Origin of the sequence: Plantactinospora mayteni (genome assembly GCF_016862935.1) — a bacterium.
In the GTDB taxonomy this organism is placed as follows: Bacteria; Actinomycetota; Actinomycetes; order Mycobacteriales; family Micromonosporaceae; genus Plantactinospora; species Plantactinospora mayteni.
The window spans coordinates 1-56,365 of the sequence record NZ_BONX01000039.1 but is presented as its reverse complement, the minus strand read 5'-3'; the positions used below and the strand labels follow the sequence as shown (position 1 = coordinate 56,365).

The following is a 56,365-nucleotide window of genomic DNA, read 5'->3' as shown; positions in this document are numbered from 1 at the left end:
GATGCCGAGGTCATCGCGCGCTGGCTGGGTCTGGCCGCGAGCGAGCCGGTGCGGCTGCGCCACCTGAGCGGGATGCCTCCGGAGACGCGTGAGGATATCTCCGGGGTTGGACCCGGCCAGTTGCTCCGTGCGGTGCGGCGCCTGTTCGACGTGAGGCTGTCCGCTTCGCTGGTGGCGACTCATGGCCGGATCGCCGACCACTATCTCGCCCTGTGGGGTGGGCTGGAGGACGGATTGCCGTTGCTGGCGGCACGTCCGCGGCTCGGGGACGTCGACGGCGGGTACGGGCTGCGTCATCTGGTCCGGCATCTCCTCGGGGCTGGGCGGAGTGCGGAGGTGCATCGGCTGTTGGCGTGTGAACAGCCGGCCGGGCAGGGGCGGCCGAGGGTGATGAACGTGTGGTTCGACGCCCGGCACCGGGCCGGTCAGGTCGACGGCTACCTTCAGGACCTGGAAGCCGCGAGGCGGTTGGCGCGCGAGGCCACCGACGCTTCCGCCCGGCGATCGGCACCCCAGCAATCGGCACCGTCGCTGGGCCTCGAAATGCGCTACACGCTGATGAGAGTGTGTGCGGGGCAGGCTGACCGATCGCGCGGCTCAATGGCGATCACGTTGCTGGAAGCGGGACTCTGGGACGACGTCCGGGCACTGAACGACGCCCGCCGTCTTCGTGGCGGCCATCGAGCACGCATCCTGCTGGACATGCTGCCGCATCTGCCGACCGAACAACGACCGCAGGCGCTCCACGAGGCAGTGGCCAGTGCCATGATCGCCAACGAGAGAAGCGACCCCAGCGTTGACGATGATCTGCTGACCGAGGCGGCCGCGCTGCTGTCACCCGAGGGACTGCGCCGCGCGGTGGAGTTCGCCGCGGGGTTGGAGGGCGTCAGCAGCCCTATCGTGGCGCTGACCGGGCTCGCCCCGCACCTGCCGGCCGAGGTGATGGGTGCTGCCCTGACCGTTGCCCGACTGCTCCCGGCAGATGTCTACCGCTCCGATGCGCTGGAGGGCCTGGCCCCGTTTCTGAACGCCACGCAGGCGTTGAAGACCCTGCCCACCGCGCTGGCAATGCCCGACCCGTTCTCGCGGGCCTCGCTGTTGATCGCACTGATCCCGCGACTTCCCGAAGACGCCCGAGAGACTGCCGTCGCCGAGTTGGGACCGATCAGTCCCGAGAGCCTGGGGTGGCGCTGGACCAAAGCCGTGCTGCTCCTGCCCGCTCGCGAGCGCCAGGCGGCGATTGCCGGGGCCGCCCGGTCCTCGGCACCGGACCGGCACGTCGAGGCGCTCGCGGAAGTGGCCGAGGTCCTACCGCCGAACGAGCGCCATCAGGTCCTGGCGGACGCGTTGGCCCTGGCACGCACGATCCCGGATCGGGAGGTTCGCGAACCGTTACTGGTCCGGCTCGCTCGGATCTTGCCGGCCGGCGCCCGGCAGAACGTGCTGACCGAGTTGTTGTCGGCCGCGCGGGCACTCCTCGACGAGGACGATCGGGCGAGCCTCCTGATCGAGGTGGTCGAGCTGATGCCGCCGGAGGAGCGGACGGGGCCGCTGGAGGAGGCCGTCGAACTGGCCCGTACGGCGGAGAACGCCTCCCTGATCATCAGGGGGGCCGCGCTGCTGCCCGCCGATCACCCGATCCGCCACGCGGCGCTGGCCGAGGCGCTGAGGATCAGGCTGGAGAACATCTCGTACGAGAACTACTTCGCCTATCAGGTCCTCGACGAGTTGTGCCCGGTCCTCCCCGACGAGTTGATGGCCGTGGTGGTAAACGAGATCCGAGAGCTGGACCGCCCCGGCTACCTCGGCCGTTTCCTGAGCCGAAGGGCCGAGCACCTCTCCGGTGTGGCCCTGGACGCCGGGCTTGCCGCCGCCCGCTCGTTCGTCGATCCCGATAATCGTGCGGGGGCGCTGGCCGCGCTGTCGGGCCAACTGCCTCCGCCGCAGCGGCAGGAGGTGCTGGAGGAGGCGCTCACCGCAGCCCGGGAGGCACGGCGCGGCCTCGACTACCTCGCCCGCCTTCTTCCTTCCGACCGTCGCCGGGCGCTGCTGATGGAGGAAATGGGCTACTGGCGCGATGGTTTCCTCGACTCGGCGGACGAGGCGTTCGCCGGTCTCCCCAATGACTCGACCCGGCCGGTGCCCTTTGAGTTCAGCTCTGTGCCCGTCGGGGAGACCTGGGGGCTGGACAAGGCGGTCCATGCCGTACTCCTCCGCGCCCAGCGCGCGTGGCGGCGAGGCGAGGGGCGGGCGAAGGTGCTGAACCTGATCCGTACGGCGTTGGACCGCTACCGGTTCGTGGAAGCGCCGGGCTCCCCGGCACTCGCCAGCGCGGCCCGAGACCTCGGGGGCCCAGTGGCGGAACACGAGTATCGCGCGGCCGTCCGCGACATCTATCGCTGGTGGAACTGACCGGCACGGAACGACCCGCGCGAGAGCGACGCCCCTCGCCCTATCCCACCAGCGCTCGCCCTATCCCACCAGCGCGACGGGATCACGCGGGTCGAGCGCGTACCCGGCCAATCGGCAACGGCCGGGCGCTGGTCCACTCGTACATGCGCCGGTCCCGGTGGTATTCGAGCAGCTCGATCTGGTCGAGAACGACGCTGACCGGCGCGGTCACCACCGCGTGCGGAACAGCTTGCACCGGCCAGGACGGAGCCAGGTGCCCGTCTTCGACACGAAAGCGCCGCGACCGCCGCCTCACCTCATCGACCGGCTGAGCAGATACGCACGGATCTCGGCGACCAGCGCCGCAGGCATCTTCTCATCGAGAGGGTCTTGGGTGAGAAACTCTTCGACGGTCTGACAACCGATCGTGTACCCGCCACCGAAGGCGACGTCCGAGCACCAGCCGACGTAGCGCACCTGGTCGCCCTCGAAGTCCAGAGAGCTGTCCGGTGCACAGTCGTCATGGCAGCGATGATCGCTATCCCATCGCCATGTCTTCTTCTCCACCGGCAGCGTCTCCTGGTTTCTCGGGTCATCCGCCGACGGACCGCGAACCCCCGAGCGGACGGGCGAGGAGTGCGCGCTAGCCCTGCCGAGCAGCGAGGGTGACGAATGCCCGCCACGCGGCCGGACCGAAGGTCAGCACCGGGCCCGCCGGGTCCTTGCTGTCGCGCACGGCGACCACGCCGGGCAGGTTGTCGGCCACCTCGACACACTCACCACCGTTGGTGCCGCTGCGGGACGACTTCCGCCACTCGGCGCTACTGAGGTCGATGCTGGCTCTCGATTTTCTTCAACAGGACGCGCGACAGGTTCTCCGGCAGGGCTGCGCCGCGCACACCCTCCCACCGCGTGAGGAGCGTAGCAATGCTCTCCTCGTCGTCGACGATGGAATCGACGATCTGGTTTTCCATGCTTCCCACCCAGCAGCCGTCGGCGGACCTCGCCAGGGAGAGGTGCCCGTTGAGGCCGACATGCAGCCCGGCGTCGGCGGGGATCAGGTGCAACTGGACGTAGGGCAGCTCGGCCATCCGCAGCAGGTGCCGGACCTGCTCCGCCATGATGGCGTCCCGGACACGCAGCGCCGACTCTTCGATGACGGCGATCAGCAAGGGCGGCTGGTCGCGGGTCAGGATCTCCTGCCGTTCGAGCCGGGACGCGACCAGCTTCTCCAGCTCCACCTCGGGCCGGGTGAGTTCGAGGCGCAGCACCGCGCGGGCGTAGTTTTCGGTCTGAAAGAGGCCCGGGATCAGGCTGGGGTGGTAATTCCGGAGTTGCTTGGCGGCACGCTCGGCGTCCAGCCAGCGCTCCCACCAGGAGGGCTCGCTGAACCGCTGCGCCTTCTTCAGCAAGCGTACGAACAGGCCACCGGTCTCCAGGATCTCGTCGGCACGCTTGGCATACGGCATGTCGATCGCTCGGGTACCGGTCTCCGCAGCGGACACCGTCGAGGCCGAGTAGTTCGCCCGCTTGCCGAACTCATCCTGCGGCATGCCGCGCAGGGCTCGCTGCCGGCGAAGCTGGTCGCGAATGAAGGCGAAATCGTCCTCGTGTTCCATAGGACCTCCAGGGGCTCTGTATAGATCACCAGATGGTCACCAGGTGCCACTGCCGGCTCGGCAGACCTGCACCGTGACCTGCTCGATCGCCTTCCGAGCCTAGTGGCGTCCACAGCAGAGTGTCACCCAGCAGAACTGCTCGGTGACCGCCAGGCGCCCGGGTGGAACTCGCCCCGGGAGCCGGTCTCGACCCCCCAACGGGACCGGCTCCCCTCCAACTCCCCAAGGAGGTTGTGATGAAGAGGCTGCTCCGGCATCTGGCCGGGCCACTGCCCTACCACCGCCGGGACTGGCGCCGGCTCTGGCGGTACTGCCGCTGCGGTTGGCGCTGGCGCTGCCCGGATGCGGTCGAACTGGTGCCCACGCCCTACCAGCCACCACCCCCCGTCGAGTTGACCGAGGTGGAGCGAGCCGAGATCCGGTGCCTGTCGGCCACGCCGCCACCCGTCACGCCGAAGGCGCAGCCGCCGGCCACCCCGGAAGCGAGCCCGCCGCCGGCCCGAGGTCGGGCGAGTAACCGTCGGCCCGAGTGGGATGCGCCCACCCGTTCACATCTGGCGAACGGCCGCGCGGGTGGGCTGACGCCCGCGCAGGAGTACCGCGCTCGGCGTGGTGCGCGGGTGTGACCGGTGATCGGCCCGCAGGAGCGTTGGCGTAAGCACATTCCGACGCACCCGTCGTACCGGTGCCGCAGGTGCGCCGACCCGTGGCCGTGCCGGCCGGCTCGACTGGCACTGGTGACCGCGTACCACGACGACCGGGTGGGCCTGATGGTCTACCTCGGCGCGCACCTCGCCCGCGCGCTGCGGGAGCTGCCCGACACGCATCCCGCCCTGCTCGCGGGGCAGATCCTCTACTGGGTGCCCCGCCGCCGCTGACCGCCTCGTCACCCGACCGGCCCGCCCCGGTTCGCCGCCTTCCCCTTCGGCGACCCGGGGCGGGCCTCTGCGGCATGCGCTACCAAGGGCAAGCAACCCGAAAGGCAAGCGCTCCCAAAGGCAAGCACTCCGAAACGACGGTGGTCCGGCGGTCGACCGGAGCGCTCCGGTCGACCGCCGGACCGGGCCAGCCGGGCGGCGGGTCCTGCGGTCTGCCGCCGGGGAGGAAGCGGGCCGCGTGGGCCCCGACCCGCCGATCCGCTGGCGCGGGGAGATGGTCAGTTCACGCTGCCCAGTCCGGGCCGGTGGCCTCGGGTGGAGACGAACTGGTACGACAGCGAGGCGAATGCCGGATCGTTGGCGAGTTCCCGGAACCCCTGCAACTGGTTCGGGGAGAGTCCGGTGGCGAGCAGCCGGGGTTCGAGCTGGCGGGAGTTCGTCTCGTGCAGCGAGGCTCCGGTCGAGCCGCCCGGCCAGCTCTGCGAGTGGGTGATGGTGTCCACGTCGGTCAGTCCGGCCAACACCAGCTCGGTGTGTACGTCCTGCGCCCAGGCCAGGTCCGCGCCCCGGTCCTGGAGGATGCCGAGGGTCGCCTCCATCACCTGCTGGAAGAGCTTCGCCGCGTCGTCGGTCGGGGCGGCCAGCACCCGCAGTCCGGCGGTGCAGTCGAACTCCTCGACCACCAGGGCGCCACCCGGGGCGAGCGCACCGATCAGCTCGGCGAGTACCCGCCGTCGCTCGGGCAGGTGCAGCAGGACCAGTCTGGCGTGGATGACGTCGAACGGGCCGCCCTCCGGCGCGCCGGTCCGGACGTCGTGCTGGCGTACCACGAGGTTCTGTTCCGACTCCAGCCGGGACGGTTCGATGTCGGTGGCGATGACCAGGCCGGTGGGGCCGACGACCCGGGCCATGTGCCGGGCGATCGAGCCGCCACCGGCACCCAGCTCCCAACATCTCGCGCCGGGGGTCAGCACCGGGGCGAGCCGCTCCGCCGTTATCGGATCGAGGAACGTCTCCAGCGCACGCATCTGCGCCTCGGCCTCCGGAGAGCGGTTGTCGAACGCGTAGCTGCTCTTGACAGGGGTGGCAGTCACGATCGGTACCTCCTTCGTGATGATCTGTGACGACGATCCGGGCACGCGTCATCGCGCGTCGGCACCGGAGGAACATGGGGGTACCGGTGCGGACACGGAGTCAGCGGTGCGACGAACGTCGGGATCCGACGGTGCTCAGGGTGCGGGTGCGGAAGAGGATGTGGTCGGGGCGGACCTGGGGTCCGCCGAGGAGTTGGAACCAGGCACGAGCGTGCCCGGGCCTCCCGTTGGCCCGGAGCGTGTGGAGTCGGGCCCGGTCGGGGCCGTTGACTCCTGGCCGGACGGGACCGGTCCGATCCCTGCCGGCGTGGCCGCACCCGCCACACTGAGTACCGCCTCCACCGGGGCGGGGTCGGCGCGCACGGCGGCCGTCGAGTCCGCGAAGACCAGCCGGCCGTAATCCAGCACCGCGATCCGGTCTGCGACCTCGATCGCGTGCTGGAGCTGTTGTTCGACGAGCAGAACGCACAACCCGGCCCCGGCGAGTCGGGTCACGAGTTCCCGGACCCGGGCCGCCAGATCCGGGGCGAGCCCCTCGCCCGGTTCGTCCAGGAGCAGCACCCGGGGCTGGGTAAGCAGGGCCCGGGCGATGGCCAGCATCTGCTGCTCCCCGCCGGAGAGCTGGTTGCCCCGGTGGCCCAACCGCTCGGCCAGCCGGGGCAGCAGTTCCAGCACTTCCGGGATCGTCCATCTCGGACCCGTCTGCGCCGTGCCACGGCGGCGGACGGTCGCGGCCAGCGTCAGGTGTTCGGAGACGGTCAGCCGGGGAAACACCCGGCGTCCCTGCGGCACCAGGCCGACGCCGGCCCGGGCCACCCGGTGCGCCGGCTTGCCGGCCAGTTGCGCGCCGTCGACCGAGACGATTCCCCGGTACGGCCGCAGCAGCCCGGCGACCGCGTGCACCAGGGTGCTCTTGCCGGCACCGTTCCGGCCGACCAGCGCCTGCACCGTACCGGCCGGCACCTCGAGGTCGATGTCGTGCAGCACCGTACCGCCGTCGTAGCCGGCGAAGAGTCCCTGCACCCGCAGCATCACCGCACCGCCTCGGCGTACGCCCGACGGACGGCGGGGGCGTTGCGGATCTCGTCCGGCTCGCCACTGGTGACCAGTCGGCCGTCGTGCAGCACCGTGACCGTGTCGGCCAGCGCGTATACCAGGTCCAGCCGGTGTTCCACCAGCAGCACCGACACGTCCCGGGGCAGTTCGGCCAGCAGCTCGGCCAGCCGGTGTACCTCCACACCGGAGAGTCCGGCGGCCGGCTCGTCCAGCAGCAGTAGGCGGGGTCGGCCGGCCAACGCCATCGCGATCTCCAGTTGGCGCCGCTCCCCGTGCGACAGGTGCGCGGCCGTGGTCGACGCCACCCCGGCGAGTCCGACCCGGTCGAGCAGCGCCATCGCGGGCTCGCGCAACCGCCGCCGGTACCGGGCCCGGGTGCGTACGCCCCGGAATCCGCCGGCCTGGTGCCAGCCGGCGACCACGACGTTCTCCACTGCGGTCAGTGACGGCCACACGGCCGGGCGCTGGTGGATCCGACCTATCCCGATCCGGGCCCGGCGAGCCGGGCCGAGCCGGGTGATGTCCCGGCCGTCAAACCGGATCCGTCCACCGTCGACCCGGGTCGCCCCGCCGATCAGGTCGAGCAGGGTCGTCTTGCCGGCCCCGTTCGGCCCGATCAGGGCGTGCCGTTCCCCGTCGGCGACCCGGAGGTCCACCCGGTCCACCGCGACCAGCGACCCGTACCGGCGGACCACCGCCTCGGCCGTCAACAGTGGCGTCGTGGCGAATGCCGTCATCGTGTCTCCCCGCTCGACACGGGCGCGGCGCCGACCGGTTCGCCCCGGGACGGGCGGCCCTGGATTCCCGTCCCGGGGCGATCCCCCGGCCCGGTCCGGCCCCGCGAACGGGATCTGACCAGGTTGGCGAGTTCGGTCGAAAAACCTGCCACACCACGGGGAAAGAGATAGGCGGTCAGCACGAAGAGCCCGCCGAGCAGCAGCGGCGCGTACCCGGGCAGCAGGCCAGAGAGCCAGTCCCGTACCGCGATCACCAGGGCCGTACCGACGATCGCGCCGCCGATCGACGCCGCCCCACCGATCACCACGCCGAGCAGCAGCAGTGCGGAGACGTCGAAACCGAAGTCGGCCGGCGAGACGTACTGCTGTGCGGTGATCAGCAGCGAACCGGCGATCCCCGCCACCGCGCCGGCCCCGACGAAGGTCACCGCCAGGTAACCGGTGACCCGGTGTCCGGAGGCCCGGGTCCGCGCCTCGTCGTCGCGGCTGGCCCGCAACAGCAGCCCGGCCGGCGTACGCAACAGCATCACCATGGCCGCTATCACCACCCCGACGACGACCAGCGTGTACAGATAGCGTGCGCGGTCGCTGGCCAGCGGAGCCATGCCCCAGACGGGCTGGATCGCGGGGATTCCGGCGAGCCCGTCCGTCCCTCCGGTGACCGAGGTCCACCGACCGGCGGCGGTCACCGTCAGTTCACCGATGGCCAGGGTAATCATCAGGACGACCACGCCTCGGGCATACACCACCAGCGGGACGGTGAGAAGGGCGAACAGCGCCCCGGCCGCCGCACCGGTCAGTACCTGCACCACCCCGACCGACGAGACGTGCATCGCGACCAGCGCACTCGCGTACGCCCCGGCGGCGTACGGGCCGGTCTGGCCGAGCGTGGGCAGTCCGGCCAGACCGGTCAGCAGCGCCACGCTCACCCCGACCAGCCCCAGCACGAGGGTGCGGGCGAAGAGTGACGTGGTGTAGGCGTCCACGGACCACGGCAGCGCGATGGCGACCAGGAGCAGTCCGACTCCCCCGGCCCGGACCAGCCAGCGCCGGGCGGCCGGGGTCACGTCGACCCCCCAGGGCGGAGCCGCAGGAACCGGCCGGGCAGCCCACGGGCCCGGACGGCGAGTACCAGGGCCATCGCCGCGAAGAGCAGGAACGGCGCGGCCGTCGGCGCCAGCGCGACGCCGAGGCTCTGGATCTCGCCGACCGCGAGCGCGGCCAGCAGGGTGCCCTGGACCGAGCCGAGGCCGCCGAGCACCACCACGACCAGGGAGAGCAGCAGCACGGTGTCGCCGGTGGTCGGGGCCGGACCGATGATCGGCGCCCCGAGCACCCCGGCGGCGCCGGCCAGCGCGCCGGCCGCGCCGAGCACGCCGAGCCGGATCCGGGCCGGGTTCACCCCGAGGCAGGCCACCATGTCGGCGTCGTCGACCGCCGCCCGGACCAGCATCCCGGCCCGGGTCTTGGCCACCGCCAGCCAGAGCAGCACCGCGATCAGCGCCGCCACCCCGATGAAGACCAGCCGGTACGCCGCATAGCGGTGCCCGGCCACCTCCACCGAACGGTCCAGCGCGGCGGGGATCCGCACCGGCAGGCTGTCCGGACCGAACGCGGTGACCAGCAGGGCGCCCCCGGCCAGCGCCACCCCGAAGGTCAGCAGCGCCTGGGTCAGGTGGTCCCGCCGGGCGACCGGCGCGAGCAGGCCCGCGAGCAGACCTCCCGCGCCGGCCGCCGCCAGCGTCCCCACGCCCAGGGCGAGCAGCAGGCTGCCCCAGCCGCCGTCCAGCAACGCCGCGGCGAGGTACGCACCGATCGCGTACAGCAGCCCGTGCGCCAGGTTGAGGATGTTCGCCACGCCGAAGCAGAACACCAACCCGGACGCCGCGACGAAGAGCAGCAACCCGTAGGCGACGCCGTCCAGAGCCGGGATCAGGTACGGGTCGACCGGGCCGAGAACCCGCGCCGCCTGGAGCATCATCCGCCCACGGTCGCCAGGTCACCGACGACGGTGTTGGAGAGCGCGCGCCCGTCCTGCCGGACCTGCCGCAGATACCACTTCTGCACCGGCGAGTGCGTCTCCTTGGAGAACTGCCAGGTGCCGCGCGGGCTGTCGATCTGGCCGAGCCCGGCGATCGCCTTGTTGATCGTCTCCGCCGTCGGGTTGTCGCCGGCCGCGCCGATCGCCTTGTCCAGTACCGCCGCCGCGTCGTACGAGGCCATCGCGTAGGTGGTCGGTGAACCGTCGTGGTTCTCCTTCCAGGCCGCCACGAAGGAGCGGTTCTCGGCGTTGTCCAGGTCGGGCGAGTAGTTGAGTACGGAGTAGATGTTCCGGGCCGCCTCGCCCTGTGCGTTCAGTACCCCGCCCTCGGTGAGGAAGCCGGCGGCGTAGAGCGGCAGGTCCTTGATCTCCGACTGGGCGTACTGCTTCACGAAGTCGACGGCGGCGCTGCCGGCGTAGAAGGTGTAGACCGCCTCGGCACCGGACGCCTTGATCTGCGCGAAGTACGGCAGGAAGTTGGTGGTCTGCGGGAACGGCGTCCAGAGTGTCTTGCCGTCCGGGTTGGCGAGCTTGCCGCCGACCTCCTTGAAGGTGTCGGTGAAGCCGCGCAGCTGGTCGTAGCCGCCCTGGTAGTTCGGCCCGATCGCGAAGACCTCGCCCTTGACGTTGTCCCGGACGTACTCGGCGATCGCCGCGCCCGTCTCGTCGGAGAGGTAGGAGGTGAACCAGGACCGCGAGACGTCCTTCAGCCCGGGGTTGCCGTTGGAGCCGACGAACGGGATCTTCGCCTCGGCGAGCACCGGGGCGACCCCGGCCACCGAGCCGCCACCGACGATGCCGGTCAGCGCCTGCACCCGGTCCTGTTTGATCAGCTTCGTCGCCGCCGGTACGGCGGTCTGCGCGCCGTTGCCCTCGTCGGCGACGATCAGGTCGACCTTGTGGCCGCCGAGCTTGCCGTCGTGCATCCGCAGGTACAGCTCGAAACCGTCGCGGATCTCGGTGCCGACCGCCTCGTAGGTGCCGGAGAGCGAGGCGAGCAGACCGATCTTTATCGTGCCCGGCGTGCCGCCGGTGTCGTTGCCGCTGTTGCAGGCGCTGCTGGCCACGGTCAACCCGAGGGCAAGCAGCACGCCGGTCAGGGCGCGACGCCGGCTCGTACCGGTGGGGAAAGGCATGACTTCTCCAGTCGAGGGGTGAGGAAGGTTGTGGGGAAGGTGTAATGCGGCGATACGGTGCGGCGGAACTGGCTCCGGTACACCGGGTACCGCGCCGCCGTCAGCGTCTCTGCGCCACGGCAGCGCGGGCGGCCGGCGTCAGTACGTCTCCAATCCGGTTCGCCAGTTCCGTCATCTCGTAGGAGACCTTGCCGACGTCGCAACTGGGCGCCGCGAGAACCAGCAGCGAGGCACCGTCGTTGAACGCCATCGAGAACATGAAGCCGCCCTCGAGCTGGGTGACGTTGGAGATCACCGCGCCCGCTTCGAAGAAGCCCGCGGCACCCCGGAGCAGGCTGACCAGGCCGCTGCCGGTGGCCGCGAGCTGGTCGGCCCGGTCCGGTGGCAGGTTCCGGGTGGACGCCACCATCAGGCCGTCGCTGGAGATGGCGATCGCGTGGCTGACCTCCGGGGCCCGCTCGACGAAACTGTCCAGCATCCAGCCGAGATCTCGTTGGTTCACGTAGCACTCCCTGTCGCGTCACTTGTCGCCGAGGCGTTCACCAGCTTGGGACGGCGGGCGGCCACGCCCCGGGCATAGGCGGCCATCGCGTTGGCCACCTCAGCCGGGTCGCGGTGCTCCGAGACCGGCTGCTGTTCGGGTGGCAGGGCGACGCCGCCCGGCACCAGGTGCCGTTGCGGCTGACGGATCGGGAGCCCGGACGGGGTGGTCCCGGCGACGTCCGGGTTGACCAGTCCGGTGGCCGCCCGCCACCCCTCGTCACCCCGGGTCTGCCAGCCCGTCGTGGCGTAGCCACCCGTACCGTTGGATCCGTCGGTCCCGTTGGACGCACCTACCGGCGCAGCGACCGGCGGGCCGACCGGCGGGCCCGCCGGCGGGCCGACCGGAACGGGACTGCCTCCCACCGGGCCGCCTCCCACCGGGCTGCCCGTGCCGTTGCCCGTGGGCGTCTCGACCGGGATGCCCGAGCGGTCGGTGCGGAACCAGTTGTTGACCTGCTCGAAGATCACCAGCTCCTGGGTCGGGTCGTCGCCCCGGTCGGTCCGCTGGGCCGATGGCCGGAAGACCGACGCGGCCGGCAGCGCCCGCTCCGAGGCCGGCCGCCGGGCCGGGCCGTTCGAGGTGGCCGGGGACGAGGCGACCGGTACGGCGGTGCCGCGCACCCGGCCGTCCGGCATCGCCGACAACCGGCTGGGCGCCAGCAGTTGGGTCTCCGGCGGGACGGGGCGGATCAGCGTCGCCGGCAGCGACACCTCGGCGATGGTGCCGAGCTTGGGGCCGGGCCGCAGTTCGACCGTCACCCCGAGTCGACCGGCGAGCTGGCCGACCACGACCAGACCCATCGCCCGGACCGCCGCCACGTCGGTGGCCGGTGGCCGGGACAGCAGGTCGTTGAGCTGGGCCAGCCGTTGCAGCGAGAGCCCCACACCCTCGTCGCTGACCTGCACGATGACCCGGTCGCCGAGGCTGCGCGCGGTCACCCACGCCTCGGTCTCCGGCGGCGAGTACGCCGTCGCGTTGTCCATCAGCTCGGCGAGCAGGTGCACCACCTCGTCGACCTTGTCGGCCGCGACCGCCACGTCCGGGTCGACGACGCCGATCCGGACCCGGGTGTAGTGCTCGATCTGCGACAGCGCCGCCTGGACGACCTTCTGCATCGGTACGTCCTCGTGGCGTACCCGCCCGACGCCCACACCGCCGAGCACGAGGAGGCTGGCGTTGATCCGTCCCATCCGGGTCGCCAGGCTGTCCAGGGTGTAGAGCTGCTGTAGCCGCTCCGGGTCGGTCTCGTCCCGCTCGACCTTGTCCACCTGGGCGAGTACCGCGTCCACCAGCCGCTGTTCGCGGCGGCTGAGGTGGACGAAGATGTCGGCGGTGTTGGCCCGCATCACCGCCTGCTCGGCGGCGGTCCGGACGGCCGCCTGGTGTACGGCGGTGAACGCCTGGCCCACCTCGCCGATCTCGTCACCACTGGACGCCTCCAGGGTGGACGCGGACGCCCGGGCGAGCGCCTCCGGATGGATGCCGGCACTGTCCAGGCTGCGCAGCTCGGCCACCATCGCCGGCAGTTCGGTGTACGCGACCGAGTGCGCCGCGTCCCGGAGCCGCCGCAGCCGCCGGGTGATCTGCCGGGCGACCGCCCAGGTGACCAGTACGGTCAGCAGCAGCGCGACCGCCATCGCGGCGCCCTCGGCAACGGCCCGCCAGCGTTGCTCCACCCGGGCCGCGTCCACCTCGGCCAGCACGGCGGCATCGACCCGCTGCTGCACCTCGAAGAGCCGCGCGGCCCAGCCCTGGGTGGCACCGATCCAAGCGTTGGTGTTGACGTCCAGCGGGGCGCCGATCTCGGCCCGGGAGACCTGGTCCTGGAGGCGTTGCAGGGCGAGCGCCTCCTTGCCGCTGCCGGCTTGCTCCCACCAGACCTGCCACTCGCCGGGGGCGAGACCGAGGAAGGCCAGGCTGTTCTCGGTGAAGCCGGTCCGGGCGGCGGTGATGTCCTGCTGCATCGACGGGGTGAGCTGGCCGGCGGCGATCGCCCGGAGCACCGCGACCTGTTGCTGGCCGAGCGCCTCCGCGGTCTTCGACAGCGCGGCGCCGGCCCGGATCCCGTCCGCGACCTCGGCCGAGACGACGCCCTGGGCGATCGACTCCCGGTAGGCCAGCAGGTCGGCGATGATGATCCGGTAGCTGAACGTGGTGGCGGAGACGGCCGCGTGCGCGGCGGTACGCACCTGCGTGCGTAGCGGCGCCAGGTCGGCCAGCGCGTTGTCGATCCGGGCCAGTACGCTGCCCGGCCCGGCGGCCGGCTCGGGGGCGAGCGCGCGTTGCCGCTGGTAGCGCGCGACTATCTCGTCGGTGTCGGCGGCCTGCCGGGCGTAGGTGTCCTGCTGGCGGGGCGTGGCGGCGGTCAACAGGTCGGCGGCGGCCGCCCGTTCCCGCTGGAGTTGGTAGGCCAGCCGGCCCGCCTCGGCGCCCAGTTGGGCCAGCACGCCGAGGTCGCTGGCCTGCTCGGCCTGCTGGGCGCTGTCGGCCAGCGCCAGTCCGGCGAACCCGACGACCGCGACCAGCGGCGCGGCCACGATGATGCGCATCCGAGAGGCGATCTTCCAGCCGCGTCGCGGTACGGGCTGGGGTCGGGCCGCGTGGGATCGGGTGGTCGAGGCCAAGACTGACTCCCACGGCTCGTCATCGAGGAGATCTGCATCTTGCAGTTAGCAAGTCCCATTGCGCCGGACCGGCGGGGCGGGCAACAGGGTTAACCGTGGTACAAACAGCTCGTACCACTATCTGTACCCGCCGATGAACAGGCAGTTACTTCCGCAGGCAGCGGTACCCGGGAGGCAGCTCGACGGATCCCGCCGACCGGTGCCACCGCTGGTTCACGACTCAGTTCGGGTAGGGGAAGGTTCAGTGCCGGTGGCGCAGCGCGCCGACCCGACCTCGCCGGTGGGACTCGACAAAGGGCCGGCGTACCTCGCCGGCCGGCCGACGCGACTCGGTCACCGGCTGCCGGGACTCCTCGGCCGGCGGCGGGCCGTCCGGGGGGCCGGCGGCGTCGCCGTGCAACCTGTGCACCTGCGCCGCGAGTCGGTGCGCCTCCTCGGTGAGCCGGTGCGCCTCGGCCGGCTGCCGGTCGGGCTCGCCCGGGAAGTGCACCCGCAACATCTGGTCGATCAGGTCCCGCAGCTCGTCGATGGCGTCCACCACGGACTGTCGCGCTCCGACGGTGGGCTCCGGGTCGGCCCCAGTCGGGTCCGCCCGGCCGGCCGCCGCGCCGCGCGGCCCGCGCCGCCCGTCCGCGGCGAGTTGTTCGACCGCCACCTGGGGCCAGAGCGCGGTGAGCAGGCCCCCGGTGCCGAGTACGTCGTCACAGCGCACGGCCAGCTCGTGGCTGCCGTACCGGCGACCCGCCTCCACCGCCGCCACCGTCTCCCGACTGAACCGCACGCGGTCGGCCAGGGCGCGCTGGGTCAACCCCTTGCGGGTACGCCAGCGGCGCAGTTCGCGCTGGAACTCTCGGGTGGCCATCGATTCTGCGGTACCTGACGACGCAGCGTCCATTTGCTCACCTTCGTTGGTCAGCGATCCGATCACTCGCACCAGATCATGAGACGCGCGGAACAGATCATGACCCGGCATTTGCCGGGGCCAATTCTTACCTCCGGAGCGACGGGTGTGAAGGCTTACGCGCCACCTATCGTTGACGGTAAGTGAAAAACCTCGCACGCTGATCTACTTGACGGTGCGAAAATGATCTCCGGAGGAACGGGACGCCACCGGTTGCCCGGATTCATCCCTTCCGCCGTGAACGACGAATGGCGACACTCCGCAATCATCGGTCGGAGATCGGAGGTTGCGGTCACCCGTCGACGTGACGACGTCGATCGATCCCTTGCCGTTCATTGACAGACCGTGATCCGGCCCGGCCGGCTCCGACGCCCCGTCCGGGCGTACCCGTCGACGTCCTGAGCCGGACCCACCGTCGGCCGCGACCGGTGCCGGCGGGCCGGATCGGCCGCGAATCGGCCGGTCGAGACGGGATCGGCTACGCGGCGCGGGCGGTAATCGTGCCGGGTGGATCTTCGAGCCGTTCCCTCGGCGCGCTGGTGATATCGACGAGCGCGGGCAGCGCCCGATGTGCACGGAACGCGACATTGGGCTTGTAGGCGCTTACGTGCCCCGGCACCAGGCGCAGCCCGGGAATTGCCTCCGCGAGCCGCCCGAGCGCGATCCGGGCCTCCAGACGGGCGAGTGCGGCCCCGATGCAGAAATGCGGACCGTAACCGAAGGAGAGATGGTCCTTGACGTCCCCCCGGTCCGGATCGAACCGATCCGGACCGGTGAACGTCGCCGGGTCGCGGTTCGCGGCGCCGATGAGGAGCAGGCACCGTTGCCCGGCGGGGATCGTGACGCCGCCGATGGTGACCGGCCGCAGGGTGACCCGGAGCCAGCCGTCGATGGCGGGGCCGAACCGCAGCGCCTCCTCCAGGAAGGCCGGCACGCTGGCCGGGTCGTCGGCGATGCGTTCCCACCGGCCGGGCACCGACAGGGCCTGTTCGAGGCCGTGGGCGAGGAGTCCGGCGGTGGTCTCGTGGCCGGCGACGAGCAGGTTGAACGCCATCGAGGCGACCTCGTCGACGGTGAGGACCTCGTCGTCGCCGTCCCGGTAGCGCAGCGCCCGGGAGATGAAGTCGTCGCCGTCGAGGTCTCCCTCGGCCCGGCGGCCGACGAGGTCCTGGCAGTAGTGCCAGAAGTCGAGCAGGCCCTGGGCCAGGCGTACCTGTTCGGCGGGGTCGGGTTGGCCCCAGACGAGGGCGATCTGACCGTCGGCCCACTGCCGGATCCGCGCGGTGTCCCGATCCGGTACCCCGAGGATGTCCAGCACCACCAGCAGGGGCAGCAGGGCGGTGAACTCGGGGATCAGGTCGACCACCTCGCCCCGGCGGGCGGTGATGGTGCCGACGAGTTCGTCGACCCGGCGGCGCACCATCGGCCCGTACTGGGCGGCGACCCGGGGACCGGTGTTGGCGAAGGTGGCCCGCAACGCCCGCCTGGTCCGGGTGTGTACCGGCGAGTCGGCGGCGGCCGTCGTCGGCGGCACGTCGAGCCGCATCACGATCGCGAGCGCCTCGGGACACATCTCGTAGACCGGAGCCAGGGTGAGCGCGTTACCGAAACTGTCCGCGTCCCCGAACGCCTGCCGGACGTGCTCGTGCCGGCTGATCAACCACATGCCCAGGTCCTCGGCATAGTGCACACTCTCGGGGCGGTCCAGCAGATCCCGCCACACCGCGGCAGGGTCGGTCAGATAGGTACCAGCGAACGGGCTGAGTTCCATGGCCGCCTCCTGGCCCACGCTCGGCGCGCTGTCGTAGGGTTCCGATGGCAGGGCCCCGGTGGCAATAGTTCGCCCACCGGGAATCAGTTGCCCCGTAACTCCTAACGACATCTGGGAATCTCACGATGCGCTGCGACAGTCGGTAAGTCAAGGTATTCGTTTGTGCCATTGTATTGGCGCTCGGGCGCGACGTTGGTCACACCCGGGCCGAGCCCGCCAGGAGCCAGGTTGCAACTTGCCACCTGCACGTTGCTTCCTGTTCACGCCGGCCGACCGGGCATCACACCGCGTCACGGATCTCGATCCGGGGCACGCCGCGCGGCGAGGTCTCCGCCCCGGGCCCGGTAGACCGCGACCGCCCTCAACCGAGGAGGGTAATCGCGGCGAAAGGGTGCTGGCTGAGCGGTCGTTTTGGTCGATCGCCGCCAATACTAAACAACTCGGCGGGAACGCCTATGACCTTCCCCGGAAACGCGTACGTTCCAATGTGGTCACCGGGCGCCCCGGGGCGGCCACCCGACAGTCCCTTGACAGAAGTCGATCGGGGAACTGATGGGTCACCGCTCAGGGGCCGAGCGCGTGTGAGGATGATCCGCATGCGGGCTGTGGTGTTCGAGGAGTTCGGCGGGCGGCCGGAGCTGCGTACCGTGCCCGACCCGGTACCCAGCCCGGCGGGCGTGGTGGTCGAGGTCGGGGCGACCGGGCTGTGCCGCAGCGACTGGCACGGCTGGCAGGGGCACGACCCGGACATCCGGCTGCCGCACGTGCCGGGGCACGAGTTCGCCGGAGTGGTGGCGGCGGTCGGTCCGGCGGTCCAGGGCTGGCGGGTGGGCGACCGGGTCACCGCCCCGTTCGTCTGCGCCTGCGGCAGCTGCCCTTCCTGCCTCGCCGGGCACCAGCAGGTCTGCGAGCGGCAGACCCAGCCCGGCTTCACCCACTGGGGCTCCTACGCCGACCTGGTCGCGGTCGAGCACGCCGACGTGAACCTGGTCCGGCTGCCCGACGAGCTGAATTTCGCCGGCGCCGCCGCGCTCGGCTGCCGGTTCGGCACCGCGTTCCGGGCGGTGGTCGCGCAGGGCCGGGTGGCCGCCGGTGAGTGGGTGGCCGTACACGGGTGTGGCGGGGTGGGACTCTCCGCGGTGATGATCGCGGTGGCCAGCGGTGCCCGGGTGGTGGCGGTCGACGTCAGCCCGGCCGCGCTGGAGCTGGCCCGCCGGTTCGGCGCCACCGCCTGCCTGGACGCCGGCACGTTGAACCTTCTTCCACCTGAACCGCGCGGCGCACGCGCCCCGACCTCCACCCGCGGCCACGACGGACCGCAAGGGGAGGTGGAGAAGGGTTCATTGCCCGGCCCGCAGGAGGTGGCCGGGGCGGTCCGCGAGCTGACCGGCGGCGGCGCCCACCTGTCGCTGGACGCGCTGGGCAGCGCGCCGACGTGTGCCGGGTCGATCGAGAGCCTGCGGCGGCGGGGGCGGCACGTGCAGGTCGGGCTGCTGCCGGCCGCGAACGGGCACCCGGCGGTGCCGATGGACCGGGTCATCGGGTACGAGCTGGAACTGCGCGGCAGCCACGGGATGGCCGCGCACGCGTACCCGGAGCTGCTGGCGCTGGTCGGCGCCGGGGTGCTCCGGCCGGCGGAGCTGGTGACCCAGACGATCGGGCTGGCCGAGGCACCGGTGGCGCTGGCCACCCTGGATCGGCCGCGGGTCGGCGGAATCCGGCTGATCCAGCCGAACCGGGACTGACCGCCCGACGCTGGCCGCGTCTCGCTATCGAGGTTCGTCAAGGGCCGTTCCGGATGCTTTCATTGGTGCCATGGCGAACCCGGTGATCTTGACGGTCGACGACGACCCGGCGGTGTCGCGGGCGGTGGCCCGGGACGTACGGCGGCGCTACGGCGACCGGTGCCGGGTGGTCCGCGCCTCGTCCGGCGACGAGGCGCTGGCCGCGCTGCGCGAGATCAAACTCCGGGGCGACCAGGTCGCGGTGCTGCTCGCCGACTACCGGATGCCACAGATGAACGGCATCGAGTTCCTCGAAGCGGCGATGGACCTCTTCCCGACCGCCCGCCGGGTACTGCTGACCGCCTACGCGGACACCAACGCGGCGATCGACGCGATCAACATCGTCGACCTGGACCACTACCTGCTCAAGCCCTGGCATCCGCCGGAGGAGAAGCTCTATCCGGTACTGGACAGCCTGCTGGAGGCCTGGGCGGCGAGCCCGGAGGCCGCCCCGGACGAGGTACGGGTGATCGGGCACCGCTGGTCCGCGCCGTCCTTCGAGGTCCGCGACTTCCTCGCCCGCAACCTGGTGCCGTACCGCTGGCTGCTGGCCGACGAACCGGAGGGTGGGCGGCTACTGGCCGCCGCCGGAGCCGACCCGGCCGACGTGCCGGTGGTGGTCACCGCGGACGGCAGCGCGCTGGTCAAACCGACCGAGGCCGAGTTGGCGGTCAAGTGCGGGCTATCCACCACCCCGGCCGCCGACTTCTACGACCTGGTGGTGGTCGGCGCCGGCCCGGCCGGCCTCGGCGCGGCCGTCTACGGCGCCTCCGAGGGGCTGCGGACCGTACTGGTCGAGCGGCAGGCGACCGGCGGTCAGGCCGGGCAGAGCAGCCGGATCGAGAACTACCTCGGCTTCCCGGACGGGGTCTCGGGATCGCAGCTCGCCGACCGGGCCCGCCGGCAGGCGCTGAGGTTCGGCGCCGAGCTGCTGACCGCCCGGGACGTGGTCGGACTGGAGGCGGCCGGCGCGACCCGACTGCTCCGGTTCAGTGACGGCTCGTCGATCGCCGCCCACACGGTGGTACTGGCCACCGGGGTCTCCTACCGGCAGCTCACCGCGCCCGGGCTGGCCGACCTGACCGGCCGGGGCGTCTTCTACGGCTCGGCGTCGACCGAGGCACCGAACTGCGCCGGCCAGGACGTCTACATCGTCGGCGGGGCGAACTCGGCCGGCCAGGCAGCGGTCTACTTCGCCCGGCACGCCCGCCGGGTGCACCTGCTGGTACGCGGCCCCGACCTGCACCGGTCGATGTCGCACTACCTGATCGAGCAGATCGAACGGATCGACAACATCGAGGTGCACCCGCACTCCGAGGTGATCGGCGGCGACGGCACCGACCACCTGGAGCAGCTCACCATCTGCGACAACCGGGTCGGGCAGCAGAGGACCGTGAAGGCGTCCTGGCTCTTCGTCTTCATCGGCGCCGAACCGCGTACCGACTGGCTGGCCGACGTGGTGGCCCGGGACGCCCGGGGCTACGTACTGACCGGGCTGGACCTGAGCAGCGACGGGCGGCGGCCGGCCGGCTGGTCGCTGCCCCGCGACCCGTACCCGCTGGAGTCGAGTCTGCCCGGGGTATTCGCGGCCGGGGACGTCCGGGCCGACTCGATCAAGCGGGTCGCCTCGGCGGTCGGCGAGGGTGCGATGGTGGTCTCACTGGCCCACCAGTACCTGGCGGCGCAGTAAGGCAATTTCGAGCGGGAGACGGCTCACGAACACGGATCGGGTGACGAGATGGGCGGATCGGACGAACGGCTGGCGATCGAGGAACTGCGTACGCTGTTCCTGTTCGAGTCACTGGACGAGGAGAAACTCGGCTACATCCACGAGCACGGCCGGGTGCAGCGGCTGCCGGCCGGGGCCGACATCTTCGTCGAGGGTGCCGAGGCGAACTGCTTCTATGTGCTGCTCGACGGCACCGTCTCGCTGATCCGGCTGGTCCAGGGCGATCGGGTCGAGATCACCCGCACCGACCAGCGCGGCGTGTACGGCGGGGCGACCCAGCCCTACCTGAACGAGCAGCGGGTGCAGACGTACCTGAACGGAATGCGGGCGATCACCGACGTCACGCTCTTCACGCTGCCGGCCGAGGTGATCAGCACCGCGATGCGCCGCTGGTTCCCGATGGCGATGCACCTGCTGGACGGGCTCTTCATCGGCATGCGGACCACCCAGACCGTGGTCGGCGAGCGGGAGCGGCTGCTGGCCCTCGGCTCGCTCTCGGCCGGGCTGACCCACGAGCTGAACAATCCGGCCGCCGCCGCCGTCCGGGCGAGCTCGGTACTCCGGGACCGGGTCGCCGGGATGCGGCACAAGCTGGCCATGATCGCCGACGGCCGGTTGGACGGCGAGCGGCTGCAACGCCTGGTCGAACTCCAGGAGGCCGCCGTCAAGCAGGCCGCCAGCGCACCCACCCTCTCCCCGCTGGAGACCAGCGACGCCGAGGACACCCTCGCCGACTGGCTGGACGAACACGAGGTCACCGGCGGCTGGGACCTCGCCCCGACGCTGACCGCCGGCGGCATCGACGTGCCCTGGCTGGAGCAGGTCGGCACGGCGGTACGCCCCGACGACCTGGAGCCGGCGATTCGCTGGCTGACCTACACCGTCGAGACAGAACTGCTGCTCGGCGAGATCGACGACGCGCTGAGCCGGATCACCGGGCTGGTCGGGGCGGCGAAGCAGTATTCGCAACTGGACCGGGCCCCGCACCGGACGGTCGACGTGCACGACCTGCTCGACGCCACCCTGGCGATGTTCACCGCCAAACTCAAGCCCGGCATCCAGGTGGTGAAGGAGTACGACCGCGACCTGCCGGCGATCCCGGTCTACGCCGCCGAACTGAACCAGGTGTGGACCAACCTGGTCGACAACGCGCTCTACGCGATCGGCGAGGAGGGTGTGCTGACCGTACGCACCCGGCGGGACGACGACTCGATCGTGGTGGAGATCGTCGACACCGGGCCCGGCATCCCGGCCGAGGTCCGGTCCCGGATCTTCGAGCCGTTCTTCACCACCAAGCCGATCGGCGATGGCACGGGGCTGGGGCTGGACATCTCATATCGAATCGTGGTCAACAAGCACCACGGGGACATCCGGGTCGACTCCGAGCCGGGGCGTACCACCTTCCGGGTCTGCCTGCCGATCTCCGGGCCCGAGCCGGGCGCGGTCGAGGCCGCGCTCTCCTGATCCGGAAGCCGGCGCCGCCCGGCGCGTGGGCGGGTCGGCGCGGCCGGGCCGATCAGGTCAGTCAGCGCGGGCAGCCCGATCAGCTCGTCGAACGGAGCCGGCGGCCGGAGCCGTCCGCCCGCATCGCCGCGACCAGGTCCTCCCGGGCCCGGGCCACCCGGGACCGGATGGTGCCGACCGGGCAGTCGCAGACCTCGGCCGCCTCGGCGTAGCTCAGCCCGGCGACCTGGGTGGCGACGAACGCCTCCCGGCGGTCCGGCGGCAGGTCCGCCAGCAGCCGGGCCAGCTCCACGGCGCCCTCGAAGCCGGTGCTCCCCCGGGCCAGTTCGGCGTCGGCGGCGAGTTGCCAGTCCGGCAGCGACGCGACCCGGGGACGCCGCATCGCCGTCCGGACGTGGTCGACACAGGCCCGCCGGGCGATCGAGAGCAGCCACGTCTTCGCGGACGACCTGGCCGCGAAGCGCGGCAGCGCGCGCATCGCCCGCAGGTAGGTCTCCTGGGCGAGATCCTCCGCCTCACCGGCACCGACCAGGTGGGAGACGAACCGCTGCACGTCGTGCTGGGTCGCCCGGATGAAGGCCGCTGCCGCCGAGCGGTCGCCGGCCTTGGCGGCCAGTGCCAGCCTGGTGATCTCGTCGCTGTCGACGCCGGGGGGAGACATGCCCCAAAGCTACCGGTACCGGCGGCCACCTCGAATACCCCCGGTGGGCATCTGATCGCCTAACGGGGCGATCATGCCGCTGAAAGGGCTCGGCGGCACCCGGTCGAGCGGGGTCGGCGCCGGAATGCTTACCCCCGAGGGAACCGACGGGCGGTCAGGGCCGACTATGAGAGTGTGCGGTGCGAACAGTATCGAGAAGCCCTGTCGGCCCGGCTGGACGGCGAGGAGCACCCGGCCGAGCGGGCCGGGGTGGACCGCCACCTCGCCACCTGCGCCGAGTGCCGAAGCTGGCTCGACGGCGCGACGGCGCTGAACAGGCTGGCCCGGACCAGCGTCGTACCACCGCCGATGGAGATCGACGACGGGCTCCTCGATGCCGTTCCGGGACCGAGTCGGCTGGCCCGGCTGGCCGGTACGCTCCGGATCGCGCTCGGGGTGGTGGGCGTCGCCCAGTTCCTGCTCGGCGCGGCCCAGATCGCCGGCATCGGCTCGTCCGGTCACCTGCACGGCATCGAGGTCGTGTTCGGCGGCGGGCCGGACCACCTGTGGCACGAGTCGGCCGCCTGGAACGTCGCACTCGGGGCCGGATTCGCCTGGATCGCACTTCGCCGTACCCGGCCGCTGGGTCTGGTACCCACGCTGACCGCGTTCGTCGCCGTGCTGACCCTGCTCTCCGTCAACGACGCGATCGCCGGCCGGGTGGATCTCAACCGAATCCTCAGTCACGGGCTGATCCTCGCCGGCTATCTGCTCATCCTCGGCCTGTCCCGCCCGACGATCGAGTCGGGCGAGCCGCCGTACCGGCACGGGCAGCGGACCGGGCCGGGCTGGCGGGCGACGTTCGAGGAGGAGCCGGCACCCGCGCCGCCGCGGCTACGGCTGGTCCGGGCCCGGCCCGGAACGGCCCAGGCCAGTACCCATCACCGGGCAGCCTGACCGCATCCGGACGCCGGGACCCGCTGCCGGCCCCCGTCCACGGTTCGGATTCGGGCGCGGCCCCGCTCAACCGCGTGGTTCGGGGTCGGACCCGGCGCCTGCTCAACCGCGTGGTTCGGAGTCGGGCTCGGCACCGCTCAACCGCGTGACGTACGTCCGCCGTGTGCCGGGTTCGGCGTGTGTGGCAGTTTGCCCAGTTGCCGCCAGTCCGACTCGGCGACATTGATGTCGTAGTGCCGGGCCGCCGCGAGGATGTTCGCGAACGCCTGGTCCCGCTCGGCGTCGCTGACGTCGTGCGTCTGGTCGAACCGGGCGATGGCGTTGCGGACGTGCGACGCGTCGGTGAGCGGCTCCTTGCGCTTGCCGGGGAAGGCGAACGCGCTGTCCGGCAGCTCGCGGGACTGCTTGCTGCTGATCACCCCGTGCTGGTCGACGGGCTTCCAGGTGGTCTTCATGGCTTCCTCCTGACCGAAGGGGTACTCCCCACCCTGGTTCTCCTACCCCTGGCCGGGACCGATAACCGGCTCGTCGGCGCGGGGACCTCGAACAGTTGGGCTGACACATTTTGAATTCTGTCAGCCGTTAGTCCATACTTGCCGAAGCGCCGGCATCCGGTCCGCCGGAGCAGCGGCCGGCACCCACGAACAGGAGCAGAACATGGAGAACCGGACACTCGGCAGCAACGGTCCCACCGTCTCCGCCCTCGGCCTCGGCACGATGGGGATGTCCGACCTCTACGGGCCCGCCGACGAGACGGAGAGCGTCGCGACGATCCACGCGGCCCTGGACGCCGGGGTCACGCTGCTGGACACCGGCGACTTCTACGGGGCCGGGCACAACGAGATGCTGCTCGGCCGCGCGCTGCGCGAGCGCAGCCGCGACCAGGTCGCGATCAGCGTCAAGTTCGGCGGGCTCCGCGACCCGGAAGGCGGCTGGGACGGCATCGACGGCCGCCCCCAGGCGGTACGGAACTTCCTCGCGTACTCGCTGCGCCGGCTCGGCACCGACCACGTCGACGTGTACCGGATCGCCCGGCTCGACCCGGCGGTGCCGATCGAGGAGACGGTGGGCGCGATCGCCGAGCAGGTGACCGCCGGCCGGGTACGGCACGTCGGCCTCTCCGAGGTCGGCGCGGCGACGATCCGCCGGGCGCAGGCCGTACATCCGATCGCCGACCTACAGATCGAGTACTCGCTGCTGTCCCGGACCGTCGAGGCGGAGATCCTGCCCACCTGTCGCGAGCTGGGCATCGGCGTGACGGCGTACGGGGTGCTGTCCCGAGGGCTGCTCAGCGGGCACTGGACCGCCGACCGTCAGCTCTCCCCCGGCGACTTCCGCTCGTTCAGCCCCCGGTTCACCGGCGACAACCTCCAGGCGAACCTGCTGCTGGTCGACGCGCTGCGCGAGGTCGCGCAGGCGCGCGGGGCTACCGTCTCGCAGGTGGCCATCGCCTGGGTGCTCAGCCGGGGTACGGACATCGTGCCGCTGATCGGGGCCAGGCGCCGGGACCGGCTGGCCGAGTCGCTCGGGGCGCTCGACCTGAAGCTCGACGCCGACGACCTGGCCGCGATCGAGCGCGCCGTACCGGTCGGGTCCGCCGCCGGCGCCCGCTACGCCGCCCCCGCGATGGAGCACCTGGACAGCGAACGGTGAAATAGTGCCCATGGCCGACTCGACGCTGACCCCGGAACGGATCCTCGAGGCGGCGGAGGAGGTCCTCCGCCGCTTCGGCCCGGCCAAGGCGACCGTGGTGGACGTCGCCCGGGCCCTGGGGGTGAGCCACGGCAGCGTCTACCGGCATTTCGCCAGCAAGACCGCGTTGCGCGAGGCGGTCGCCGACCGCTGGCTGGACCGGGTGCACGCGGACCTGCCGGCGGTGACATCGGGTCCGGCGCCGGCGCCGGAGCGGCTGCGGTCCTGGCTGCACACGCTGCACGGCACCAAGCGCGCGACCGCGCTCGACGACCCGGAACTCTTCGCCACCTACATCGTGCTGGTCGGCGAGGCCAGTACGGTGATCGCCGCGTCGCTGGACGGGCTGGTCGGGCAGCTCTCCCGGATCATCGCGGACGGGGTCGCCGACGGCGACTTCGCCGTCGGCGACGTGCCCCGGGCCGCCCGGGCGGTGCTGCACGCGACCGTACGGTTCCACGACCCGACGCACTGCGCCCAGTGGGCCGATCCGGACATCGAGCGGCAACTCGACGCCGTCTGCGACCTGCTGCTCGACGGCCTCCGCCCGCGCTGACCCGGCACCCGGCCCCGGCGTCCCGCCCCGGCGCCGAACTCCCGTTACGCACACTGTCGAGCTGCCCCGCCGATGCGCCCTCCACCGGCGACGGCGGGCTGCCCCGTCCAGGCACCCGGCTCGACAGGCGGCGCGGGAGGGATTCGCCGCCGGGCTAGCGCCAACTGCACCTGTTCGGCCCGCATCGCGGCGGCCGGAACGGATTGCATTGACATTATTAGTTAACTTTCCTAATGTTTCAGCAACTCAGCAACATCGATCCCGATCCGCCGCGCCGGTGCCGCGGCGACCCCCACCCCCACCAGGTGGGATCGAGCCGCTGAGGTGCCTGCGACAGAAGGGAACGTCGATGTCACCTACGATGAGCGCCGAGCGGGTCCGCCCGCCGGGACGCCGACCCGGCATCCGGTCCAGGTTGTTCACCGGAGCACTCGCGCTGGCCACCGCCGCGACCGGGACGGCAATCGCGCTCGCGCCGCTCTCCCCCGCCGAGGCAGTCGTACTGCCCAACAACTTCAAGAGCGTCGGCTACATGCCGAGCTGGGCCGGCGACGTCAACGCCATCCAGTACAGCAAGCTGACCCACATCAACTACGCGTTCGTACTGCCGAACGCGAACGGCACGTTGCGGGCCGTGGAGAACCCGAGCAAGCTCTCCTCGCTGGTGTCGCGGGCGCACGGCAGCAACGTCAAGGTGTCGATCGCGATCGGCGGCTGGAACAACGGCGACGACTCCGCCTTCGAGGCGCTGGCCGGCAACGCCTCCAGCCGGACCACGTTCGTGAACAGCGTGATCAGCTTCGTGACGCAGTACAACCTGGACGGTGTCGACATGGACTGGGAGTACCCGGACCCCGGCACCTCGGCGAACAACTTCACCGCGCTGATGCAGCAGCTCAGCGGGGAACTCCGCAGCCGGGGCAAGCTGCTCACCGCCGCCGTGGTCTCCGAGGGCGGTACCGTCAACGGGGTGCAGCCGGCCGTCTTCGGCTACGTCGACTGGCTGAACATCATGGCGTACGACGGCGGCAGCCCGCACGCCAACTACGACTGGTCGATCAACGCCGTGAACGGCTGGAAGTCGCGCGGCCTGCCGGCCAGCAAGGCGGTGCTCGGCGTGCCGTTCTACAGCCGGCCCGGCTACTACACCTACTCCGCGCTGGTCGCGATGGACCCGGCCAACGCCAACCGGGACTGCACCACCGCCGGCGGGGCGCAGCAGTGCTACAACGGCGTACCGACGGTGAAGCGCAAGACCCAGTGGGCGATGGCCAACGCCGGCGGGATGATGAACTGGGAGCTGTCCCAGGACACCAACAACGCGACTTCGCTGGTCAGCGCCATCTACGACACGGTGATGGGCGGCGGTACCCCGCCGCCGGGCGGCCGGACCGGCCAGATCACCGGCATCGGCGGCAAGTGCGTCGATGTCGCGGCGGCCTCCACCGCGAACGGCACGGCGATCCAGCTCTACACCTGCAACGGCAGCAACGCCCAGCGCTGGACGGTCGGTACCGACGGCACCCTGCGGGCGCTCGGCAAGTGCGCCGACGTCACCGCCGCCGCGACCACCAACGGCGCCAAGGTGCAGCTCTACGACTGCAACGGCACCGGTGCGCAGGTCTGGCAGGCGCAGGGCAACGGCACCCTGCGCAACCCCGCGTCGAACAAGTGCCTGGACGCCACCGACAACAGTTCGGCCGACGGCACCCGGCTACAGATCTGGGACTGCTTCGGCGGCGCCAACCAGGTATGGCGACTTCCGGCCTGATCCCGGCACCGCATCCGGCCCGGTCGCCGCGAGCGGCCGGGCCGGATGCTGTCGAGCGGGTCTTACTGCCAGACGTTCACCGCGAGCCGGCCGGTGGTGCCGAGGTCGATCCCGCCGCGCGGGGCGACGAGCTGGACCGGTGCGCCGGGCGCGGGAGCGATCTCCAGGTAGCTCGCGTCCCCGGCCGGCTCGGCCGACTCGGTGACGGTGTTCCGCCAGAGCACCCGCGCCCGCGCCGACTCGCCGGGCCCCAGCACCACCGGCCGGGGTGGCACGTCGTAGCTGTCCGGGCTACTCACCGGCGCCGACCCGTTGCCGACCGTGACGTCGAGCGCCCGCCGCTCCTGGTCCAGTACCCGCACCACGGGATAGCCGTCGAGGCGGTATGGAGCGGTGCCGCAGTTGCGCAGCTCGATCCCGAGCGCCCGCAGGCCGAGGGCGGGTTCCACCTCACCGGCGGTGATCAGGAAGCCGTCGGGACACTCGGCGGTCGGCGCCGGATCGGCGGTCAGGGTCGGCTCCGGGATCGGGGGCCTGCTCGGCGTACCGCAGCCGGCGAGTAGCGCGACCGTGCCGAGCAGGGTGCCGAGCCGGCGCATCCGCCTGCGGTGGGACGGCGGGATGCCGATCGTCATGCAGTGCCTTCCCGACCCTGCCGGGTCTCGTCGAGTACGCCGCCACACTCCTGCTGCGCTGCGGGCAAGCCGCTGAGCAGGCACGATATCAACCCCGATATCGCGGGCGGACGGGCACGTGCCCGCGGTGCCGGTCAGCCGAAGGTGTAGCCGGTCAGGTATTCCGGTACGACGATCCGGCTCCTCGGGGCCGCCCGCCGGATCGCCGTGATCATCGCCTCCAGCCTCGGCCGGTCGGCCGGCGCGATCGGCGGTGGATTCCGCAGCTCGGTCTCGAAGTTGTCCCAGTGCACCGGCACCACGATCTCCGGATAGTCCAGCGCCGCCAGCAACCGGGGCAGGTACTCGTGCGTGGAGGTGCTGGCGGCCATCGCGATCATCGCGACGTCGGGCCGCAGGCCGGACACGTTGCGTTCCACGAAGTCGCTGGCGCCCATGAAGAAGACCGCCGGGCCGTCCTTGACGGTGACCTGGAAGGCGAGGGTGTCGCCCTCCGGCAGGTCACCGACGGTGGCGGGCTTCGGCGGCTGGCTCAGCCGCAGCCCGGGGATGCCGATCGAGTACGCCGCGTTCCGGCTGTGCAGCGAGGCGACCACCTCGACCGTGTAGTCGCCGAAGTCGAGCACCTCGCCACCCTTGACCAGTCCCAGCTGCCCGGCGGGGATGCCGGCGGCCAGCCCGAGCTGGTACGTCGTCATGGTGCCGAGCACCCGCGCCCCGCTCGTCGTCGCGATGTGCGGTACGTCGTTGAAGTGGTCCCAGTGCGAGTGGGTGACCAGTACCGTCTCGGGCCGGCCCACGTGTTCGTCCACGATGGAGGTGGCGACGGTCAGCGGGGTGGCCAGGTTCATCCCGCCCTCGAACAGTCCGGTCCGGTAACGACTCAGGTACGGATCGACCAGTACCGTCCGGGTGCCGATGTCGATCCGCCAGCCGGCCGTACCGAACCAGCGGAACGTCGCGGCGGCGCCGGTGCCCCGCGACCTGGTGCGGCCGGCCGGAGCCGACCCGTGCGCCGCGACGGCGGGTGTGGCGAGTCCCGGTGCCACCGTGGCGGCGAGCCCGGTCGCTGCGGCGCCGACGGCGGCGGTCCGGAGCAGCCCCCGGCGGTCGAGTCGAGGTTCGGTCATGAGTTTCCCCCTCCGATCGGGCTCGGCCCGGTCGTGCCCGCGCCTGAGCAGCGCCGGAACGCCCCGGCCGAGCGGTCGAGTGCGGAAACCCAATCACCGGCCGAGCCGCGCCGTCCAAGACCATCCGGCGGATCCACCGATATCCGTTCCGATATCAGCACTGGTAGCGGCAGTGCGCAGAGTCGACGCAGGCGGGAAAGATCGTCGGATGGTCCGTCTGTCCACGATGGTCAGACACCCCACCGAGCCGGTCATCGGACGTCCTATAGGATCTTTCGGGACACGGGTGAGACCTTCCGGAAGAAGGATTCATGACGGACCAGGGGCGGCCGGCTTCGGCCGGTATCGACACCTCGAAACCCAGCATCGCGCGGGCCTACGACGTGGTGCTCGGCGGCAAGGACAACTTCGCGATCGACCGCGCGGTCGTCGGCGAGATGCTCAAGATCGTGCCGCAGTTGCCGGAGGTGGCGGCCTACAACCGGCAGATCCTCAGCCGGGGCGTCCGCTATCTGGTCGAAGAGGCGGGCATCCGGCAGTTCATGGATCTGGGTTCCGGGCTGCCGACCCGGGAGAACACCCACCAGGTGGCACAGCGGTCGGCACCCGACGCCCGGGTCGTCTACATCGACAACGACCCGATCGTACTGGCCCACGGGCGGGCCCTGCTCGTCGAGAACGAGAACACCACGGTCGTCACGGCCGACCTGCGAGACCCCGAGTCCATACTCGCCAATCCCGAGGTGCACCGCCTCATCGACTTCTCCCAGCCGGTCGGCGTACTGCTCGTCGGCATCCTGCACCATCTGCACGACGACGAGGACCCGCAGAGCGTCGCCGAGGCGTACCTGGCGGCCGTGCCGTCCGGCAGTCACCTCTTCATGACCAGCTTCTGCGCGTCCTTCCCGGAAGCGGCCGAGCTTGAGGAGACGTACCTCAGCGTGCTCGGCACCGGCCGATTCCGGACGCTGGAGGAGCTTCAGGGGTTCTTCGGAGACCTCGAGATGGTCGAGCCGGGCCTGGTACCGCTGCCGCAGTGGCGGCCGGAGTCTCCCATCGACCACGACCTCACCGTGGCCGAACTGCTGATGGCCGGCGGGATCGCCCGGAAGCGCTGATCTCCGCCCACAACGCCAGCGGGCACGGTGACCGGCGCGTCCCCGGTGGGGTCGGCGCGTGGACCGGCCGTGGGCGAAGCCGAAAGACGACCCGGGCGAAGGACGACCGGCGCGAACGACCCACCTGCCCCGGGTCGTGCTGCCCGGGACAGGTGGGTCGGGTCGAGACGCCGGCGGGTCGCGATCGACACGGTTCGGATGAGACACGGTTCCGACGAGCTGGTCCGGATCGGCTGAGCTGCTCCAGATCGGCTGAGCTGCTCCAGATCGGCTGGGCTGCTCCGGAACCGGTGCGCGGCGCCTCTCGCAGCGGTCAGCGGGCGACGCAGCTCGGGGTGAAACCGGCTGCGCTACCGGTGCCCTGGAAGCCGAACTCCGTCGACTGTCCGGCGGCGATCCGTCCGTTGTAGCTCACGTTCGTGAACTGGACGGCGCCGCTGCTGCCGCTGCGCTCGGTGTTCCAGGCGTTCGTGACCGTGGTGCCGGCCGGCAGGGTGGCGCTGACGGTCCAGCCGGTGGTGCCGGCGGAACCGGCGGTGACCCGTACGGTCGCGACGAAGCCTCCGGTCCAGGAGTTCAGCGACACCGTCGCGGTGCAGCCGGCCGGCGGGTTGGTCGGTGGCGTCGTCGGCGGGTTGGTGGGGCCGCCGGTCGGGGTCGGGGTCGGGGTGCCGCCGTCGGTGAGGCTGCCGGGCACCGCCAGCAGGGCGTTGTACCAGGTGGTGGCCATCTTGCTGTAGCCGGTCGCGTTCGGGTGCACGCCGTCGGCCAGGTCGGCGGTGCTGAGCGCGGCGTACATGTTGACCAGGTAGACCTGCCGACCGGCGTTCGCCCGGGTCTGCACGATCTGCGGGATGGCCGCGTTGAAGCTGCGCACCTGGGCGTCGGTGCTCGCGGAGCCGGCCGGGACGATGGTGGCGACGAAGAGCTTCGCCGCGGGTGCGGTGGTGGTGATCCGGTCGATCAGCGCGGCCAGCCGGTTGGGGGCGTTCGGCAGGTCGCGGTTCTGGAAGATGTCGTTGGTGCCGATGTGCAGCAGGATGGTGCGCGGCTGGTAGGTGTTGAGCCAGTTGACGATGTTGGCGTCGATCTGGTCGATCCGCCAGCCGGAGTGGCCCTCGTGGTCACGGTCGCCGAGGCTGGCCGGGCCGTTGGCCTGGGAACCGACGAAGTCGACGGTGTAGCCGCCGGCCACCACCTTCTGCCACAGGTCGATCCGGTATCCACCCGGCACGTTGAAGCCGTCGGTGATCGAGTCGCCGAGCGGCAGTACCCGGACCCCGGCCGCCGCCTCCACCCGGTGGCCGGTGTGCACCAGGATTGCCGCGGTCACCAGTACGGCCGCCAACAGCGCACCGGCACACCGGCGCATGGTCGTGGACATGGCCACTCACCTTCCAATGCATCCATCGTCTTCGATCAAATCCATTGAAGGTCCCGACCTCGACTCCCCACCGGCCAGCCGCCGAGCTGAGCGGCGAACGCGCCGTCAGGTGCGCCGAACGGGCGAGCGGCGGGCCGGTTCCCCGTTCTCCTGGAGTAGGCCCACTTCCCTTGGAGTGGAGTAGGCCCACTTCCCTTGGAGTGGGTCGGCGCGTCTGCGGTCAGCCGAGCCGGAAGTCGACCACCCGGATCGGGGACGGCGTGCTGCCGCTGGATGCGCGCTGGTAGAGGATCGACAGGACGCCGTCGCTCTCCACCCGGGCCCGGTCCACGATCACCTCGCCGAAGGCGTTCAGCCCGGCGCCGTCGAAGCGTACGGTCCAGTCGGTGTAGCCGCTGGCCCGGCTGGCGGTGACGATCCGGCCGTACGGCAGCACGACGTAGGCGTTGTCGGCGGCGTCGAGCACGACCTGGGAGCGGCCGGTCGCGTTCAACGGCACCGGAATCTCGACCTTGCGCCAGACCCCGGACGGGTTGCGGAACAGGTGGAAGGCCCGGCCGTTGGCCCGGCGTGCCGAGGCGTACGAGGTGACGCAGGAGGTGAACCGGCCGGGTACGTAGCTGATGATCACGTGCGGGTTGCCTGTCGAGTCGACGTCCTGGCTCTCCTGGTTGATCAGCCCGTAGTTCGGCGGCAACGGGTCGACCACGAGTCCGGGACTGGAGATCGACACCAGGCTGCCCGAGTTGGTGGTCCCGACGACCGTCCCGGCGTTGTTGCGCCAGGTGCGGCCCTGGTCGTCGCTGTGCACGTATCCGGTGTCGTGGTTGGTCAGGCCGCCGCTGTTGCAGGTCACCGCGGAGTTGCCCTCCCGCCAGGTGAACGCGGCGTGCAGCCGGCCGCCCGGACCGTAGGTCAGCCCGTGCAGGTACATGTTCCGGGTGGTGCTGGTGGCGCCGTTCGCGACGTACGGCCCGGTCGCCGACGACCAGCGGCCGAGCCGGCGCCAGGTGGAACCGTCGTACTCGGCGAGTTCGTTGGCGCCGTTGCCCGACCGCCCGGTCCGGTAGCTGAGCTGGAGCCGGTTGCCGGGCGCGACCCGGAACTGCGGGTACGTCATCGCGCCCAGTCCGACCCCGTCCAGACTGCGCTGCTCCGCGCCGAACCGGCTGGCCAGCCAGCTCCGCGAACCCGGCGACGAGACCAGCCCGGCCTCGGACTTGACGTAGTAGACCTCGCTGTCGTGGGTGTCCATCGCCACGTGCAGCCGGCCGTCGCCCGGGGAGATGCCGAGCGCGATGGAGTTGTGCGAGTCGTCGGTGCTCAACCGGTGCGGCAACTGGAGGGCCTGCCACGCCCCGGACGGCAGTTGCCGGCGGGCGAGTACCGCGTTCCGGGTCGAGGTGTACCAGGCCGCGTACTGGTAGCCGGCGTGGCTGACGATGCCGTCGCCGTACGAGTTGTTGTTGACCAGTCCGTCGTAGGAGACGAAGTAGAGCGCGGTGGGGTCGAGCTGGGTGTCGCCGAGCCGGGTCACGCCCGGGGCCGCCGCGACCGCCGGACCCGGCGGGACGACCACTGCGACGGTAACCCCGAGGACGAGTGACGCCGCCAACGCGGCCCGGCGGGAGGACGGGGCGGACATGGCTACTCCCTCGCGTCGGGCGCTCCCGGGCGCTCCCGGATGAATGGATTCAACGTACATCCATGTCCATCAATTAGGAAGCGCCGGCGGCGCCGCCCGTCATGCATGGCCCGAGCCGGTGGCTACCCCAGCAGCTCGTTGGCGATGTTCAGCGCGTTGGTGACCACGGTCAACTGGGCGCCGCCGACCCGACAGCGGCGGTGACCAGGCCACCGTCGATGACCAGGTCCTGTCCGTTGACGTAGCCCGCCTCGGCGGAGGCGAGAAAGGCGACCGCGTCGGCGACATCCTCGGCGGTACCCAGCCGACCGGCGGCTATCCGGGCGACGACGCCGGCATGTGCCTCGACCGGGATGGCGTCGTGGAACATCGGCGTCGTGATGTAGCCGGGGCTCACCGAGTTGACCCGGATTCCCCTGGGCCCCAGTTCGGCCGCGAGGGTGTGCGCCAGGTTGTGTACCGCAGCCTTGGTCGCCGCGTAGAGGGAGGCTCCGGACAGGCCACGGTAGAGCGTCCAGGACGCGTTGATCACGATCGCCCCGCCGTCGGAGAGCAGCGGAACGGTCTTCTGGATGGTGAAGAACACCCCCCTGAAGTTGATGTCCACGACCCGGTCGAACTCGGCCTCGGTGACGTCGCCGTGCGGCTGGAACCGGGCGACTCCGGCGTTGGCGAAGACCACGTCCAGCCGCCCGTACCGGTCCCGGATCGCACCGGCCAGGGCGTCGAGGTCGGCAAGGTTCGCCACGTCGCCGCGCACCGCCAGGACGCGGTCCCCGCCGCCCAGATCGTCGAGCGCGGCGTCCAGCCGGACCTTGTCGCGTCCGGTGACGACGACCCGGGCTCCCTCGGCCAGCAGCCTGCGCGCGGTGGCCAGTCCCATCCCGCTGGTGCCGCCGGTGACTAGAGCAATCCTGCCGTCGAACCGGGAAATGCTGTGTGTCATGGCACCCAGCGTGACCAACGGTGGGCGACCCGAACAGTGCGCGGCTATCCGGGGAGCGGCACCACCAGGTTCGGCGGAGGCGATCAGGCTGAGACGGCGAGCCGGAGCCGGAACAGCCGTCCGAGCCGGTCCCCGTTCCCGGTGTCGGGCCGCGGGTTGTACAGCTCCAGATACCAGTCCGGCCGGTCGACCACGGCCAGGGTCGTCATGTCGAAGAACAGCTCACCGACCTCGGGGTGGTGCACCACCTTCACCGCCTGGCCGGGAACGCCCACGTCGTGGCGTGCCCACAGCTCGGCGAAGTCCGGGCTCACCGCGTGGAGATCGTCGATCACCCGACGGAACTCCGGGTCGGCGGGCGAATGTGCCGCGTCGGCGCGGAACGCCGCGACGACAGCGGGCGCGACCGACGCCCAGTGCGGGTGCGTGTCGCGGTAACGGGCACTGGTGAAGAACGTGATCAGGCAGTTGTGGTCGGTGTCGCCGTAGCCGAACACCGTCCGGGCCGCGTCGTTGACCGCGAGCAGATTCCAGTACCGGTCCCGGAGCATCGCCGGCCGGGGCATCCACGCGTCGAGCAGGTGCCGCAACTCCGGGGTGACCGCCACGCCGCGCGTCCCGCCCGAGCGGGGCGGATTGAGACCGGCCAGCAGGTACAGGTGGGCACGCTCGGGCTCGGTCAGCCGCAGCGCCCTGCCGATCGCGTCCAGCACCTCTGCCGAGACGTTGATCTCGCGGCCCTGCTCGAGCCAGGTGTACCAGGAGACCCCGACCCCGGCCAGCACGGCGACCTCCTCACGCCGCAGACCGGGTGTCCGGCGCCTGCCCACCGCTGCCATTCCGACGTCCCCCGGCGTCAACCTGGCCCGGCGGGTACGTAGGAAGTCGCGGAGCTGCTCGCGGCGACGCCCGGCCACCTCGGCGGATTCGCTGGTCATAGGCCACGGTAGCAACGATCGGCCGCAGACCTGTCGGCCGCTCAGCCGACCGGCACGGCACCCTCGCCGCCGTCGACCTCGGTGACCCGCGGGCCGCCCACCTCGGCCACCCCCGCGCCGCTCCGCCTGCCGGCCGAGGTCTCCTCGCGGACGACGAACCGGATCGACCGGGCCTCGGTGATGCAGGCGCGCAGCGGTGCGGCCAGCTCGCGGTGCCCCGGGCTGCGCTCCCACGCCTCGAAGTGGGCCAACGACACCCACTCGCTGGTGATCAGCCACTGCTCGGAGTCGCTCGACGCCTCGCAGACCTGGTCCACCAGGTGCCCCGGCACCCCCTCCGCGACCTGGTAACGGATCTGCTCGTACGCCTTCAGGAAATCCTCGGTACGCTCCCGCGGCACCCGGATCAGGAACAGCACTCTGGCCTTCGACATCCCGGTCGTCCTCTCCAAGCTCCCCCCGGGCTACGCCGGGCCGCGCCGTACCACCACGGCGCTGTTGAAACCGTCGAACCCGCGCGCCCCGACCAGCGCCACGTCCACCCGCCGGGGTCCGGACTCCCGGACGAAGTCCAACTCGCAGCCGGGCGCCGGCCGGTCCAGCCCGGCCGTCGGCGGCAGCACCCCGTGCCGGATGCCGAGCAGCGCGGTCGCCACGTCCAGCGCCGACCCACCCTGGTGTGCCCGGCCGACCAGCGGCTTCTGGGTGGTCACCGGCGGCGGGCGCGTCCCGAACACCGCACGCAGCGCCTCGGCCTCGCTGCGGTCGTAGCGGGGCACGCCGAGCGCGTCCGGAAAGACCACGTCGACCTCGGCCGGCCGCACCCCGGCCCGGTCCAGGGCGAGCCGCATCGCCCGGGCGTACTGCGCCGGGTCTCCGGCGGCGAGCCGGTCGGTGTGCCGGGCGTCGTGGCTGGCGCCCCAGCCGGCGACCTCGGCATAGCCGCGTACTCCCCGGGCCCGGGCGTGCGCCAGGTCCTCCACCACGAAGACCGCCCCACCCTCCCCCGGTACGTAGCCGCCGGCCGCCACGTCGAACGGCCGGTACGCCAACGCCGGCTCGGGGCAGGTGCTCAGCAGCCCGTTGCGCATCTGGCAGGTCAGCGCGTACGGGCTCAGCGGGCACTCGGTGCCACCGGCCAGCACCACCGGAGTGCCGCGCCGGACCATCCGTACCGCGTGCGCCAGGCTGTCCAGCCCACCGGCGGACTCGGCCGCCAGTACCCCGCACGGGCCCTTGAACTGGTGCCGGATCGAGAGCTGACCGACGCTCGCCGCGTAGAACCAGGCGATCGACTGGTACGCCCCGACGGTCCGGGCCGGGCCACGCCAGAGCCGTTGCAGTTCCCGCTGACCGAACAGGTTGCCGCCGGAGGAACTCGCCAGGGTCACCGCGTACCCGTAGGGATCGTCGGCCATCTCCGGCAGTCCGGCGTCGGCGAGCGCGAGCCGGGCCGCCGCGAACCCGAGATGCGTCCACCGGTCGGTCTGCACCACCTGCCGGTTGTCGGCATAGTGCAGCGCGTCGAAGCCGGCCACCTCGCCCGCGAGCCGGCTGGGATAGCGCTCCGGGTCGAAGAGGGTGATCGGGCCGATCCGGCTCTGTCCGGCCAGCACGCACTTCCAGTGCGCGTCCGCGCCGATCCCGCTCGGCGCCACCACGCCGATCCCGGTGATCACGGCCCGGCGCCGCGCCCCGTCCCCACCCGCCCGGCCGGTCACCGGTCCGACGTCGTCCGCCCGGCCGGTCGTCGGTCCGGCGCCGCGCGGCTCGCCGGTCATCGGTCCCGCCCGTCGAAGCGGGTGAAGACCATCGCCGACTGGAACCCGCCGAAGCCACTGCCGACGGAGAGGGCCACCCGCACCGGCAGTTCCCGCGCGGTGTTCGGCGTGTAGTCGAGGTCGCACTCGGCGTCCCGGTTGGCCCAGTTGGCGGTCGGCGGCACCACCCCGTGTTCGATGGCCAGCGCGCAGGCCGCCATCTCGATCGCGCCGATCGCCCCGAGCGAGTGCCCGACCATCGACTTGATCGAACTGATCGGCACCCGGTACGCCGCCGCACCCAGCGCCCGCTTGAAGGCGGCCGTCTCGTGCCGGTCGTTCTGCCGGGTACCCGAGCCGTGCGCGCTGACGTACGACACGTCGGCCGGATCGCACCGGGCCTGTGCCATCGCGTCGTCGATGGCCAACGCCATCTCCACACCGTCCGGACGCAGCCCGGTCATGTGGTAGCCATTGCTCCGGTTGGCGTATCCGGCGGCCTCGCAGTAGACCCGCGCCCCGCGCCGCCGGGCGTGCTCCGCCTCTTCGAGGACCAGCACGGCGGCCCCCTCGGCGAGTACGAAGCCGTGCCGGTCCCGGTCGAACGGCCGCGAGGCGTGCGCCGGATCGTCGTTGTCCGGAGTGGTCGCCTTGATCGCGTCGAACGAGGCGACGGTGACCGGCGAGATCGGGCTGTCCGAGGCGCCGGAGAGCACCACGTCCGCCTCGTCGTCCTCGATGAGCTGCTGGCCGTAGCCGATCGCGTCGATCCCGGAGGTGCAGCCGGTGGAGATCACCTGGGCCGGACCGTGCACCCCGTGCCGGCAGGCGACGTCGGCGGCGAGGCTGCTCGGCATCAGCGCCTGGTAGAGGTACGGACCGGCCCGGTTCGGATCCACCAGCCAGTCCGCACCGGAGTCGCTGACCTGCACGTACTCCCGCTCCAGCAGCATGGTGCCGCCCACCGCCGAGCCGAGCACCACTCCGGTGCGCTCCCGCGTCGCGTCGGTCAGCTCCAGTCCGCTGTCCGCCAGCGCCTCGATCGACGCGGCCAGCGCGAACTGGACGTACCGGTCGGCGCGCTGTCGCTCGGCGACGCCTAGCCCGGCGCGGACCGGGTCGAAGTCGCACTCGGCGGCGACCTGGGAGCGGAACGGTGACGGGTCGAAGAAGCTGATCCGGCGGGTCGCCGTGCGGCCGGCGGTGATGGTTGCCCAGAACTCGTCCCGGGTCGCCCCGCCCGGCGCGACCACCCCGATCCCGGTCACCACGCTGCGGCGCCGGTTCACGGCCCGGCCTCCGGCCCGCCGACCACCGCGCCCGCCGCCGCCCTATCCGCGCCGTCTGCCCGGGCCACCCGGTCCGCGTCGGCCGTCGGTGCCGGTCGGTCCACGTCGGTTGTCCGGGCCACCCGGTCCGCGTCGGTTGTCCGGGCCGGTTGGTCCACGTCGGTTGTCCGGGCCGTCGGGACACCGGTTTCGGGCCGGTCGGTCGCCGTGTCGGTGCCGGACGGTTCGGTGTCGACGTGCCCGAGTTCCGGACGCGGGGCCAGTGGACCGAGCTGGAAGACCACTTCGGCGGGCTGGTCGGCCACGTTGCGCAGCCGGTGCCGGACGTTCACCGCCACGTACAGCGCCTCCCCGGTGCCGACCGGCACCGGCTCGTCGTCCAGGTCCACCACGATCGCCCCCCGGGCGACGTAGAGGAACTCCTCGCTGTACGGGTGGTAGTGCTCGGCGATCCGCTCGCCGGGAGCGAGGTTCGCCACGCCCATGAAGCCGGATCCGCTGCCGACGGTGCGGGGACCGAGCAGTACCCGGATCTCGCCACCTCGGCGGCGGTCCGGGGCGATGTCGCGGGCGGCCACCAACCGGCAGCCCGAGTCACTCATCGCCCACCCCGCTGGTCGACGCGGCCGAGGCCGGCGCGCTCGCCTCCAGTTCGGCGGCGATCCGCTCGATCTTGTCCCGGATGATGTCCAACTGGATCCGGCTGTTCGCGTTGATCCGGTCGGTCATCTGGGCGGTGCTCACCGGTGCCGTCGGGCGCATCTCGAAGTCCTGGGTCCAGGTCATCCGGGTGCCGCCCGGCGCCTCGGCATAGCGCCAGTGGATCCGCATGTACTCGAACGGCCCGGTCTCCACCCGGTGCGCGTGCACCTCCCGGCGCGCCGGATCGGGGGTACGCTCGCTGACCCAGCTCCAGGTGACCCCGTTCTCGTCGGGGTACATGGTCAACCGGAACCGTACGGTGTCGCCGCGCCGCTCGATGATCTCCACCGACTGGTACTCGGTGAACAGCCCGGTCCAGCCCGCGACGTCGTTGGTCAGGTCCCACACCAGTTGCGACGGGGCCGCGATCAGCACACTGTTCTCGGTGTGGCCCGGACGGCCGGTTCCGGCTGCGGGGGCGACCTGCGGCTCGTACTGGTGGGCCACCACCTCGGCGACCTCCGCGATGCTGAGCCGCCCGGCCTCCTCCGGAAGCTGGACCCGGTAGCGGTCCGCCACCACCGCCTGTAGTTCGAGCAGTGCCAGCGAGTCCATCCCGAGTTCCTCCAGCGAGGCGCTCGGCGCGGCGGCTGCGGCGGCTGCGTCCAGCCCGCAGTGCCGGACCAGGATCGCGGTGATCTCTGCCGCCGTCACCGGCGACGGGGCCGGCTCCCGCTGGTTCGGCCCGGTCAACGCCGGTTCCTCGTGCCTGACGGTCATCTGGTCCTCCTCGGAAGGTGGGCGGTGGTGGGTGGGCCGCTCCGCGCGACGGCCGAGGCTTCGGAAACGGCGGAAACGGCGGAAACGGCGGGAGCGGCGGGAGCGGCGGGAGCGGCGGGAGCGGCGGGAGCGGCGGGAGCGGCGGAGGCTTCGGGAACGGCGAGACCAGCGCGGTCGGGGTCGGTCGACGCCGGGTTGCTCGACGCCGGGTTACTCGGCACCGAGCCGGTCGACACCCGGCCGGTCGATGACGGGTCGCCCGGCGCCGAGGCGGCCGACAACCGGTCAGTCGACAACCGGTCGGTCGGCGCCGAGTCGGTGGTGCCGAGCAGCCGGTCGACCAGCCCGGTCGAGTACCGCCCCTTGCGGAAGCCCGCGTCGTCGAGTACCCGGCGCAGGAACGGGATGGTGGTGCGTACGCCCGGCCCGTCGACGTCGAACTCGTGCAGCGCCCGCTCCATCCGGCCGAGCGCCAGATCCCGGTCGGGCGCCCAGACCACCACCTTGGCGAGCAGCGAGTCGTAGTACGGCCCGACCAGGTAGCCGGGGTAGCCGTGCGTGTCGACCCGGGTACACGGCCCGCTCGGCGGGACGAACCTGGTCAGCCGGCCCGGGGTCGGCGCGAACCCCCGGTCGGGGTCCTCCACGTTGACCCGGCACTCCACCGCGACACCGGAGATCCGGACGTCCTCCTGGCGCAGCCGCAGCGGTACGCCGGCCGCGATGTGCAACTGCTCGTGCACCAGGTCGAGGCCGGTGATCATCTCGGTGACCGGGTGCTCGACCTGGATCCGGCAGTTGACCTCGATGAACGAGAACCGTTCGGCCTCGTCGACCAGGAACTCGAAGGTCCCGGCTCCGGTGTAGCCGGCCCGCAGCGCGCCGCGCAGCGCGGAGTCGGCGAGCGCGTCGAGGGTACCGGCGGACAGGGCGGGGGCCGGGCCCTCCTCGATCAGCTTCTGGTGCCGCCGCTGCACCGAGCAGTCCCGGGTGCCCAGGTGTACGCCGTTCCCGTACCCGTCGCAGAGCACCTGCACCTCGACGTGCCGGGCCTGCACGAGATACCGCTCGACGTAGACCCGGTCGTCGCCGAAGACCGCGTGCGCGGCGATCCTGGTCCGCTCGTACGCCGCGCCGAACTCGTCGGCCGACCAGACCACCGTCATCCCGCGTCCACCGCCCCCGGCGGCACACTTGATGATCACGGGGTAGCCGATCTCGTCGGCGACCTCCCGCGCGTTCGCCGCCGTGTCGACGGTCGCCAGGCTGCCCGGTGGCAGCGGCAGGCCGGCGTCCTGCATCAGCGCCCGGGCCCGCGCCTTGTCGCCGAGTGCGAGCATCACCTCCGGCGGGGGTCCGATGAAGACGAGCCCGTTGTCGGCGCAGATCTCGGCGAAGTCGGCGTCCTCGGAGAGGAACCCGTAACCCGGGTGCACGGCCTGGGCCCCGGTCCGGCGGGCCGCCTCGACGATGGCGGCGGCGTTGCGGTAACTCTGCCGGGCCTCCGGCGGCCCGATGCAGACCGCCTCGTCGGCCAGCCGCACGACGGCCGAGTCGCGGTCCGCGACCGAGTACACCGCCACGGTACGTACGCCCAGCTCACGGCAGGCCCGGGCCACCCGGAGCGCGATCTCGCCGCGATTGGCGATCAGGATCTTCTCGAACACCGCCGCACCGTCCTGGAAGTCACGCGGGTAGCAGGGCGAACAGTGGCTGCCCGAACTCGACCGGATCGCCGTCCCGGACGAGCACCTCGGCCACCCGGCCGACCTGGTCGGCCACCACCTCGTTCATCAGCTTCATCGCCTCGACGATGCAGACCACCTGACCGGGCTCCACCTTGTCGCCGACCTCGACGAACGGAGCGCCGCCGGGCTCGGCCGCCTGGTAGTAGGTGCCGACCATCGGCGCGACGACGGTCCGGCGGCCGTCACCGTCGGCGCCGCTGGCGGCGGCCGGTACGGGCCGGGCAGGGAGGTCGGCCGGCGCTGGGGCGGGTACTACGCCGCCCGGCTCCGGCGGACCGGACGCGCCGTGCCACTCGATCTCCAGCACGGCATCGCCGGAGCGCAGGTGGATCCGGCGCACCGGGCCGGCCGTCTCGGTCAGCAGCCGACCCGCCTGCCGGCGCAGCTCGCCGAGTGCCGTCTCCCGGTCAGCCGGCTCGGCGGCTTCGGTCGGCTGTCCGGGGATCGCCGCGGCGGTCACTCGGGACCCGCTTCCGACGGCAGCACGCTGGCTGCCGCACCGTACCGGCGGAAGCGCCGCCGACGACGCCCGACCAGCTCCCCGGCGGGTAGGTCGAGCAGCGGCGCCAGGTTCTCCAGCAGCGCCCGGCGGAGCAGTCGGGCCGCCCCGGCGGGATCCCGGTGCGCGCCCTCGGCCGGCTCCGCGACGATCTCGTCGGCGACGCCGAGCCGCAGCAGGTCGGGTGCGGTGAGCCGGAGCGCGTCGGCGGCCCGCGGCACGGCGGCCCGGTCCTGCCAGAGGATCGCGGCGCAGCCCTCGGGACTGATCACCGAGTAGACCGCGTTGCGCAGCATCAGCACCCGGTCGGCCACCGCCAACGCCAACGCCCCACCGCTGCCGCCCTCGCCGATGATCACCGCGACGATCGGGGTCGGCAGTCCGGTCATCGCCAGGATGCTCTCGGCGATCGCGGCGGCCTGGCCCTGCTGCTCGGCCTCCACCCCCGGGTACGCACCCGGCGTGTCGATCAGCGTCACCACCGGCAGGCCCAGGCCGGCGGCGAGCCGCATGACCCGCATCGCCTTGCGGTAGCCGGCCGGGCTGGCCATCCCGAAGTTGCGGGCCCGCAGCTCCCTCGGATGGTGTCCCTTCTGGTGCCCGACCACGGCGACGTACCGGTCACCGAGCCGGGCCAGCCCGGCAACGATCGCCGCGCAGTCGACGCCGAGCCGGTCACCGTGCAGCTCGACGAACCCGTCGAAGGCGGTGGCCAGGTAGTCGAGCGTGGTCGGCCGGCCGGCGTGCCGGGCGGACCGGACGATCCGCCAGGCGTCGGTCCAGTCGTCCGGGCCGGTGTCCCCGGTCCACGCCGCCGGGGTGACCTTCCCCGGTTCGGGTCGGCGGATCGAGGGCGCCCGGGCACCCGGCCCGGCCACACCGCCACCGCCACCGCCCGGTTCGCCATTCACCGGCGGCGACGCTTCAGCCGCGCGGAGCTGGCCATTCAGCCGGCCGTTCAGCGGGCCATCAAGCGAGCCGTTCAGCGGGCCGTTCCGTGGGCCATCAGGCGGGCCGAGCAGGGCGGCGTCGTCCGGCGTCGACGGCGTCCCGGCCGGCGGCCGGACCAGCGGCTTGACCGGGGCCGGCGCGGCGGCGGCGAGCAGCCAGCGCAGCCTGGCCCGCAGCACCCGCCGCTCCACCACCATGTCGACCTGACCGTGCCGGAGCAGGAAGTCGGTGGTCTGGAAGTCCGGCGGAAGCGTCTGCCGGATGGTCTCCTTGATCACCCGGGGACCGGCGAAGCCCAGCCGGGAACCGGTCTCGGCCAGCACGATGTCGGTGCAGGTCGCGAAGGACGCCGCCACTCCGCCGTAGGTGGGATCGGTGACCAGGCTGACGGTCAGCAGCCCCGCCTCACGCAGCGCGGCGATCGCCTGGCTGATGGTGGCCATCTGCATCAGCGCCAGTACGCCCTCCTGCATCCGGGCGCCACCGGACGCGGTGACCAGGAGCAGCGGCAGGCGGTTGCTCAGGGCGTGCTCGGCGGCCCGGGTGATCAGCTCCCCGGTGACCGAGCCCAGGCTGCCGCCGAGGAACCGGAAGTCCATCACGGCCAGCGCCAGGGGATGCCCGCCGAGCGTCGCCGAGCCGCAGAGCACCGCCTCGGCCAGGCCGGTCTCCGCGCGGGCGGCGGCGAGCCGCTGCGGGTACGGGACCGAGTCGACGAATCCGATCGGGTCGACCTGGGTCGCCGGGCCGGGCAACTGGCGGAAGGTGTCCCGGTCGACGAGTTGGGCGATCCGCTCGGGCGCGTCCAGCCGACGGTGGTCACCGCACTCCGGGCAGACGTCGAGGTTGCGCCGCAGCCGCTTCCGGTAGAGCAGCGCCGGGCAGGAACGGCAGCGGATCCACGGCTGCTGGTCGAGATCGGCGTACCCGCTGCGGCGCGGGATGGTGCCGGCCGGCGTACCCCCGGTCATCGCCGTACCCCCGGTCATCGCCTTGCCCCCTCGTTCGTCGGGGCGTCCCAGCGGTAGAAGCAGCGCGCCATGGCGTCCGCCGGCACCCGCCAGTTCGCCAGGTACGGCGTGATGTGCGGGGCCAGCCGTTCGCTGACCCGGACGAACTCGGGATGCCGGCGGACGTTCTCCACCGCGGCGGAACCCGGACTCTCCGTCTCGATCAGGTGCACATACAGGTCGTGCAGCCGGTAGAGCGAGCGGTGCCGTACGCCCACCAGCCGGGGCAGGTCGGTCCGGTCCGACTCGGCGAAAATCTGCGCGACCCGCCCCTCGGCGGCCGGCACGACCTTCGCGACGATCAGTGAGCGATCCATGGCGCAGCCTCCCTGGGCGATTCCCGCGCTCCGGATGGGTGACACCGGCACCGGGCCGCGACAAGAGCCTCTCCCCCGGCTTCTCCCCCGACTGCGACCTCGTCCGAACGACTGGTGACCACCCTGCCGAGCGGGTGTCAACGAAGTGTCACCCGATCGCGTACGGCCGCCCCCCAGTATGGTGACGCTCTGGTGACGTCGACCGGGCACAATGCCCGATCGCGAGCCGGCGGGAGAGCGCTCAGGCAGCGTCACGGAGACCGATCACGACCACTTATGCCCAGCTCACAGCCGTTGTGCAGCGGCCGAACGGGTAGGTCGGATTGCCGACCGGCGGATTGACCGAGCGTAACGGCGATTGATAACCTTCGTCATGCTTTGCGGTGTCGGTCGCCCGAGCGGGCGCGGCGCCGGAGCGGCATCGGCATACCGGAGAGCTGGACGGGGCGGTCCGGGCAGAGCGGACTTCGGGACACGGGTTCCGGGTGCAGGAGGGTGGGGCCGTGACTCCTGAGGAGAGCGCGCCACACGACGGGGCACGCCGGGCACCGGCCCAGCCGTCCGAGCGTCAAGCCGGCCGAACGATCCAACTGTTCCTGCTGGACGGGTTCAGTCTGCTGCACGACGGGACGCCGGTGGTCGTACCACGTGGACTGCAACGGATCATCGCACTGGTCGGGTTGCGGCCGGGTGCGACCCGGGCACACCTGGCCGGTCTGCTGTGGCCGGACACTCCGGAGGAGCGGGCGATGTCCTCCCTGCGTACGGCGCTGTGGCGGCTGCGTCAGGAGGGCAGTTGCCCGGTACTCACCACCGGCGACACGGTACGGCTCGATCCGGCGGTGCGGCTCGACATCGACGACCTCGTCCGAGCCGCCGACCGGGTACGCGACGGCGGCGACCCCCGCTGGGCGGCGAAGATCCGTGGCGCCGGACGGCACGACCTGCTCCCCGGCTGGTACGACGAGTGGGTCCTGCTGGAGCGGGAGCGGCTGCGCCAGCTCCGGCTGCACATGCTGGAGGACATCGCCCGGGGTCACCTGCGCGCCGGGCAGCACGGCGAGGCGTTGCAGGCCGCCCTCGAGGCGGTCCGCGCCGAGCCGCTGCGGGAGACGCCGCACCGCCTGATCGTCGAGACCCACCTCGACGAGGGCAACGCCTACGAGGCGCTCCAAGCCTTCTACGTCTACCGTGACCTGCTGCTCCGCGAACTTCAACTGGAGCCGTCCGAGACGATGTGCGCCCTGCTCAGTGACCTGCTCGCCCCCATCTCCCGGCCGGCGGGGGCGCGCCTGTCGGCCTCGCGGCCACCGTCGGGGCGCGCCGAGGCGTACCCCGGCCGGTCGGCGCTGCCGGTGCGGCGCTGATCCGTGGCCCACCGTCCCACCGTGGCCACCGGCTCCTGACACGCCCACCGTCTCCTGACGCCCGCCGTCTCCAAGACCCTGCCGGCGTGCCTGGCGGGGCGGGCGGAACCGAGGCGGAACCGGGCGACAGGTTACCGGGCGGACAGGTGACCGGGCAAGGGTCGGGCCGAAGCCCGACGGTCTCCGTCCGGGGCGGTGCGATCCGGACGTGTCCCCATCCTGGCGTCGGCGGCGTCACCGCCGCGTCACCGGAGGACGACGCCGCCAGCGGCGGGCGGTGACGGTGGGGTGACGTCACCGCCGGCATGGTGATCGAGCCCGACCGGACGGCCGCCAGGTTGTCCGGGCCGCGACCGGGTCCGGACGCCCGCCGGACCCGGGTCCGGACCCGATCACGGACCGGCAAGATCCAACGGGTCGGACCGGCAACGGACGCCCCGAGGCCGGGTCGGACGAAGCCGGATCGTCGGGCCGGAAGCCGGGCCAGCGGGCCGGGGCAGCCAGGCGAGCCGTAGCAGCCAGTGGGGAGACGAGATGAATCGCGTACTGATCGTCGGCAGGATCATCCCGGGAACCGAGGAGGAGATCGCGAAGATCTTCGCGGAGTCCGACAACACGGACCTGCACACGGTCACCGGAGTGCGGCACCGCTCGCTCTACCACCTCGACGATCTCTGCCTGCACCTGATGGAGACCGACGACTCCGGGCCGTCCCGGCTGGAGCAGGCGAACCGGCATCCGCTCTTCGTCAGCGTGACGCAGCGGCTGGGCTCCTACATCTCGCCGTACTCGCCGAACTGGCGGTCGCCGCGCGACGCGATGGCCCAGTGCTTCTACCGCTGGGACGGCCCGGGTGCGACGGCCGCGATGCCGCCGGCCAGCCCGGCCGGCAGCCCGAGCTGATCCCGTCCCGACCCGCACCCGCCCGTACGCCGGCACCGCCGATCCCGGTCCGACGACCGCACCGGTACGCGCCGACCCGCCGACCCGGCCCGCCCACCCCGCCCCGCGCCACCCGGTCCCGCGTCGACCGCCCGGTCCCGCGTCGACCCGCCGCCGACCGACCATCGACGACCGCGGAAGGGGTCCGATGTCCGTCCGACCGATACATGTGCTCGTCATCGGTGCCGGTACCGGCGGCATGTGCCTGGCGCACGGCCTCCGGCGGGCCGGCATCAGCGTCGCCGTCTACGAGCGGTACCGCGACCGTGGCGACGGCCTGCTCGGCTACCGGGTCGGGATCAACCCGACCGGCTGCCGGGCGCTGCGGGAGTGCCTGCCGCCGGAGCTGTTCACCACGTTCCTCGCCACCTGCGCCCGGGCGCCCGGATACTTCAACGTGCTCACCGAGCAACTGCACCGGACGGCCTCCTTCGCGCTGCGCCCCGAGGCCGACCCGACCAGCATCGACCAGTCGGTCTCCCGGATGACGCTGCGCCAGGTGCTGCTGACCGGGATGGACGACGTGGTGCACTTCGGCAAGACGTTCACGCACTACGCGCAGCACGACGACGGCCGGGTCACCGCGTACTTCGCCGACGGCAGTTCGGCCACCGGGGACCTGCTGGTCGCCGCCGACGGCACGCACTCCGCGGTACGCCGGCAGTACCTGCCGCACGCCGAGGTCAGGGACGCCGGGAGCATCAACATCGCCAGCAAGATCCCGCTGACCGAGCAGACCCGCGGCCTGCTGACCGAGGAGATGCACCGGGGCATCTCGCTGATCTTCGGTGCCGGCGGCGTGATGGGCGTACTGCACGTGATGGAGTTCAAGTGGGACCAGCGCGGCTCGGTCAAGCCCGGGGTCGGGGTCACCGACGCCCGGCTGATCGGGCAGTGGCCGGGGCTGCTCTTCGACAACACCCGGGACTGCATCAACCTGATCATCTGGAGCGCCGCCGACCGGTTCCCCTCTGATGTGATGGAGTTGCGCGGCGAGCGCCTCGCCGAGGTCGCCCGGGACCTGACCCGGAACTGGCATCCGCACCTGCGCGAACTGCTGCGGCAGAGCGACACCGGCAGCGTCATCCCGATCAAGGTCGCCACCTCGGTACCGGTCGAGCCCTGGCCGAGCAGCAACGTGACCCTGCTCGGCGACGCGATCCACACCATGACGCCGGGACGCGGAGTCGGCGCCAACACCGCGCTGCGGGACGCCGCGCTGCTGCACCGGCAACTGGTCGCGGCGGCGGCCGGCGCCAAGCCGCTGCTCGGGAGCATCGCGGACTACGAGACGGAGATGATCCGGTACGGCTTCGCCCGGGTCGCCGACTCGCTGCGGACCAACGGCACCAACGGCGACGACCCGATCTACAAGCCGGTCATCGGCCGGTTGGCGATGCTGGCCGCGCGCGGCTACTTCAGCGTGACCAGCCGGCTTCCGCCGCTGCGCCGCCGCTTCGTCGACGAGCTGTACAACTACCGAGGCGCGGAGACCTGACCCGCCGTTCGACCCCGGGAGGGGAAGACTCTTGACATCGGCAAAGGATTTGTTGAAATAGGCATATGACTTCACCCCTGGCGCCGGAGGCGAGCGCGGTACGCGACTTCAACCGCTTCTACACCCGGATCATCGGCGCGCTCGACGAAGGGCTGGTCCGCACACCGTTCTCGCTCACCGACGCCAGGGTGGTCTACGAGCTGGCCCAGCGCCCGGCGACCGAGGTGCCGGCACTCCGCCGTGAACTGGCGCTGGACCCCGGCTACCTGAGCCGCATCCTGTCCCGGTTCGCCGCCGACGGACTGGTCGAGCGCAGCCAGTCACCGGTCGACGCCCGCCGGCAGGTGGTCACGCTGACCGAGGCCGGGCGGGCCGCGTACGCCCAGTTGAACGAGCGGACCCAGACCGAGATCGAGGCCCTGCTGGCCGGGCTCTCCGTGCCGGACCGGAAACGGCTGGTCGAGGCGATGCGGACGATCCGGGGGGTACTCGGCGAGGCGGTGCCGCCCCGGGCGTACCTGCTGCGGCCGGTCGGCCCCGGCGACCTCGGCTGGGTGGTGCACCGGCACGGCGTCCGCTACGCCGAGGAGTACGGCTGGGACGTCACCTTCGAGTCCCTGGTCGCCCGGATCGTCGCCGAGTACGTCGACCAGCGCGACCCCGGCCGCGAGGAGGCGTGGATCGCCGAGCTGGACGGCGCACCGGTCGGCTGTGTCTTCTGCGTCCGGCGGGACGACGAGGTGGCCCAGTTGCGCCTGCTGCTGGTCGAGCCGGAGGCCCGGGGGCTGGGCATCGGCAGCCGTCTGGTCGACGAGTGCCTGCGCTTCGCCCGCCGGGCCGGCTACCGCGAGATCATGCTCTGGACCAACGACGTACTCGCCGAAGCCCGGCGGATCTACGAGAAGGCCGGCTTCGAGCTGCGCGAACAGGCCCCGCACCACAGCTTCGGCCACGACCTGGTGGAGCAGACCTGGTGGCGCCGGCTCTGAGCGGTCGACCGGTGCCCGGTGCGCGGGCCGGAGGGAGTCATACGCGGGCCGGAGGGAGTCAGCAGAGCGCCGGGGTGCTGGCCCGGACGACCACCTCGGCGCGGATCCGGCGCAGCCGGGGCCGCTCCGCCCGGGGCTGCATGACGAGTTCGAGGGCGGCGGCACCGACCTCTTCCAGCGGCAGCCGTACCGTGGTGAGCGACGGCGTGACGTCCCGGAGCGTGACGATGTCGTCGAAGCCGGCCACCGCCATCCCGCCGGGCAGCGGCACGCCGTGGTCGCGCAGCGCCGAGATGGCGCCGACCGCCATCACGTCGTTGACCGCGAAGACACAACTGGCCCGGAGGTCGTGGGCGAGCAGGTCTCGCATGGTCGCGTACCCGCCGTCCCGGGTGAAGTCGCCGTACGCCACCTCCGCCCTCGGCAGCGTGTGGCCGCCGTCGGCGAGTCCGGCCTGGAAGCCGGCGAGCCGGTCCCGGGCGGTGAGCAGGTGCCGGGGCCCGGCGAGTACGGCGAACCGCCGGTGCCCCAGCTCGACCAGCCGCCGGGCGAGCAGTCTGGCCCCCTCCCGGTTCTCCAGCAGCACCGTGTCGATCGGCAGCACGTGCTGGCTGATCAGCGCGACCCGGGCGCCCGACTCGTCGAGGATCCGCAACTGGGCGCCGAGCCGGTCCCGCAGCGCCGGGTCGGTGGTCCGGCTGCCGGCCAGGATGACGGCGCGGGGCCGCTGGCCGCGCAGGGTCGCCAGGTAGTCGAGTTCCCGTTCGGCCCGGCCGGTGGTGCTGTACATCATCACGATGCTGCCGTGCCGCTCGGCGGCGCGCATCACGCCGGCCGCGATGGAGGAGAAGAACGGGTCGGCGATGTCGTGCACCAGCAGCCCGACCACGTTCGTGCGGCCCCGGGCCATCGCCTGGGCCGGCGCGTTGGCGGAGTAGTCCAGTGCGGCAGCGGCGGCGAGCACCCGGTCCATCAGGTCCGGCCGGACCTGGCGGCTGCCGTTGCCGTTGAGCACCCGCGACGCGGTCGCCACCGACACCCCGGCCTCGTGGGCCACGTCCATCAGCGTGACGGTTCCGGACGATCGCTTGCTCATGGTGGCGGCCCCGAGAAGGTGGTCGGTGTGGCGTCCGGGCCGGCGACCGCCCGGCACCCGCACCCTACCGTCAGGGGTGATCCGGACCGCCGCGCGGCGCCTCCCCCGGCGTCGGGGACGGGATCCCTCCGAGGCGGGAGGACGACAGCCGGCGGCTGCCGCACCGTCGAGGCATGACCATGAGGTACGGGATCGGGCACCGGGGCCGGGCGGTAGGCGCGTTGGGCTTCGCCGTCGGGTACGGGCTGCTCCGGCTCTACTGGGCCGGGGGCGGCCGGTGGGGCTACACCGCGTGCGACCGTACCCGCTCGCCGGGGCCGGTGGAGATCGCCGACGGCTGTGGGGCGGAGCGGCTGGCCACGTTGCCGTTCTGGTCCGGCTGGGGAGCGGTACTGCTCTGCGCCCTCCTCGTCGTCGTGGCAGGGATGGCGACACTGACCGCCGGCGGCAACCGGCCCGCAGGGTCGACGAGATCCGGCGAACCCCTGGGCCGGTTCCTCCGGTCCGGCCGGACCGCCTCGGTCGGCGCCTGGGCGGCGGCGGCGGCCCTGGTCGTGCTCTCGTTCCCCGGACACCTGCTCTTCGAGATCCCGATGGGGCTGGCCGGCCGACCCACCGACTGGCCGGACCTGCTGGGCCGGCTGCTGCTGCTCGGCGGCGGGCTCTCGTTCGCGGCGACGGCGGCCTCGGCAACCGATCGCGGGTACGCCCGTCCGGGGCCGCCCGGGCCACGGCCGGTGCCCGGCTGGACCCGCCGCTGGACGTACGCGGCCTGCCTGCTGCCGACGCTCGGGTTCACCGTGCCGCACGCGTGCTGGCTGCTGGGTATCCCGCTGGGCATTCCGGCCGACGAACTACGCCGGGCCGTCGAGGACATCGGGCTGCTGCCCGGACTGCTGCTCACCCTGGCACCGATGCTCGGTGGGCTGCTCACGCTCGGCCTGGCCGCCCGGTGGGGACAGGTCCTCCCCCGCTGGCTGCCAGGGCTGGCGGGGCGCCGGGTACCACCCACGCTGGCCCTGGCGCCGGCCGGGGTGGTCGCGGTGGCCCTGACCGCGTACGGCCTGATCGGCCTCGCGATGCTGACCGAGGCACTGGCCACCGGCGCCACCAACTGGGCGGAGCTGCGCTCCGGATGGGCGGTGGCCGGAACCGAGCTGGTCTTCCTCGCCTGGGGCATCGCGCTGGGGGTGGCGGCCGTCGGCTACTTCCGCACCACCCGCCCGCTCGACCCGCACGACCCGCACGACCCGCATGACGGGCACGACGGGCACGACCCGCACGACCCGCACGACCCGCATGACGGGCACGACGGGCACGACGGGCAGGACAGGCAGGACAGGCAGGGTGCGCAGGCTGGTGTGGGGAGCCGGGCCGTGGCCGAAAGTCTTTCAGGGCGTGCCGGATCTTGACGTTGCCGGTGGAAGGCGGTTAGCTCGGGAAAGCGGTTACCGCATTCGCCCGTCATCCATACAGTCCACTGGAGACAGTCAGCAGATGACCTCCGCGAGCAGTACCACCAGCCGGCTCACCGTCACCCACGAACACGGTCGCCAGATCGTCGTCACCGCGGACGGCGTGGAGATCGCGACCTACGTGTACGACCCCCCGGTGCCGGACTTCGAGTCACGCAAGCCCTACCTGCACCCGCTGCGTACCCTCGACGGGGCCCTGGTCTCGGCGTACCGGCCGAACGACCACCGGTGGCACAAGGGGCTCCAGATGACCATCTCGCACCTGTCCGGACAGAACTTCTGGGGCGGCAACTCGTACGTGCACGGCGAGGGCTACCGGGTACGGGACAACGTCGGCCGGATGCGGCACGACGCCTTCGACCTGGTCGACGTCACCCCGACCGGGTTGACCCTGCGGGAGTCGCTGACCTGGATCACCTCGACCGAGGAACACTGGGTCGCGGAACGGCGGGAACTGCGGATCCACGGGGTGGACCCCGGGCGTGGCACCTGGACGCTCGACTTCCAGACCGCACTGCGCAACATCCGGGGCGCGGAACTGCGGGTCGGCAGCCCCAGCACGCACGGCCGGCCGAACGCCGGCTACACGGGGTTCTTCTGGCGGGGGCCGCGCGGCTGGACCGGTGGCGAGATCGTCACCGCCGACGGCGGCGGGCCGGAGACGATGGGCCGGCAGTCCCCCTGGCTGGCGTACACCGCCGAGCACGACGAGGTCGACGGCGGCGGCACCGTACTGGTCTTCGCCGGCACCTCCAGCGCCGCCGTACCGCTGAAGTGGTTCGTCCGGAACACCCCGTTCCCGGCCGTCAACCCCTCGCCCGCGTTCGACGAGGAGGTGGTGCTCGCGCCCGACGAGACCCTCCGGCTCGCCCACCGGGTGGTCTTCGCCGACCGGGCCTGGGACCGGGCCGAGATCGAGGCGTACGCCGCGGAGCACGCGCCGTGACCGCCGCCGACGGCACGCCACCGCCCTTCCCCGGCGCCGTCGGCATCACCAACCTGCGGGTCTATCCCTGGCAGACCGACGACGGCCTGCACGGCGGCACCCCGCACCTGCACCTGTGCTGCACCGAGTGCTACGTGGTGGTGGGCGGCCGGGGCCGGCTACAGACCCTGACCCGGCGCGGCTTCGAGGAATCACCGCTGGGCGCGGGCGACGTGCTCTGGTTCACCCCGGGCACCATCCACCGGGCGGTCAACGACGACGGCGCGCTCCAGGTCGTGGTGATCATGCAGAACAGCGGGCTGCCGGAGGCCGGCGACGCCGTACTCACGCTGCCGCCGGAACAGCTCGCCGACCCGGCGACCTACCGGCGGGCGGTCTCGCTGACCGGGCCGGACGGATCCGAACCGCCCTCGGCCGAACGGGCCCGGGCCCGCCGCGACCTCGCCATCGAGGGGTTCGGCGAGCTCCGCCGCAGATGCGCGGCCGGCGACACCGCCGCGCTCGACGACTTCTACGCGTCCGCCGCCGCCCTGGTACGCCCGCAGCTCGACGCCTGGCAGCAGCGCTGGGAGCAGGGGCCGGCGGCGGTGAGCCGGCAGACCGGGGCACAGCTCGACGCGCTGCGCCGTGGTGACCACAGCCACCTCGCCGACGCCACCGTCACCCGGATCGTCCAACCCGAACAGACGACGCTGGGCATGTGCGGCTTCCTCTCCCCGTACGACCCACTGCGCGCCCAGCGCGACTGAGCACTCCGGCACCACCTCGCTAAGGAGTACCTGTGGAACCCATCCGCGTCGCCGTGGTCGGAACCGGAAACATCGCCCGGCTGCACGCCGAGGCACTGCGGCAACTCGGCGAGGAGGTACGCCTCGTCGGCGCCGTCGACACCGACCCCGGCCGGCTGTCGGCGTTCTGCGACCGGCACGACGTACCGGCCCGGCACTCCGACCTGGCCAGCCTGCTGGAGAAGGAGCGACCCGAGCTGGTACACGTGTGCACCCCGCCCGGCTCGCACCACGAGTTGGCCCTCGGCTGTCTCCGGGCCGGTGCCAACGTGCTGGTCGAGAAGCCGCCGACGCTGAACCTCGGCCAACTGGACGAGCTGGCCGAGGCGGAGCAGCGGTACGGCGCGACGCTTTCCACCGTCTTCCAGCACCGATTCGGCACCGGTGCGCTGCGGCTGCGCGCCCTGCTCGACGCCGGCGTGCTGGGCCGGCCAATGATGGCGGTCTGCCACACCACCTGGTTCCGCCCGCAGTCCTACTTCGACGTCGAGTGGCGGGGGCGCTGGGACACCGAGGGCGGCGGCCCGACGATGGGGCACGGGATCCACCAGATGGACCTGCTCTGCGCGATCCTCGGCGACTGGGCCGAGGTCTCCGCGCTGGCCCGACAGCAGGCCCGGCGCTCCGAGACCGAGGACCTGAGCATGGCCCACGTCAGCTTCGCCAACGGCGCGGTGGCCAGCGTCGTGAACAGCCTGCTGTCGATCCGCGAGGAGAGCTACCTGCGGTTCGACTTCGAGCGGGCCACGGTCGAGCTGACCCACCTGTACGGCTACGGCGACGACGACTGGCGGATCACCCCGGCACCCGAGTACTCCGAGGAGGTGCTCGCCGCCTGGCGGACCGGCGCGGCCGGGGTACGCAGCGGTCACCGGGCGCAGTTCGCCGAGGTGGTCCGGAGCCTGCGCGCCGGCACCCCGCCGCCGGTCACCTCGGCGGAGACCCGACGGACCATGCGACTGGTCGCCGGAGTCTACGCGTCGGCGTTCGCCCGCAGACCCGTCCGGCCGGACGAGCTGGGCGAGGACTCACCGTTCTACCGGCGGATGCAGGGGGACAGGCCGCGATGGTGAGCAGCCCGCTGGTGCCCGCCGCGGCCGTACCGCCACCGGCCGTACCCGGTCCGGGGACCCGCCCGCCGCTGCCCGCCACGACTCTCCCGGACCCCGTCGGGGTCGACGGCGGCCCGGGGAACGGGCTGGCCGTCACCCACGACGTCGGCCGGTCGGTACGGGTCGGCTGGCGCGGTGCGGAGCTGTTCCACTACGTCTACGCCGCGCAGGAGCCCCGGGACGAGGCGCCGCGACCCTACTTCCACCCGCTGCGGACCCTCGCCGGCAACGTCGTCAGCCTGTACCGGCCGCACGACCACCTCTGGCACAAGGGGCTCTGCTTCGGCATCTCCAACTTCGGTCCGGACAACTTCTGGGGCGGGTCGACCTATCTACGCGGCCAGGGATACCGGAAGCTCGACAACATCGGGGTGGTCGAGCACCTCGACTTCCCGGTGCTGCGCCGCGACCCCGACGCCGTACGCCTGGTCGAGCGGCTGCGCTGGGTCGGCCGCGACGGCGGCGCGGCGGTCTCGGAGCGGCGCCGGCTGGCGGTGGCGGTCTGGGCCAACCAGAGCGCGTGGCGGCTACGCTTCGAGACCGTACTGCGCAACGACGGCGACACGGTGATCACGATCGGCAGCCCGACCACCCAGGGCCGGGAGAACGCCGGCTACGGCGGACTCTTCTGGCAGGGACCGCGCTCGTTCCGGGGCGGCCGGGTGGTGACCCCGACCGGAGTCGGCGCGGACGAACTGATGGGCTGGCGCGGCCGGTGGCTCGGCTTCGTCGGCCGGCACGACGGCCTGGGGCCGGCCGAGACGTTGGCGTCGACGCTGGTCTTCCGGGACGATCCGGCGAACCCGGGCGCTCCGACCCGGTGGTTCGTCCGCACCGAGCCGTACGGCTGTCTCGGCCCGGCCCCGTTCTTCGACCGGGAGTACCCCTTCGCGCCCGGCACCGAACTACGGCTCCGCTACGACGTCGTGGTGGCCGACGGCGAACGGGACCCGGCCGGCTGCGCCCGACTGGCCGACCGGGCCGGCGCGACCGAGTTGCTGACCGGCGCTACCGAGTTGCTGACCGACCCGGCCGAGCCGGGGTGATCCGGGGGTGATCCGGGGCGGCTGAGTCGGCGGCCACCCCTCGACATCCAGCCCGGAAAATCGCGTTCGGCCGGTTGTTTACCCCGGCCGGCCGACCCTGTTGACTGAGACGAGACCGACGAGACGAGACCGACGAGACGAGAGTCGGGACGGGACCGGACGAGACGGGACCGGACGGGACGACCGGGGACGGGGAGGCGGCGAGTTGCGGGTCATCGGGGTGGGCTTCGGGCGTACCGGCACCAGGTCGACGAAGGAGGCGCTCGAACGGCTCGGCTTCGGCCCGTGCCACCACATGGCCGAGTTGTTCGCACAGCCGCGGACCATCGGTGCCTGGCTGCGGGCGGGCCGGGGCGGACCAGTGGACTGGGCCGGGCTGCTGGACGGCTACCGATCCACCGTGGACTGGCCGAGCGTGTACTTCTGGCGGGAGCTGATCGAGGTCTATCCCGACGCCAGGGTGCTGTTGACCGTACGCGACCCGCAGTCCTGGTACGACAGCGTCCGCAGCACCATCTACCGGTCCCGGACCATCGACCCGGAGTCGGCGCCACCGTGGCTGCGGCAGGCGTTGGCGGCCCATCCGGATTTGCTGGACCAGCCGAGGCTGACGGAAGCGCTGATCTGGCAGGGCACTTTCGGCGGCCGGTTCGACGACCGGGAGCACGCCCTGCGGGTCTACGCGGACCACGTCGCGGAGGTCCGGGCGACCGTGCCCGCCGACCGGCTCCTGGAGTTCGACGTGGCGCAGGGCTGGGAGCCGCTCTGTGAGTTCCTCGGCGTCGGCCTGCCGGCGGAACCGTTTCCGCTGCTCAACACGACGGCCTCGTTCCGAGAACGGCTGGCGGCCCCGGCCGGACCGCGCGACGAGCCGTGACCGGCCAGCCGACCGGGCTGCCCGTCGCGCCGTGACCGGTTAGCCGACCGGG

50 protein-coding genes and 3 pseudogenes (1 of these 53 cut by a window edge) are annotated in these 56,365 nt (G+C 72.1%); 21 read left to right on the top strand and 32 right to left on the bottom strand.

The features are described from left to right. Nucleotides 1–2,412: the 3' portion of a hypothetical protein gene (locus tag Pma05_RS27930; protein ID WP_203860462.1), read on the top strand. The gene continues 75 nt to the left of window position 1, outside the view; only the last 2,412 of its 2,487 coding nucleotides appear in the window; its start codon lies beyond the left edge, outside the window; the stop codon is at nucleotides 2,410–2,412. Nucleotides 2,413–2,494: 82 nt separating this feature from the next. Here the strand turns inward: Pma05_RS27930 and Pma05_RS27925 are convergent, their stop codons facing one another. The 4 genes from Pma05_RS27925 to Pma05_RS27910 all read right to left on the bottom strand — a co-directional run bounded on the left by Pma05_RS27925 (nucleotide 2,495) and on the right by Pma05_RS27910 (nucleotide 4,010). Next, nucleotides 2,495–2,647: a hypothetical protein gene (locus Pma05_RS27925; protein ID WP_203860461.1), complete on the bottom strand. Its 153-nt coding sequence runs from the start codon at nucleotides 2,645–2,647 to the stop codon at nucleotides 2,495–2,497. Nucleotides 2,648–2,703: 56 nt separating this feature from the next. Next, on the bottom strand, nucleotides 2,704–2,958 hold the full coding sequence (locus Pma05_RS27920; protein ID WP_203860460.1) for a hypothetical protein: 255 nt from the start codon (nucleotides 2,956–2,958) through the stop codon (nucleotides 2,704–2,706). A gap of 76 nt (nucleotides 2,959–3,034) precedes the next feature. Continuing rightward, on the bottom strand, nucleotides 3,035–3,226 hold the full coding sequence (locus Pma05_RS27915; protein ID WP_203860502.1) for a DUF397 domain-containing protein: 192 nt from the start codon (nucleotides 3,224–3,226) through the stop codon (nucleotides 3,035–3,037). After that, nucleotides 3,213–4,010, bottom strand: a complete 798-nt coding sequence (locus tag Pma05_RS27910) for a helix-turn-helix domain-containing protein (protein ID WP_203860459.1) — start codon at nucleotides 4,008–4,010, stop codon at nucleotides 3,213–3,215. The genes Pma05_RS27915 and Pma05_RS27910 overlap by 14 nt, the downstream gene beginning before the upstream one ends. Before the next feature lie 236 nt (nucleotides 4,011–4,246). Here Pma05_RS27910 and Pma05_RS27905 point away from each other — a divergent pair, with 236 nt between their 5' ends. Next, entirely contained in the window at nucleotides 4,247–4,636 is a 390-nt protein-coding gene (locus tag Pma05_RS27905) for a hypothetical protein (RefSeq protein WP_203860458.1), read from the top strand. A 111-nt stretch (nucleotides 4,637–4,747) separates the two neighbouring features. Then, nucleotides 4,748–4,888 carry a hypothetical protein gene (locus Pma05_RS42880; RefSeq protein ID WP_239313243.1) on the top strand — a complete coding sequence of 47 codons (141 nt, stop codon included), beginning with the start codon at nucleotides 4,748–4,750 and terminating at the stop codon, nucleotides 4,886–4,888. Nucleotides 4,889–5,166: 278 nt separating this feature from the next. Here the strand turns inward: Pma05_RS42880 and Pma05_RS27895 are convergent, their stop codons facing one another. From Pma05_RS27895 to Pma05_RS27855, 10 genes are all read right to left on the bottom strand, one after another. Then, nucleotides 5,167–5,982, bottom strand: coding sequence for a class I SAM-dependent methyltransferase (locus tag Pma05_RS27895; protein ID WP_203860457.1), 816 nt, complete (start codon nucleotides 5,980–5,982; stop codon nucleotides 5,167–5,169). A gap of 135 nt (nucleotides 5,983–6,117) precedes the next feature. Continuing rightward, complete coding sequence (locus tag Pma05_RS43575) at nucleotides 6,118–7,014, bottom strand: ABC transporter ATP-binding protein (RefSeq protein WP_275414760.1); 897 nt, start codon at nucleotides 7,012–7,014, stop codon at nucleotides 6,118–6,120. Next, entirely contained in the window at nucleotides 7,014–7,775 is a 762-nt protein-coding gene (locus Pma05_RS42870) for an ABC transporter ATP-binding protein (RefSeq protein WP_239313240.1), read from the bottom strand. The genes Pma05_RS43575 and Pma05_RS42870 overlap by 1 nt, the downstream gene beginning before the upstream one ends. Further along, nucleotides 7,772–8,842: a branched-chain amino acid ABC transporter permease gene (locus tag Pma05_RS27885; protein ID WP_203860456.1), complete on the bottom strand. Its 1,071-nt coding sequence runs from the start codon at nucleotides 8,840–8,842 to the stop codon at nucleotides 7,772–7,774. The genes Pma05_RS42870 and Pma05_RS27885 overlap by 4 nt, the downstream gene beginning before the upstream one ends. Next, complete coding sequence (locus Pma05_RS27880; protein WP_239313237.1) at nucleotides 8,839–9,756, bottom strand: branched-chain amino acid ABC transporter permease; 918 nt, start codon at nucleotides 9,754–9,756, stop codon at nucleotides 8,839–8,841. Before Pma05_RS27880 ends, Pma05_RS27885 begins: the two co-directional genes overlap by 4 nt. Further along, nucleotides 9,753–10,952 carry an ABC transporter substrate-binding protein gene (locus Pma05_RS27875; RefSeq protein ID WP_203860455.1) on the bottom strand — a complete coding sequence of 400 codons (1,200 nt, stop codon included), beginning with the start codon at nucleotides 10,950–10,952 and terminating at the stop codon, nucleotides 9,753–9,755. The genes Pma05_RS27880 and Pma05_RS27875 overlap by 4 nt, the downstream gene beginning before the upstream one ends. A gap of 100 nt (nucleotides 10,953–11,052) precedes the next feature. Continuing rightward, on the bottom strand, nucleotides 11,053–11,430 hold the full coding sequence (locus Pma05_RS27870) for a roadblock/LC7 domain-containing protein (protein ID WP_203860499.1): 378 nt from the start codon (nucleotides 11,428–11,430) through the stop codon (nucleotides 11,053–11,055). Between the two features lie 20 nt (nucleotides 11,431–11,450). Beyond that, a complete protein-coding gene (locus tag Pma05_RS27865) occupies nucleotides 11,451–14,045 on the bottom strand; it encodes a sensor histidine kinase (RefSeq protein ID WP_203860454.1) in 2,595 nt (864 codons plus the stop codon). Nucleotides 14,046–14,361: 316 nt separating this feature from the next. Then, nucleotides 14,362–14,982, bottom strand: a complete 621-nt coding sequence (locus tag Pma05_RS27860; protein ID WP_203860453.1) for a helix-turn-helix transcriptional regulator — start codon at nucleotides 14,980–14,982, stop codon at nucleotides 14,362–14,364. Between the two features lie 517 nt (nucleotides 14,983–15,499). Continuing rightward, nucleotides 15,500–16,792 (bottom strand): cytochrome P450, encoded by a 1,293-nt coding sequence (locus Pma05_RS27855; RefSeq protein WP_203860452.1) that lies wholly within the window; start codon nucleotides 16,790–16,792, stop codon nucleotides 15,500–15,502. A gap of 596 nt (nucleotides 16,793–17,388) precedes the next feature. Here Pma05_RS27855 and Pma05_RS27850 point away from each other — a divergent pair. The 3 genes from Pma05_RS27850 (at nucleotide 17,389) to Pma05_RS27840 (ending at nucleotide 21,769) form a co-directional block, all read left to right on the top strand. Continuing rightward, the gene (locus Pma05_RS27850) at nucleotides 17,389–18,537 is read left to right on the top strand and encodes a zinc-dependent alcohol dehydrogenase family protein (protein ID WP_203860451.1); all 1,149 of its coding nucleotides are present in this window, start codon (nucleotides 17,389–17,391) and stop codon (nucleotides 18,535–18,537) included. Between the two features lie 70 nt (nucleotides 18,538–18,607). After that, complete coding sequence (locus tag Pma05_RS27845; RefSeq protein WP_203860450.1) at nucleotides 18,608–20,266, top strand: NAD(P)/FAD-dependent oxidoreductase; 1,659 nt, start codon at nucleotides 18,608–18,610, stop codon at nucleotides 20,264–20,266. Nucleotides 20,267–20,314: 48 nt separating this feature from the next. Beyond that, a complete protein-coding gene (locus Pma05_RS27840; RefSeq protein ID WP_203860449.1) occupies nucleotides 20,315–21,769 on the top strand; it encodes an ATP-binding protein in 1,455 nt (484 codons plus the stop codon). 79 nt (nucleotides 21,770–21,848) lie between these two features. On the opposite strand, the gene Pma05_RS27835 is transcribed toward Pma05_RS27840, so the two are convergent. Then, nucleotides 21,849–22,430, bottom strand: a complete 582-nt coding sequence (locus Pma05_RS27835; protein WP_203860448.1) for a sigma-70 family RNA polymerase sigma factor — start codon at nucleotides 22,428–22,430, stop codon at nucleotides 21,849–21,851. Nucleotides 22,431–22,604: 174 nt separating this feature from the next. On the opposite strand from Pma05_RS27835, the gene Pma05_RS27830 reads away from it, so the two are divergent. Further along, nucleotides 22,605–23,366 (top strand): zf-HC2 domain-containing protein, encoded by a 762-nt coding sequence (locus Pma05_RS27830; protein WP_203860447.1) that lies wholly within the window; start codon nucleotides 22,605–22,607, stop codon nucleotides 23,364–23,366. Between the two features lie 137 nt (nucleotides 23,367–23,503). Here Pma05_RS27830 and Pma05_RS27825 read toward each other — a convergent pair whose 3' ends face one another. Further along, nucleotides 23,504–23,821 carry a DUF6582 domain-containing protein gene (locus Pma05_RS27825; RefSeq protein ID WP_203860446.1) on the bottom strand — a complete coding sequence of 106 codons (318 nt, stop codon included), beginning with the start codon at nucleotides 23,819–23,821 and terminating at the stop codon, nucleotides 23,504–23,506. A 202-nt stretch (nucleotides 23,822–24,023) separates the two neighbouring features. On the opposite strand from Pma05_RS27825, the gene Pma05_RS27820 reads away from it, so the two are divergent. The 3 genes from Pma05_RS27820 (at nucleotide 24,024) to Pma05_RS27810 (ending at nucleotide 27,385) form a co-directional block, all read left to right on the top strand. Beyond that, a complete protein-coding gene (locus Pma05_RS27820) occupies nucleotides 24,024–25,019 on the top strand; it encodes an aldo/keto reductase (protein WP_203860445.1) in 996 nt (331 codons plus the stop codon). Nucleotides 25,020–25,029: 10 nt separating this feature from the next. After that, entirely contained in the window at nucleotides 25,030–25,614 is a 585-nt protein-coding gene (locus tag Pma05_RS27815) for a TetR/AcrR family transcriptional regulator (protein ID WP_203860444.1), read from the top strand. A gap of 349 nt (nucleotides 25,615–25,963) precedes the next feature. Continuing rightward, nucleotides 25,964–27,385, top strand: a complete 1,422-nt coding sequence (locus Pma05_RS27810; RefSeq protein ID WP_239313234.1) for a glycosyl hydrolase family 18 protein — start codon at nucleotides 25,964–25,966, stop codon at nucleotides 27,383–27,385. A 62-nt stretch (nucleotides 27,386–27,447) separates the two neighbouring features. On the opposite strand, the gene Pma05_RS27805 is transcribed toward Pma05_RS27810, so the two are convergent. Together Pma05_RS27805 and Pma05_RS27800 are read right to left on the bottom strand one after the other, a co-directional pair. Next, on the bottom strand, nucleotides 27,448–28,020 hold the full coding sequence (locus Pma05_RS27805; RefSeq protein ID WP_203860443.1) for a DUF4232 domain-containing protein: 573 nt from the start codon (nucleotides 28,018–28,020) through the stop codon (nucleotides 27,448–27,450). Nucleotides 28,021–28,154: 134 nt separating this feature from the next. After that, nucleotides 28,155–29,150, bottom strand: a complete 996-nt coding sequence (locus tag Pma05_RS27800) for an MBL fold metallo-hydrolase (protein ID WP_203860442.1) — start codon at nucleotides 29,148–29,150, stop codon at nucleotides 28,155–28,157. 311 nt (nucleotides 29,151–29,461) lie between these two features. Here Pma05_RS27800 and Pma05_RS27795 point away from each other — a divergent pair, with 311 nt between their 5' ends. Further along, on the top strand, nucleotides 29,462–30,268 hold the full coding sequence (locus Pma05_RS27795; RefSeq protein ID WP_203860441.1) for an SAM-dependent methyltransferase: 807 nt from the start codon (nucleotides 29,462–29,464) through the stop codon (nucleotides 30,266–30,268). 313 nt (nucleotides 30,269–30,581) lie between these two features. On the opposite strand, the gene Pma05_RS27790 is transcribed toward Pma05_RS27795, so the two are convergent. The 13 genes and pseudogenes from Pma05_RS27790 to Pma05_RS27730 all read right to left on the bottom strand — a co-directional run bounded on the left by Pma05_RS27790 (nucleotide 30,582) and on the right by Pma05_RS27730 (nucleotide 44,177). Further along, complete coding sequence (locus Pma05_RS27790; RefSeq protein WP_239313231.1) at nucleotides 30,582–31,652, bottom strand: GDSL-type esterase/lipase family protein; 1,071 nt, start codon at nucleotides 31,650–31,652, stop codon at nucleotides 30,582–30,584. Nucleotides 31,653–31,872: 220 nt separating this feature from the next. Continuing rightward, nucleotides 31,873–33,297, bottom strand: a complete 1,425-nt coding sequence (locus Pma05_RS27785; protein ID WP_203860440.1) for a BNR repeat-containing protein — start codon at nucleotides 33,295–33,297, stop codon at nucleotides 31,873–31,875. A 169-nt stretch (nucleotides 33,298–33,466) separates the two neighbouring features. Further along, nucleotides 33,467–34,243, bottom strand: a complete 777-nt coding sequence (locus Pma05_RS27780) for a glucose 1-dehydrogenase (protein WP_239313228.1) — start codon at nucleotides 34,241–34,243, stop codon at nucleotides 33,467–33,469. A gap of 83 nt (nucleotides 34,244–34,326) precedes the next feature. After that, nucleotides 34,327–35,181, bottom strand: a complete 855-nt coding sequence (locus Pma05_RS27775; protein ID WP_203860439.1) for a helix-turn-helix transcriptional regulator — start codon at nucleotides 35,179–35,181, stop codon at nucleotides 34,327–34,329. Between the two features lie 137 nt (nucleotides 35,182–35,318). Beyond that, nucleotides 35,319–35,615 (bottom strand): annotated as a pseudogene (locus tag Pma05_RS27770) (antibiotic biosynthesis monooxygenase family protein); the annotation flags it as partial. 30 nt (nucleotides 35,616–35,645) lie between these two features. Beyond that, nucleotides 35,646–36,962 carry a beta-ketoacyl synthase N-terminal-like domain-containing protein gene (locus Pma05_RS27765; RefSeq protein ID WP_203860437.1) on the bottom strand — a complete coding sequence of 439 codons (1,317 nt, stop codon included), beginning with the start codon at nucleotides 36,960–36,962 and terminating at the stop codon, nucleotides 35,646–35,648. Further along, on the bottom strand, nucleotides 36,959–38,230 hold the full coding sequence (locus Pma05_RS27760; protein WP_203860436.1) for a beta-ketoacyl-[acyl-carrier-protein] synthase family protein: 1,272 nt from the start codon (nucleotides 38,228–38,230) through the stop codon (nucleotides 36,959–36,961). The genes Pma05_RS27765 and Pma05_RS27760 overlap by 4 nt, the downstream gene beginning before the upstream one ends. Before the next feature lie 224 nt (nucleotides 38,231–38,454). Continuing rightward, a pseudogene (locus tag Pma05_RS27755) lies at nucleotides 38,455–38,832 on the bottom strand (cupin domain-containing protein); the annotation flags it as partial. Then, complete coding sequence (locus Pma05_RS27750) at nucleotides 38,825–39,652, bottom strand: SRPBCC family protein (RefSeq protein ID WP_203860435.1); 828 nt, start codon at nucleotides 39,650–39,652, stop codon at nucleotides 38,825–38,827. The pseudogene Pma05_RS27755 and the gene Pma05_RS27750, both read right to left, overlap by 8 nt. A gap of 326 nt (nucleotides 39,653–39,978) precedes the next feature. Next, nucleotides 39,979–41,319, bottom strand: a pseudogene (locus Pma05_RS27745) (acetyl-CoA carboxylase biotin carboxylase subunit); the annotation flags it as partial. Nucleotides 41,320–41,338: 19 nt separating this feature from the next. Beyond that, nucleotides 41,339–41,860, bottom strand: a complete 522-nt coding sequence (gene accB / locus Pma05_RS27740) for an acetyl-CoA carboxylase biotin carboxyl carrier protein (protein ID WP_203860433.1) — start codon at nucleotides 41,858–41,860, stop codon at nucleotides 41,339–41,341. Then, complete coding sequence (accA, locus tag Pma05_RS44085) at nucleotides 41,857–43,821, bottom strand: acetyl-CoA carboxylase carboxyl transferase subunit alpha (RefSeq protein WP_239313258.1); 1,965 nt, start codon at nucleotides 43,819–43,821, stop codon at nucleotides 41,857–41,859. The genes accB and accA overlap by 4 nt, the downstream gene beginning before the upstream one ends. Nucleotides 43,822–43,835: 14 nt before the next feature. Continuing rightward, complete coding sequence (locus Pma05_RS27730) at nucleotides 43,836–44,177, bottom strand: TcmI family type II polyketide cyclase (protein WP_203860432.1); 342 nt, start codon at nucleotides 44,175–44,177, stop codon at nucleotides 43,836–43,838. A 584-nt stretch (nucleotides 44,178–44,761) separates the two neighbouring features. Here Pma05_RS27730 and Pma05_RS27725 point away from each other — a divergent pair. From Pma05_RS27725 to Pma05_RS27710, 4 genes are all read left to right on the top strand, one after another. Beyond that, nucleotides 44,762–45,544 (top strand): AfsR/SARP family transcriptional regulator, encoded by a 783-nt coding sequence (locus Pma05_RS27725; protein WP_203860494.1) that lies wholly within the window; start codon nucleotides 44,762–44,764, stop codon nucleotides 45,542–45,544. Nucleotides 45,545–46,078: 534 nt separating this feature from the next. Continuing rightward, nucleotides 46,079–46,447, top strand: a complete 369-nt coding sequence (locus Pma05_RS27720; RefSeq protein WP_203860431.1) for a TcmI family type II polyketide cyclase — start codon at nucleotides 46,079–46,081, stop codon at nucleotides 46,445–46,447. Between the two features lie 187 nt (nucleotides 46,448–46,634). Next, on the top strand, nucleotides 46,635–47,984 hold the full coding sequence (locus tag Pma05_RS27715; RefSeq protein WP_203860430.1) for an FAD-dependent oxidoreductase: 1,350 nt from the start codon (nucleotides 46,635–46,637) through the stop codon (nucleotides 47,982–47,984). 65 nt (nucleotides 47,985–48,049) lie between these two features. Further along, a complete protein-coding gene (locus Pma05_RS27710) occupies nucleotides 48,050–48,973 on the top strand; it encodes a bifunctional helix-turn-helix transcriptional regulator/GNAT family N-acetyltransferase (protein WP_203860429.1) in 924 nt (307 codons plus the stop codon). 58 nt (nucleotides 48,974–49,031) lie between these two features. Here the strand turns inward: Pma05_RS27710 and Pma05_RS27705 are convergent, their stop codons facing one another. Continuing rightward, nucleotides 49,032–50,069 (bottom strand): LacI family DNA-binding transcriptional regulator, encoded by a 1,038-nt coding sequence (locus Pma05_RS27705; protein ID WP_203860428.1) that lies wholly within the window; start codon nucleotides 50,067–50,069, stop codon nucleotides 49,032–49,034. A 173-nt stretch (nucleotides 50,070–50,242) separates the two neighbouring features. Here Pma05_RS27705 and Pma05_RS27700 point away from each other — a divergent pair, with 173 nt between their 5' ends. From Pma05_RS27700 to Pma05_RS27675, 6 genes are all read left to right on the top strand, one after another. Next, entirely contained in the window at nucleotides 50,243–51,481 is a 1,239-nt protein-coding gene (locus Pma05_RS27700) for a hypothetical protein (protein WP_203860427.1), read from the top strand. An 85-nt stretch (nucleotides 51,482–51,566) separates the two neighbouring features. Next, the gene (locus Pma05_RS27695) at nucleotides 51,567–52,490 is read left to right on the top strand and encodes a DUF6807 domain-containing protein (RefSeq protein WP_203860426.1); all 924 of its coding nucleotides are present in this window, start codon (nucleotides 51,567–51,569) and stop codon (nucleotides 52,488–52,490) included. Continuing rightward, complete coding sequence (locus tag Pma05_RS27690; protein WP_203860425.1) at nucleotides 52,487–53,239, top strand: cupin domain-containing protein; 753 nt, start codon at nucleotides 52,487–52,489, stop codon at nucleotides 53,237–53,239. Before Pma05_RS27695 ends, Pma05_RS27690 begins: the two co-directional genes overlap by 4 nt. A 32-nt stretch (nucleotides 53,240–53,271) precedes the next feature. Then, nucleotides 53,272–54,351 (top strand): Gfo/Idh/MocA family protein, encoded by a 1,080-nt coding sequence (locus tag Pma05_RS27685; RefSeq protein WP_203860424.1) that lies wholly within the window; start codon nucleotides 53,272–53,274, stop codon nucleotides 54,349–54,351. After that, complete coding sequence (locus Pma05_RS27680) at nucleotides 54,345–55,436, top strand: DUF6807 domain-containing protein (RefSeq protein ID WP_203860423.1); 1,092 nt, start codon at nucleotides 54,345–54,347, stop codon at nucleotides 55,434–55,436. The genes Pma05_RS27685 and Pma05_RS27680 overlap by 7 nt, the downstream gene beginning before the upstream one ends. Nucleotides 55,437–55,641: 205 nt before the next feature. Further along, entirely contained in the window at nucleotides 55,642–56,313 is a 672-nt protein-coding gene (locus Pma05_RS27675) for a sulfotransferase family protein (RefSeq protein ID WP_203860422.1), read from the top strand. Nucleotides 56,314–56,365 lie beyond the last annotated feature (52 nt).

Excerpts from the sequence above, each read along its gene's own strand:
- Pma05_RS27910 (WP_203860459.1), bottom strand. The coding sequence starts at position 4,010 with ATGGAACACGAGGACGATTTCGCCTTCATTCGCGACCAGCTTCGCCGG.
- Pma05_RS27905 (WP_203860458.1), top strand. The coding sequence starts at position 4,247 with ATGAAGAGGCTGCTCCGGCATCTGGCCGGGCCACTGCCCTACCACCGC.
- Pma05_RS43575 (WP_275414760.1), bottom strand. The coding sequence starts at position 7,014 with ATGCTGCGGGTGCAGGGACTCTTCGCCGGCTACGACGGCGGTACGGTG.
- Pma05_RS42870 (WP_239313240.1), bottom strand. The coding sequence starts at position 7,775 with ATGACGGCATTCGCCACGACGCCACTGTTGACGGCCGAGGCGGTGGTC.
- Pma05_RS27880 (WP_239313237.1), bottom strand. The coding sequence starts at position 9,756 with ATGATGCTCCAGGCGGCGCGGGTTCTCGGCCCGGTCGACCCGTACCTG.
- Pma05_RS27875 (WP_203860455.1), bottom strand. The coding sequence starts at position 10,952 with ATGCCTTTCCCCACCGGTACGAGCCGGCGTCGCGCCCTGACCGGCGTG.
- Pma05_RS27870 (WP_203860499.1), bottom strand. The coding sequence starts at position 11,430 with ATGCTGGACAGTTTCGTCGAGCGGGCCCCGGAGGTCAGCCACGCGATC.
- Pma05_RS27865 (WP_203860454.1), bottom strand. The coding sequence starts at position 14,045 with ATGCGCATCATCGTGGCCGCGCCGCTGGTCGCGGTCGTCGGGTTCGCC.
- Pma05_RS27860 (WP_203860453.1), bottom strand. The coding sequence starts at position 14,982 with ATGGCCACCCGAGAGTTCCAGCGCGAACTGCGCCGCTGGCGTACCCGC.
- Pma05_RS27855 (WP_203860452.1), bottom strand. The coding sequence starts at position 16,792 with ATGGAACTCAGCCCGTTCGCTGGTACCTATCTGACCGACCCTGCCGCG.
- Pma05_RS27850 (WP_203860451.1), top strand. The coding sequence starts at position 17,389 with ATGCGGGCTGTGGTGTTCGAGGAGTTCGGCGGGCGGCCGGAGCTGCGT.
- Pma05_RS27845 (WP_203860450.1), top strand. The coding sequence starts at position 18,608 with ATGGCGAACCCGGTGATCTTGACGGTCGACGACGACCCGGCGGTGTCG.
- Pma05_RS27840 (WP_203860449.1), top strand. The coding sequence starts at position 20,315 with ATGGGCGGATCGGACGAACGGCTGGCGATCGAGGAACTGCGTACGCTG.
- Pma05_RS27835 (WP_203860448.1), bottom strand. The coding sequence starts at position 22,430 with ATGTCTCCCCCCGGCGTCGACAGCGACGAGATCACCAGGCTGGCACTG.
- Pma05_RS27825 (WP_203860446.1), bottom strand. The coding sequence starts at position 23,821 with ATGAAGACCACCTGGAAGCCCGTCGACCAGCACGGGGTGATCAGCAGC.
- Pma05_RS27820 (WP_203860445.1), top strand. The coding sequence starts at position 24,024 with ATGGAGAACCGGACACTCGGCAGCAACGGTCCCACCGTCTCCGCCCTC.
- Pma05_RS27815 (WP_203860444.1), top strand. The coding sequence starts at position 25,030 with ATGGCCGACTCGACGCTGACCCCGGAACGGATCCTCGAGGCGGCGGAG.
- Pma05_RS27810 (WP_239313234.1), top strand. The coding sequence starts at position 25,964 with ATGTCACCTACGATGAGCGCCGAGCGGGTCCGCCCGCCGGGACGCCGA.
- Pma05_RS27805 (WP_203860443.1), bottom strand. The coding sequence starts at position 28,020 with ATGACGATCGGCATCCCGCCGTCCCACCGCAGGCGGATGCGCCGGCTC.
- Pma05_RS27800 (WP_203860442.1), bottom strand. The coding sequence starts at position 29,150 with ATGACCGAACCTCGACTCGACCGCCGGGGGCTGCTCCGGACCGCCGCC.
- Pma05_RS27795 (WP_203860441.1), top strand. The coding sequence starts at position 29,462 with ATGACGGACCAGGGGCGGCCGGCTTCGGCCGGTATCGACACCTCGAAA.
- Pma05_RS27790 (WP_239313231.1), bottom strand. The coding sequence starts at position 31,652 with ATGTCCACGACCATGCGCCGGTGTGCCGGTGCGCTGTTGGCGGCCGTA.
- Pma05_RS27785 (WP_203860440.1), bottom strand. The coding sequence starts at position 33,297 with ATGTCCGCCCCGTCCTCCCGCCGGGCCGCGTTGGCGGCGTCACTCGTC.
- Pma05_RS27780 (WP_239313228.1), bottom strand. The coding sequence starts at position 34,243 with ATGACACACAGCATTTCCCGGTTCGACGGCAGGATTGCTCTAGTCACC.
- Pma05_RS27775 (WP_203860439.1), bottom strand. The coding sequence starts at position 35,181 with ATGACCAGCGAATCCGCCGAGGTGGCCGGGCGTCGCCGCGAGCAGCTC.
- Pma05_RS27765 (WP_203860437.1), bottom strand. The coding sequence starts at position 36,962 with ATGACCGGCGAGCCGCGCGGCGCCGGACCGACGACCGGCCGGGCGGAC.
- Pma05_RS27750 (WP_203860435.1), bottom strand. The coding sequence starts at position 39,652 with ATGACCGTCAGGCACGAGGAACCGGCGTTGACCGGGCCGAACCAGCGG.
- accA (WP_239313258.1), bottom strand. The coding sequence starts at position 43,821 with ATGACCGGGGGTACGCCGGCCGGCACCATCCCGCGCCGCAGCGGGTAC.
- Pma05_RS27730 (WP_203860432.1), bottom strand. The coding sequence starts at position 44,177 with ATGGATCGCTCACTGATCGTCGCGAAGGTCGTGCCGGCCGCCGAGGGG.
- Pma05_RS27720 (WP_203860431.1), top strand. The coding sequence starts at position 46,079 with ATGAATCGCGTACTGATCGTCGGCAGGATCATCCCGGGAACCGAGGAG.
- Pma05_RS27715 (WP_203860430.1), top strand. The coding sequence starts at position 46,635 with ATGTCCGTCCGACCGATACATGTGCTCGTCATCGGTGCCGGTACCGGC.
- Pma05_RS27710 (WP_203860429.1), top strand. The coding sequence starts at position 48,050 with ATGACTTCACCCCTGGCGCCGGAGGCGAGCGCGGTACGCGACTTCAAC.
- Pma05_RS27705 (WP_203860428.1), bottom strand. The coding sequence starts at position 50,069 with ATGAGCAAGCGATCGTCCGGAACCGTCACGCTGATGGACGTGGCCCAC.
- Pma05_RS27700 (WP_203860427.1), top strand. The coding sequence starts at position 50,243 with ATGACCATGAGGTACGGGATCGGGCACCGGGGCCGGGCGGTAGGCGCG.
- Pma05_RS27695 (WP_203860426.1), top strand. The coding sequence starts at position 51,567 with ATGACCTCCGCGAGCAGTACCACCAGCCGGCTCACCGTCACCCACGAA.
- Pma05_RS27680 (WP_203860423.1), top strand. The coding sequence starts at position 54,345 with ATGGTGAGCAGCCCGCTGGTGCCCGCCGCGGCCGTACCGCCACCGGCC.